This window comes from Bacillus sp. 3a (assembly GCF_017161885.1).
GTDB classification, from domain to species: domain Bacteria; phylum Bacillota; class Bacilli; order Bacillales; family Bacillaceae; genus Bacillus; species Bacillus safensis.
In genome coordinates, this window is the sequence record NZ_CP067376.1 from 459,357 (window position 1) to 517,027 (window position 57,671).

Annotated in this window: 53 protein-coding genes (2 of these 53 cut by a window edge); 33 read left to right on the forward strand and 20 right to left on the reverse strand. The window is 41.9% G+C overall.

Annotated features, from left to right (window positions below; translation table 11 throughout):
* Positions 1-746, reverse strand: partial view of a chromosomal replication initiator protein DnaA gene (gene dnaA / locus JJ692_RS02185; protein ID WP_024424073.1) — the 5' portion only. The gene continues 595 nt to the left of window position 1, outside the view; 746 of the gene's 1,341 nt are visible here — the first part of the coding sequence; its start codon is at positions 744-746; its stop codon lies off the left edge, out of view.
* A 620-nt stretch (positions 747-1,366) separates the two neighbouring features.
* Here dnaA and rpmH point away from each other — a divergent pair.
* The 10 genes from rpmH to JJ692_RS02235 all read left to right on the forward strand — a co-directional run bounded on the left by rpmH (position 1,367) and on the right by JJ692_RS02235 (position 10,964).
* A complete protein-coding gene (gene rpmH, locus JJ692_RS02190; RefSeq protein WP_073208224.1) occupies positions 1,367-1,501 on the forward strand; it encodes a 50S ribosomal protein L34 in 135 nt (44 codons plus the stop codon).
* Positions 1,502-1,579: 78 nt separating this feature from the next.
* Positions 1,580-1,939 carry a ribonuclease P protein component gene (gene rnpA / locus JJ692_RS02195; protein WP_024427652.1) on the forward strand — a complete coding sequence of 120 codons (360 nt, stop codon included), beginning with the start codon at positions 1,580-1,582 and terminating at the stop codon, positions 1,937-1,939.
* A gap of 158 nt (positions 1,940-2,097) precedes the next feature.
* The gene (gene spoIIIJ, locus JJ692_RS02200; RefSeq protein ID WP_087976621.1) at positions 2,098-2,880 is read left to right on the forward strand and encodes a YidC family membrane integrase SpoIIIJ; all 783 of its coding nucleotides are present in this window, start codon (positions 2,098-2,100) and stop codon (positions 2,878-2,880) included.
* Positions 2,877-3,500: an RNA-binding cell elongation regulator Jag/EloR gene (jag, locus tag JJ692_RS02205; protein ID WP_024424071.1), complete on the forward strand. Its 624-nt coding sequence runs from the start codon at positions 2,877-2,879 to the stop codon at positions 3,498-3,500. Before spoIIIJ ends, jag begins: the two co-directional genes overlap by 4 nt.
* A gap of 401 nt (positions 3,501-3,901) precedes the next feature.
* Positions 3,902-5,281 carry a tRNA uridine-5-carboxymethylaminomethyl(34) synthesis GTPase MnmE gene (mnmE, locus tag JJ692_RS02210; RefSeq protein ID WP_024424070.1) on the forward strand — a complete coding sequence of 460 codons (1,380 nt, stop codon included), beginning with the start codon at positions 3,902-3,904 and terminating at the stop codon, positions 5,279-5,281.
* Between the two features lie 17 nt (positions 5,282-5,298).
* Positions 5,299-7,185 (forward strand): tRNA uridine-5-carboxymethylaminomethyl(34) synthesis enzyme MnmG, encoded by a 1,887-nt coding sequence (mnmG, locus tag JJ692_RS02215; RefSeq protein ID WP_024427650.1) that lies wholly within the window; start codon positions 5,299-5,301, stop codon positions 7,183-7,185.
* 13 nt (positions 7,186-7,198) lie between these two features.
* Positions 7,199-7,918 (forward strand): 16S rRNA (guanine(527)-N(7))-methyltransferase RsmG, encoded by a 720-nt coding sequence (gene rsmG, locus JJ692_RS02220; RefSeq protein WP_024424068.1) that lies wholly within the window; start codon positions 7,199-7,201, stop codon positions 7,916-7,918.
* Positions 7,919-8,023: 105 nt separating this feature from the next.
* The gene (noc, locus tag JJ692_RS02225) at positions 8,024-8,899 is read left to right on the forward strand and encodes a nucleoid occlusion protein (protein ID WP_024424067.1); all 876 of its coding nucleotides are present in this window, start codon (positions 8,024-8,026) and stop codon (positions 8,897-8,899) included.
* 456 nt (positions 8,900-9,355) lie between these two features.
* Complete coding sequence (soj, locus tag JJ692_RS02230) at positions 9,356-10,117, forward strand: sporulation initiation inhibitor protein Soj (protein WP_008360890.1); 762 nt, start codon at positions 9,356-9,358, stop codon at positions 10,115-10,117.
* Entirely contained in the window at positions 10,110-10,964 is an 855-nt protein-coding gene (locus JJ692_RS02235) for a ParB/RepB/Spo0J family partition protein (RefSeq protein WP_024424064.1), read from the forward strand. The genes soj and JJ692_RS02235 overlap by 8 nt, the downstream gene beginning before the upstream one ends.
* A 25-nt stretch (positions 10,965-10,989) precedes the next feature.
* Here the strand turns inward: JJ692_RS02235 and yyaC are convergent, their stop codons facing one another.
* A complete protein-coding gene (gene yyaC / locus JJ692_RS02240; protein WP_044333170.1) occupies positions 10,990-11,616 on the reverse strand; it encodes a spore protease YyaC in 627 nt (208 codons plus the stop codon).
* Between the two features lie 72 nt (positions 11,617-11,688).
* Here yyaC and JJ692_RS02245 point away from each other — a divergent pair, with 72 nt between their 5' ends.
* Complete coding sequence (locus tag JJ692_RS02245) at positions 11,689-12,744, forward strand: YkvI family membrane protein (RefSeq protein WP_133744941.1); 1,056 nt, start codon at positions 11,689-11,691, stop codon at positions 12,742-12,744.
* A 25-nt stretch (positions 12,745-12,769) separates the two neighbouring features.
* Here JJ692_RS02245 and JJ692_RS02250 read toward each other — a convergent pair whose 3' ends face one another.
* Positions 12,770-13,180, reverse strand: coding sequence for a hypothetical protein (locus JJ692_RS02250; RefSeq protein ID WP_133744940.1), 411 nt, complete (start codon positions 13,178-13,180; stop codon positions 12,770-12,772).
* Between the two features lie 15 nt (positions 13,181-13,195).
* Positions 13,196-14,515, reverse strand: a complete 1,320-nt coding sequence (locus JJ692_RS02255; RefSeq protein WP_044333164.1) for a phage hydrolase — start codon at positions 14,513-14,515, stop codon at positions 13,196-13,198.
* 295 nt (positions 14,516-14,810) lie between these two features.
* Here JJ692_RS02255 and JJ692_RS02260 point away from each other — a divergent pair, with 295 nt between their 5' ends.
* The 10 genes from JJ692_RS02260 (at position 14,811) to wrbA (ending at position 22,722) form a co-directional block, all read left to right on the forward strand.
* Positions 14,811-15,017 carry a DUF951 domain-containing protein gene (locus JJ692_RS02260; RefSeq protein ID WP_008347561.1) on the forward strand — a complete coding sequence of 69 codons (207 nt, stop codon included), beginning with the start codon at positions 14,811-14,813 and terminating at the stop codon, positions 15,015-15,017.
* 216 nt (positions 15,018-15,233) lie between these two features.
* Positions 15,234-16,334 (forward strand): redox-regulated ATPase YchF, encoded by a 1,101-nt coding sequence (gene ychF / locus JJ692_RS02265; protein ID WP_024424059.1) that lies wholly within the window; start codon positions 15,234-15,236, stop codon positions 16,332-16,334.
* Positions 16,335-16,442: 108 nt separating this feature from the next.
* Positions 16,443-16,730 (forward strand): 30S ribosomal protein S6, encoded by a 288-nt coding sequence (gene rpsF, locus JJ692_RS02270; protein WP_024424058.1) that lies wholly within the window; start codon positions 16,443-16,445, stop codon positions 16,728-16,730.
* 36 nt (positions 16,731-16,766) lie between these two features.
* Positions 16,767-17,309, forward strand: coding sequence for a single-stranded DNA-binding protein SsbA (gene ssbA, locus JJ692_RS02275; RefSeq protein WP_007497456.1), 543 nt, complete (start codon positions 16,767-16,769; stop codon positions 17,307-17,309).
* Between the two features lie 40 nt (positions 17,310-17,349).
* Positions 17,350-17,589, forward strand: coding sequence for a 30S ribosomal protein S18 (rpsR, locus tag JJ692_RS02280; RefSeq protein ID WP_008359105.1), 240 nt, complete (start codon positions 17,350-17,352; stop codon positions 17,587-17,589).
* A gap of 203 nt (positions 17,590-17,792) precedes the next feature.
* Positions 17,793-18,758 carry an ABC transporter ATP-binding protein gene (locus JJ692_RS02285; RefSeq protein WP_151863287.1) on the forward strand — a complete coding sequence of 322 codons (966 nt, stop codon included), beginning with the start codon at positions 17,793-17,795 and terminating at the stop codon, positions 18,756-18,758.
* Positions 18,751-20,268, forward strand: a complete 1,518-nt coding sequence (opuFB, locus tag JJ692_RS02290) for an osmoprotectant update ABC transporter permease/substrate-binding subunit OpuFB (protein ID WP_206534156.1) — start codon at positions 18,751-18,753, stop codon at positions 20,266-20,268. The genes JJ692_RS02285 and opuFB overlap by 8 nt, the downstream gene beginning before the upstream one ends.
* Before the next feature lie 211 nt (positions 20,269-20,479).
* On the forward strand, positions 20,480-21,430 hold the full coding sequence (locus JJ692_RS02295) for a ring-cleaving dioxygenase (protein ID WP_206534157.1): 951 nt from the start codon (positions 20,480-20,482) through the stop codon (positions 21,428-21,430).
* Complete coding sequence (locus JJ692_RS02300) at positions 21,427-22,035, forward strand: alpha/beta hydrolase (RefSeq protein WP_206534158.1); 609 nt, start codon at positions 21,427-21,429, stop codon at positions 22,033-22,035. The genes JJ692_RS02295 and JJ692_RS02300 overlap by 4 nt, the downstream gene beginning before the upstream one ends.
* 72 nt (positions 22,036-22,107) lie before the next feature.
* Positions 22,108-22,722, forward strand: coding sequence for an NAD(P)H:quinone oxidoreductase (gene wrbA / locus JJ692_RS02305; RefSeq protein ID WP_034283654.1), 615 nt, complete (start codon positions 22,108-22,110; stop codon positions 22,720-22,722).
* Positions 22,723-22,771: 49 nt separating this feature from the next.
* Here the strand turns inward: wrbA and katX are convergent, their stop codons facing one another.
* The gene (gene katX, locus JJ692_RS02310) at positions 22,772-24,382 is read right to left on the reverse strand and encodes a catalase KatX (protein WP_406846203.1); all 1,611 of its coding nucleotides are present in this window, start codon (positions 24,380-24,382) and stop codon (positions 22,772-22,774) included.
* An 84-nt stretch (positions 24,383-24,466) separates the two neighbouring features.
* Between katX and JJ692_RS02315 the strand changes: the two genes are divergently transcribed.
* The 3 genes from JJ692_RS02315 (at position 24,467) to rsiV (ending at position 26,623) form a co-directional block, all read left to right on the forward strand.
* Positions 24,467-25,126: an aspartate/glutamate racemase family protein gene (locus JJ692_RS02315; protein WP_206534159.1), complete on the forward strand. Its 660-nt coding sequence runs from the start codon at positions 24,467-24,469 to the stop codon at positions 25,124-25,126.
* Positions 25,127-25,273: 147 nt separating this feature from the next.
* Complete coding sequence (locus JJ692_RS02320; protein ID WP_073208195.1) at positions 25,274-25,768, forward strand: RNA polymerase sigma factor SigV; 495 nt, start codon at positions 25,274-25,276, stop codon at positions 25,766-25,768.
* Positions 25,769-26,623, forward strand: coding sequence for an anti-sigma-V factor RsiV (gene rsiV / locus JJ692_RS02325; RefSeq protein ID WP_073208192.1), 855 nt, complete (start codon positions 25,769-25,771; stop codon positions 26,621-26,623). It abuts the gene before it with no gap.
* A 55-nt stretch (positions 26,624-26,678) separates the two neighbouring features.
* On the opposite strand, the gene JJ692_RS02330 is transcribed toward rsiV, so the two are convergent.
* Complete coding sequence (locus JJ692_RS02330) at positions 26,679-27,605, reverse strand: manganese-dependent inorganic pyrophosphatase (RefSeq protein ID WP_024424048.1); 927 nt, start codon at positions 27,603-27,605, stop codon at positions 26,679-26,681.
* Between the two features lie 303 nt (positions 27,606-27,908).
* Here JJ692_RS02330 and JJ692_RS02335 point away from each other — a divergent pair, with 303 nt between their 5' ends.
* Genes JJ692_RS02335 through rplI form a run of 3 tightly spaced genes read left to right on the forward strand, consistent with a single transcriptional unit; the run spans position 27,909 to position 31,303 of the window.
* Positions 27,909-28,847: a YybS family protein gene (locus JJ692_RS02335; RefSeq protein ID WP_073208191.1), complete on the forward strand. Its 939-nt coding sequence runs from the start codon at positions 27,909-27,911 to the stop codon at positions 28,845-28,847.
* Between the two features lie 30 nt (positions 28,848-28,877).
* The gene (locus JJ692_RS02340; protein ID WP_048238316.1) at positions 28,878-30,857 is read left to right on the forward strand and encodes a DHH family phosphoesterase; all 1,980 of its coding nucleotides are present in this window, start codon (positions 28,878-28,880) and stop codon (positions 30,855-30,857) included.
* On the forward strand, positions 30,854-31,303 hold the full coding sequence (rplI, locus tag JJ692_RS02345; protein ID WP_008359128.1) for a 50S ribosomal protein L9: 450 nt from the start codon (positions 30,854-30,856) through the stop codon (positions 31,301-31,303). The genes JJ692_RS02340 and rplI overlap by 4 nt, the downstream gene beginning before the upstream one ends.
* Before the next feature lie 39 nt (positions 31,304-31,342).
* Here the strand turns inward: rplI and JJ692_RS02350 are convergent, their stop codons facing one another.
* The 12 genes from JJ692_RS02350 to JJ692_RS02405 all read right to left on the reverse strand — a co-directional run bounded on the left by JJ692_RS02350 (position 31,343) and on the right by JJ692_RS02405 (position 49,304).
* The gene (locus tag JJ692_RS02350) at positions 31,343-32,557 is read right to left on the reverse strand and encodes a CynX/NimT family MFS transporter (RefSeq protein WP_206534160.1); all 1,215 of its coding nucleotides are present in this window, start codon (positions 32,555-32,557) and stop codon (positions 31,343-31,345) included.
* Between the two features lie 22 nt (positions 32,558-32,579).
* Positions 32,580-32,726, reverse strand: coding sequence for a YycC family protein (locus JJ692_RS02355; RefSeq protein WP_064498621.1), 147 nt, complete (start codon positions 32,724-32,726; stop codon positions 32,580-32,582).
* 72 nt (positions 32,727-32,798) lie between these two features.
* Positions 32,799-33,533, reverse strand: coding sequence for an alpha/beta hydrolase (locus tag JJ692_RS02360; RefSeq protein ID WP_024424046.1), 735 nt, complete (start codon positions 33,531-33,533; stop codon positions 32,799-32,801).
* 94 nt (positions 33,534-33,627) lie between these two features.
* The gene (locus JJ692_RS02365) at positions 33,628-34,593 is read right to left on the reverse strand and encodes an iron-hydroxamate ABC transporter substrate-binding protein (RefSeq protein WP_206534161.1); all 966 of its coding nucleotides are present in this window, start codon (positions 34,591-34,593) and stop codon (positions 33,628-33,630) included.
* Positions 34,594-34,691: 98 nt separating this feature from the next.
* Entirely contained in the window at positions 34,692-36,317 is a 1,626-nt protein-coding gene (locus tag JJ692_RS02370; RefSeq protein ID WP_206534162.1) for a helix-turn-helix domain-containing protein, read from the reverse strand.
* A 123-nt stretch (positions 36,318-36,440) separates the two neighbouring features.
* On the reverse strand, positions 36,441-36,668 hold the full coding sequence (locus tag JJ692_RS02375) for an MbtH family protein (RefSeq protein WP_024424043.1): 228 nt from the start codon (positions 36,666-36,668) through the stop codon (positions 36,441-36,443).
* Between the two features lie 20 nt (positions 36,669-36,688).
* Entirely contained in the window at positions 36,689-43,837 is a 7,149-nt protein-coding gene (locus tag JJ692_RS02380; RefSeq protein WP_206534163.1) for an amino acid adenylation domain-containing protein, read from the reverse strand.
* Between the two features lie 13 nt (positions 43,838-43,850).
* Positions 43,851-44,759, reverse strand: a complete 909-nt coding sequence (locus tag JJ692_RS02385) for an isochorismatase family protein (protein ID WP_041105837.1) — start codon at positions 44,757-44,759, stop codon at positions 43,851-43,853.
* Positions 44,760-44,777: 18 nt separating this feature from the next.
* On the reverse strand, positions 44,778-46,397 hold the full coding sequence (locus JJ692_RS02390) for a (2,3-dihydroxybenzoyl)adenylate synthase (protein ID WP_206534164.1): 1,620 nt from the start codon (positions 46,395-46,397) through the stop codon (positions 44,778-44,780).
* 27 nt (positions 46,398-46,424) lie between these two features.
* The gene (dhbC, locus tag JJ692_RS02395; protein ID WP_206534165.1) at positions 46,425-47,603 is read right to left on the reverse strand and encodes an isochorismate synthase DhbC; all 1,179 of its coding nucleotides are present in this window, start codon (positions 47,601-47,603) and stop codon (positions 46,425-46,427) included.
* A gap of 26 nt (positions 47,604-47,629) precedes the next feature.
* Positions 47,630-48,415, reverse strand: coding sequence for a 2,3-dihydro-2,3-dihydroxybenzoate dehydrogenase (locus tag JJ692_RS02400; RefSeq protein ID WP_103132527.1), 786 nt, complete (start codon positions 48,413-48,415; stop codon positions 47,630-47,632).
* 4 nt (positions 48,416-48,419) lie between these two features.
* Complete coding sequence (locus JJ692_RS02405; protein ID WP_103132528.1) at positions 48,420-49,304, reverse strand: alpha/beta hydrolase; 885 nt, start codon at positions 49,302-49,304, stop codon at positions 48,420-48,422.
* Between the two features lie 533 nt (positions 49,305-49,837).
* Here JJ692_RS02405 and JJ692_RS02410 point away from each other — a divergent pair.
* Positions 49,838-50,065, forward strand: a complete 228-nt coding sequence (locus tag JJ692_RS02410) for a hypothetical protein (protein ID WP_206534166.1) — start codon at positions 49,838-49,840, stop codon at positions 50,063-50,065.
* Between the two features lie 144 nt (positions 50,066-50,209).
* On the opposite strand, the gene JJ692_RS02415 is transcribed toward JJ692_RS02410, so the two are convergent.
* Complete coding sequence (locus JJ692_RS02415; RefSeq protein ID WP_206534167.1) at positions 50,210-51,067, reverse strand: hypothetical protein; 858 nt, start codon at positions 51,065-51,067, stop codon at positions 50,210-50,212.
* A gap of 109 nt (positions 51,068-51,176) precedes the next feature.
* On the opposite strand from JJ692_RS02415, the gene JJ692_RS02420 reads away from it, so the two are divergent.
* The 3 genes from JJ692_RS02420 to JJ692_RS02430 all read left to right on the forward strand — a co-directional run bounded on the left by JJ692_RS02420 (position 51,177) and on the right by JJ692_RS02430 (position 54,251).
* Positions 51,177-52,130 carry a DUF4885 family protein gene (locus JJ692_RS02420; RefSeq protein WP_206534168.1) on the forward strand — a complete coding sequence of 318 codons (954 nt, stop codon included), beginning with the start codon at positions 51,177-51,179 and terminating at the stop codon, positions 52,128-52,130.
* 213 nt (positions 52,131-52,343) lie between these two features.
* Complete coding sequence (dnaB, locus tag JJ692_RS02425) at positions 52,344-53,708, forward strand: replicative DNA helicase (protein WP_003214779.1); 1,365 nt, start codon at positions 52,344-52,346, stop codon at positions 53,706-53,708.
* Between the two features lie 129 nt (positions 53,709-53,837).
* Positions 53,838-54,251: a VOC family protein gene (locus JJ692_RS02430; protein ID WP_024424033.1), complete on the forward strand. Its 414-nt coding sequence runs from the start codon at positions 53,838-53,840 to the stop codon at positions 54,249-54,251.
* 32 nt (positions 54,252-54,283) lie between these two features.
* Here JJ692_RS02430 and JJ692_RS02435 read toward each other — a convergent pair whose 3' ends face one another.
* The gene (locus tag JJ692_RS02435; RefSeq protein ID WP_133744924.1) at positions 54,284-55,489 is read right to left on the reverse strand and encodes a cytochrome P450; all 1,206 of its coding nucleotides are present in this window, start codon (positions 55,487-55,489) and stop codon (positions 54,284-54,286) included.
* 136 nt (positions 55,490-55,625) lie between these two features.
* On the opposite strand from JJ692_RS02435, the gene JJ692_RS02440 reads away from it, so the two are divergent.
* Both JJ692_RS02440 and JJ692_RS02445 read left to right on the forward strand, forming a co-directional pair.
* Complete coding sequence (locus JJ692_RS02440) at positions 55,626-56,213, forward strand: TetR/AcrR family transcriptional regulator (protein ID WP_044333093.1); 588 nt, start codon at positions 55,626-55,628, stop codon at positions 56,211-56,213.
* Between the two features lie 210 nt (positions 56,214-56,423).
* Positions 56,424-57,671, forward strand: partial view of an adenylosuccinate synthase gene (locus JJ692_RS02445; RefSeq protein ID WP_024424032.1) — the 5' portion only. 42 nt of this gene lie beyond the right edge of the window; 1,248 of the gene's 1,290 nt are visible here — the first part of the coding sequence; the start codon lies at positions 56,424-56,426; its stop codon lies off the right edge, out of view.

Genomic DNA, 57,671 nt, shown 5'->3' on the forward strand with positions numbered 1-57,671 from the left:
CGGTCACTAGAAATGACGATTTGCTTACTTTCTTCGTGAAGTGTGTTGAATGTATGGAAAAACTCTTCTTGTGTTTGTTCTTTTCCTGCTAAAAATTGAATATCATCTATCAAAAGCACATCTACATTCCGATAGCGGTTACGGAAGTCGACAGCCTTGTTATCTCGGATTGAGTTGATAAATTCATTAGTAAATTTTTCAGATGATAGATAGACCACTTTGGCTGATGGATTATGGTCGATCACGTAATGACCAATCGCATGCATCAAGTGAGTCTTTCCTAAACCAACGCCCCCATAAATAAAAAGCGGGTTATATGCTTTTGCTGGTGCTTCCGCGACTGCAAGTGAAGCGGCATGAGCAAAACGGTTGCCTGAACCAATAACAAAAGTATCAAATGTATATTTTGGATTCAGCATATTTTGTGGAATGTCAACGGGCTCTTCTTTAGACATTTTTTTGATAGGAGACTTTGGCATGGCTTCCTCTTCATCCTGATTTTGAGGAATAATAAATTTAATGCTGAGCTCTTCACCTGTTAGTTCATAGATGGTATCAGCAATTAAGTGAAGATATCTTGACTCTAGCCAATCTCTAGCAAATTCATTAGGTGCCGTAATTGTAAGCGTATCTCCCTGAAGAGAATGGGCTTTTGTCGATTTCATCCACGTCTCAAAACTGGGTTTGCTCAATTTTGTCTCTATTTTTTGAAGTGCTTTATTCCACAGATCCAAAATATTTTCCATAAGGCTTCTCCCCCCTCCTTTTCTTTTTAAAATGACCAGTATCAAACTGTTATAGAACACGAAAAAGAGCAAATGGTCATCACCATTCGTGCACATACATTGTTGAAAACAATTAATATAGTAGAAAAACGTCTTTTCGACAAATTACACAAGCTGTGGATAAACAATTCAACAGGCTGTGTAATAACTTTCCACAGGTTATCCACAAATTGTGGATAATATAAATGGGCCAGATAAGTAATTAAGAGTTAAAACACAAATATAATATCAAAATAAACAAGATGGTGCAATGGGTGTCACAAACTTATCCACACACTTTACATCCTGTTGAAAAATAATTATCCACATCGGTTATTTGTGTGAAAAAAATGTCGATAATGGGTGTGGATAGTCTAAATATGCCGGAAAAATATCCACATTCTTGTTTTGAAGGTCTTTTAGGAGGAAAAAAAGAATAAAATGCTGGAAACTAAAAAAGAAGGTTTCTTCGTTTGATAACTTATGTTATGCTTATAAGGTTGATAATAAGAGTTTTATCATTGATATTGACAATCGATGGGTTACACAAATATAATGAGTTAGACTGTCTTAAACAGCTATTCCTCAGGGAGGTGTCATAAATGAAAAGAACGTTTCAACCAAATAACCGTAAGCGTAGTAAAGTTCATGGCTTCCGCAGCCGTATGAGTACTAAAAACGGACGTCTAGTTTTAAAGCGACGCCGCAGCAAAGGTAGAAAAAAATTATCAGCTTAGGCCACTGAATAATGTCAGTGGTCTTTTTTACATAAAATCGTAAATGAACTGTCAGTTTTTATCGGAGTGGAAGAAAACATGAAGAAGCGAAACAGGCTAAAAAAAAATGAAGAGTTTCAAAAGGTGTTCAAAAAAGGTCAATCAATGGCAAATCGCCAATTCGTTATTTACCAGCTGGATCAGCCAAATCAAGTTGAACTGCGTCTAGGATTGTCTGTCAGTAAGAAGATTGGTAATGCAGTGATTAGAAACCGAATAAAACGTCTGATCCGTCAGGTGTTTTTAGAGGAAGGCCATAAGTTAAAGCAAGAAAAAGACTACATTGTCATTGCACGAAAACCAGCGAGTGAATTGACCTTTGAAGAAACAAAGAAGTCTCTCCAACATTTATTTAGAAAATCCGCTGTTTATCAACAACAACCGAAAAAGTCTTCGTAATAGAAACTTTCGTTGAATCAATTTTTAAAAGCGCTTCCTTCATCTAGTGAATTAAAATGAAACCACCACTTTGCAAAGAAAAAATGTTACCATACTGATTAGGTGAGTCACTTTCTTAATCAATTCCAACTTAAATAAAGTTTGAAGTAATGGGAGGAATCTTGTTGAAAAGGCGATTATTACTAATATTTAGCTTGATTGGCGTATTGGTTTTATTGGCAGGATGTACACAGATCAATGAACCAATTACATCAGATAGTAAGGGATTCTGGAATTCTTATATTGTTTACCCGCTATCTCAATTAATCACGTACATGGCAAACTTAACTGGTGAAAACTATGGTGTAGCGATTATTATTGTGACACTATTAATTCGCTTGCTTATTTTACCATTAATGATTAAACAGTTAAGAAGTACAAAAGCGATGCAAGCATTACAGCCTGAATTGAAAAAGCTTCGTGAAAAATATAGCTCTAAAGATCAAAAAACACAGCAGCAGCTTCAGCAGGAAACAATGGCTCTTTTTCAAAAAAATGGCGTCAATCCATTAGCAGGCTGTTTCCCAATTTTAATTCAAATGCCAATCCTTATTGGTTTCTATCATGCAATTATGAGAACAGCAGAAATTAAAAAGCATACATTCTTATGGTTTGACTTAGGCAGCCCAGATCCATTGTTCCTATTACCTATTATTGCGGGTGTAGCTACTTTCATTCAGCAAAAGCTGATGATGGCTGGAAATCCTTCGGACAACCCTCAAATGGCTATCATGCTATGGGTGATGCCGATTATGATCGTTGTGTTTGCAATTAGTTTCCCAGCAGCACTTTCATTGTACTGGGTTGTAGGTAACATTTTCATGATCATTCAAACATTGGTGATTAAAACACCTCAAGTAAAAGTTGATACAAAAGAAAAAGCTGGCGGGAATAAAAAATGAAGGAAATAACTGCTGTCGGTCGCACAATCGAAGAAGCAGTAGATTCCGGACTAAAACAAATTCAGCTACTACAAGAAGAAGTAGAAATCACAATAGTAGATGAAGGAAATAAAGGGTTTTTAGGATTATTTGGTAAAAGACAAGCTGTGGTCAAGTTAGTAGAAAAGATAAATGCATTTAAATTAGCTACACAGTATTTAGATAAAATTGTTAAGTCTATTGATCCTAAAGCAAAAATTATTTCCAAACAGGAACCGAAAAAGATTTCTTACCACATTGATGGAGATAAAACGTCATTAATGATTGGAAAAAGAGGCCAAACACTGTACTCTTTAGAAACGTTGGTACAGCTAGTGTTTAATCGTTATTCTGATCAGTATCATCATATAACAATTGATATTGGCGATTATAGGAAGAAACGACAAGAAGCACTTGAACAATATGCAGTCAAAACAGCAAATCGGGTTTTAAAAACGAAGAGAAAGGTTCATTTAGAACCAATGCCTTCGAATGAACGAAAAATTGTTCATGATGCGATTGCTGCATTCTCTAAAGAACTTGCAACGGCATCTGAAGATACAGGCAGCAAACGTCATGTTGTGGTGCTGTATAAAAAATAGCAGAAAGACTAAGATTCGGCAAAGCTGGATTTTAGTCTTTTTTTATTGAAAAATTGCTTTTTATAGAGGATTCATCCTTTATTTCTAAAAAATGAGTGTGTGATATGGGTGCAAAACGCCAATTTAACAAGTAAGTATAGGGATCAGGGCGTTTAAATTTATTGGATTTAGGTGTAAGATGTGAAGACAAGTTCCAAACGTCGTTATTCACATGTGGATAAGTTAAGTGTTAAAATAGATAAGATGCAAAGCTGTGGATAATTAGATATGGGATACTTTCACTTCGCTTTCATTTATGGTATCTTTAAATTTTGGATTAAGCGTTTTTGATATAGAGATGGACAATGTCCATTTAATAGATAACAGACTGTTTATTAAGTAGAGAAAGAGGTGAATGAGTGATGGATACAATTGCAGCAATTTCTACACCGATGGGTGAAGGAGCAATTGCGATTATTCGTTTAAGCGGGCCTGATGCGGTACAGATTGCTGATCGGATGTATAAAGGTCCTAAGGAGAAAAAACTTGTATCGGTGGATTCACATACGATTCATTATGGTCATATTGTGGACTCTAGCACTGAGCAAGTAATAGAAGAGGTCATGGTGTCAGTATTACGAGCACCAAAAACATTTACGAGAGAAGACGTTATTGAGATTAACTGCCATGGCGGAATTGTAACGGTCAATAAAGTACTACAGCTTGCTTTAAGAGAAGGAGCAAGATTAGCGGAGCCAGGTGAGTTTACAAAACGAGCTTTCTTAAATGGAAGAATTGATCTTTCACAGGCTGAAGCGGTAATGGATTTGATTCGTGCAAAGACAGATCGTGCGATGAATGTAGCGATTACTCAAATGGAGGGACGACTCTCCGGTTTGATTAAACGACTTCGCGGTGAGATATTGGAAACTCTGGCCCATGTTGAAGTCAATATTGACTATCCTGAGTATGACGATGTTGAAGAAATGACGCATCGAGTTTTAGTTGAAAAGGCAACATCAGTGAAAAAGGAAATTGAGTCACTGCTAACGACTTCTCAGCAGGGGAAAATACTTCGCGAGGGCTTATCCACTGTCATTATTGGAAGACCGAATGTTGGGAAGTCTTCCTTGTTGAATAGTCTTGTACAGGAAACAAAAGCGATTGTAACGGATATTCCTGGCACAACGAGAGATGTCATTGAGGAGTATGTAAATGTTAGAGGTGTACCGCTTCGTTTAGTCGATACTGCGGGTATACGTGAGACGGAGGACATTGTTGAGCGTATAGGGGTTGAACGATCTAGACAGGTCTTAAAAGAAGCTGACCTGATTTTACTTGTGCTCAATTATAGCGAGGAATTGTCAGAAGAGGATATCAAACTATTTGAGGCCGTCTCAGGCATGGATATCATCGTGATCGTGAATAAGACAGATCTTGAGCCTAAGCTTGATATCGAAAAGGTCAAGCAGTTAGCGAAGGATCGTCCAGTGGTTACTACATCATTATTACAAGAAAAGGGGATTGATGAGCTCGAAATTGCGATTCAATCATTATTCTTCACGGGTTCAATTGAAAGTGGAGATTTAACGTATGTAAGTAACACAAGGCATATTGCCCTTCTTCAGGCAGCAAAACAATCCATTGAGGATGCTCTAGAAGGAATTGAAATGGACGTACCGATCGACATAGTTCAAATAGATTTAACACGCTGCTGGGAACAGCTGGGTGAAATTATTGGGGATGCTGTTCATGAAAGCTTGATTGATCAGTTATTCTCTCAATTCTGTTTAGGAAAGTAAAGGGAGGAACATAAGAAATGGGTTATGAAGCTGGCAATTATGACGTAATCGTCGTGGGTGCCGGTCATGCTGGAGTTGAGGCTGCTCTTGCTTCTGCAAGACAGGGCGCCAAAACACTTGTATTGACTATCAACCTCGATATGGTTGCTTTTATGCCATGTAATCCGTCCGTAGGCGGCCCCGCAAAAGGGATTGTCGTCAGAGAAATTGATGCTCTAGGCGGAGAAATGGCACGAAATATAGATAAGACGCATATTCAAATGCGCATGCTGAATACGGGGAAAGGACCTGCTGTCCGTGCGTTAAGAGCGCAAGCAGATAAGTTCCAATATCAGCATGAAATGAAAAAAACAATGGAAAATGAACCAAACCTGACAATGCTGCAAGGTATGGTAGATCATTTAATTGTAGAAGATGATGAATGTAAAGGTGTTGTTACTCAAACGGGGGCGAACTATCGTGCAAAGTCTGTTGTATTAACGACAGGGACTTTCTTAAAAGGCCGCATCATTTTAGGAGACTTATCGTATTCAAGTGGTCCAAATAACCAGCAGCCTTCCATTAAATTATCGGATCATTTAGCAGAACTAGGATTCGATTTGGTTCGCTTTAAAACAGGAACACCTCCTCGAGTGAATAGCCACTCGATTGACTATAGTAAAACAGAAATTCAACCAGGTGATGATGTCCCGCGGGCATTCTCTTATGAAACGGTTGAATATATTACTGACCAGCTGCCATGCTGGTTAACATACACGAGTTTAGAGACTCATCAAATTATTGATGAGAATCTTCACCGTTCTCCAATGTATTCAGGTATGATTAAAGGAACTGGCCCTAGATACTGCCCGTCCATTGAAGATAAAGTGGTTCGTTTCAATGATAAACCGAGACATCAAATTTTCTTAGAGCCAGAAGGTCGTAATACGCAGGAAGTTTATGTTCAAGGATTGTCTACAAGTCTTCCGGAGGATGTACAGCAGCGCATGCTTTCAACCATCCCAGGACTCGAGAATGTTCAAATGATGAGAGCGGGTTATGCCATCGAGTATGATGCGATTGTGCCTACTCAGTTGTGGCCTACACTTGAGACGAAGAAAATTTCTGGATTATATACAGCCGGCCAAATTAATGGTACGTCTGGTTATGAGGAAGCAGCAGGTCAAGGGATTATGGCAGGTATTAATGCAGGAAGAAAAGCATTAGGTAAAGAAGAAGTCATTTTAAGCCGATCTGATGCATATATCGGTGTTCTCATCGATGACCTTGTCACAAAAGGAACAAATGAACCGTACCGTCTCTTGACATCACGTGCTGAGTATCGTCTACTTCTACGTCATGACAATGCTGATTTAAGATTAACTGAACTTGGCTATCAAATTGGATTAATTTCTGAAGAAAGATTCCAAGCATTCCAGCAGAAAAAAGAAGCCATTGAAGCAGAGAAAAAACGTTTATATTCTGTCATCATTAAACCTACAGCAGAGACTCAAGAATTTATTCGTTCACTCGGTGGAAGTGAGTTGAAGGACGGCATTCGTGCAAGTGATTTAATGAAGCGCCCGGAAATGAATTATGAATCTGTTGTGAAATTAGCTCCTGCTGAAACACCGCTTCCTTCTGATGTGTGTGAGCAGGTAGAGATTCAAATTAAATACGAAGGTTATATTGAAAAGTCACTCCAGCAAGTTGAAAAACTGAAAAAGATGGAGAACAAAAAGATTCCTGATCGTATTGATTATGATGCCATCAAAGGGATTGCAACTGAAGCGAAACAAAAGCTGAAAGAAGTCCGACCGCTTTCTGTTGCACAGGCTTCTCGTATTTCAGGCGTTAACCCTGCTGATATTTCTATCCTTTTAGTATATTTAGAGCAGGGGCGTATTGCGAAGATAGCAGAATAGAAAGGATGTCGGCATGAACATTGAACAATTTACAGCAGCACTAGAGGAGAAAGGGATCACTCTTTCTCCTGTGCAGCTTGAACAATTTGAAACCTACTTCCGCATGCTTGTAGAATGGAACGAGAAAATGAATTTAACGTCCATTACTGAAAAGGAAGAAGTGTATTTAAAGCATTTTTATGATTCAATATCAGCAGCATTTTTTATTGATTTTCACAAAGTGACGACGATTTGTGATATTGGAGCTGGTGCTGGTTTTCCAAGCATTCCTCTTAAAATTTGTTTCCCTCATCTACATGTGACCATTGTTGATTCTCTTCAGAAACGAATTACGTTTCTCAATGAGTTAGCAAAAGGATTAAACTTACAAGATACTACTTTTTATCATGATCGTGCGGAAACGTTTGGACAACGTAAGGAAAAGCGTGAAAGCTATGATCTTGTCACTGCTAGAGCAGTTGCACGTTTATCCGTCTTGAGCGAACTATGTCTGCCTCTAGTGAAAAAGGAAGGATTGTTTGTTGCCTTAAAAGCATCTGCCGCTGATGAAGAAATGCAAGCAGGGAAAAAAGCTGTCACAGTTCTCGGAGGAGAGGTTGTTGAAAAGCATTCCTTTGTTCTTCCTTTAGAAGAAAGCGAACGGAACATCATTGTCATTGAAAAGAAAAAGCAAACACCAAAAAAATATCCTAGAAAACCAGGGACACCTAATAAATCACCAATAGAAGGTTGATCATGTAAAAGGTCGATTTTTCTTCAATATTTATGATTTTACAGAAGGAAAAAACATGAGAAAATAGAATTATAAAAAGGTAGTTTTTAAAGGTGGTGTAGGTTCATGAAGCATTCACTCTCACGCTTCTTCGGGCTTGGAGACAAAGAACATCCTGAGCGTGAAACCGAAATAGAGGCAGAGATTGCTGAGCATGATACATTAAAGGAAGAGATACAGGAGCTCCCGGTCGACACAATTATGCCAAACCGTTTTCAGCCACGCACCATTTTTTCAGAAGAAAAGATACAAGAGCTGGCCACGACGATTCATACCCATGGCATTATCCAACCGATTGTTGTTAGACCAACAGAAGAAGAAGGAAAATATGAACTGATCGCCGGCGAAAGACGTTGGAGGGCGGTACAGACTCTTCAATGGGAGAAAATCCCCGCTATTATAAAAGATTTTACTGATACGGAAACGGCATCTGTGGCATTGATTGAAAATTTGCAAAGAGAAGAGCTGTCTTCTATTGAAGAGGCTCATGCTTATGCACGTCTTTTAGAGCTTCATGATTTAACACAAGAGGCGCTTGCTCAGCGTTTAGGCAAGGGACAATCAACTGTTGCAAACAAATTAAGACTTTTAAAGTTGCCTGAAGAGGTACAACAAGCCATTTTAGAGAAAAAAATCTCTGAAAGGCATGCACGTTCACTTGTGCCCCTAAAGCTTCCGGAATTACAAATCGCGCTATTGCAGGAAATCATCGAAAAGCAGTTGAATGTGAAACAGACTGAAGAGCGTGTAGTGAAGATGCTTGAACAAAAAACGGATCGCAAACCGAAGCCAAAACGTAAGGCGTTTAGTCGTGATACACGAATTGCGATGAATACCATTCGTCAGTCTCTCCACATGGTAGAAGACAGCGGACTTAAAATAAATACCGAGGAAGAAGAGTTTGAGGAATATATCCAATTAACGATTCGAATTCCTAAATAGAAAAAAGCTGATGAGCGCCACTCGTCAGCTTTTTTTGTAAATCTTTTTATTATCATTTTGTTATCATTTGTTATTTACTGTTTGCTTTTGCAAATGAAATGATAAAATCATGATGAAACAAAGCGGTATGTCTAAAGAAGTGACTGTACAGCATTCGCCCCAAGAGGGAACGATCCACATAATGATTGCTGAAGCTGATCCGAAGAACTATGACTTGTGAACAAACAATAACCCAGCCTTGTGAGCAAATGCCGTACAATTGAATTTAGGCATCCAAAAAGATATATCAATATACTTTTCCGATGCGTTTTCATTCTTCCTTTTATGTACGAAAAGGCACATTCACTGACGAATTTATAATAGGGAAACAAAAAAAGCAAACGTTTCATACTTTTTTTGATAGAATAGAAAGTATGAATGAATGAGAAACTTGTTAAGTTGAAAGTGGGTGACATCGTGGGGAAAATCATAGCGATTACCAACCAGAAGGGCGGCGTCGGGAAGACGACAACTTCTGTTAATTTGGGTGCGTGTTTAGCATACATAGGCAAACGAGTGTTGCTGGTTGATATTGATCCGCAGGGCAATGCCACGAGTGGTATTGGGATTGAGAAGGCCGACGTAGAAAAGTGTGTGTACGATATTTTAGTTGATGATGCAGATGTTCTTGATGTGATTAAGACGACAGAGGTCGAAAATCTTGATGTCATTCCTGCGACAATACAGCTTGCAGGGGCTGAAATAGAGCTTGTGCCTACAATCTCACGGGAAGTGAGGCTGAAGAGAGCACTTGAATCTGTTAAGCAGAATTATGATTATATGATTATTGACTGCCCGCCATCACTTGGACTGCTGACGATTAATGCGTTAACTGCATCCGATTCCGTTTTAATACCAGTTCAGTGCGAATATTATGCGCTTGAAGGATTGAGCCAATTGTTAAACACAGTTCGTCTCGTGCAGAAACATTTAAATACCGATCTTGCCATTGAAGGTGTCTTGCTGACAATGCTTGATGCCCGAACAAACCTTGGGATTCAGGTAATCGAAGAAGTGAAGAAGTACTTTAGAGATAAAGTCTATCAAACCGTCATTCCGAGAAATGTGAGGCTGAGTGAAGCGCCTAGTCATGGAAAGCCGATTATCTTGTATGATCCACGTTCAAGAGGTGCAGATGTCTATTTAGACTTAGCAAAGGAAGTGGATGCGAATGGCTAAAGGTCTTGGAAAGGGTATTAATGCACTATTTAACAATGTAGACTCAAATGAAGAAACGGTTGAAGAAATCAAATTAAAGGATTTGCGTCCGAATCCGTATCAACCAAGGAAAACGTTTGATGATGATGCATTGTCTGATCTGAAAGAATCGATTCAGCAGCACGGGGTTTTACAGCCGATCATTGTTCGTAAATCGATTAAAGGATATGACATAGTAGCAGGAGAACGCCGTTTCCGCGCAGCACAACAAGCTGGTCTGACAACAATTCCTGCAATCGTTCGAGAGTTTTCAGAAACACTGATGAGAGAAATTGCCCTCTTAGAAAACCTGCAGCGTGAGGATCTCTCTCCACTAGAGGAAGCGGAAGCATATGCTTCCTTGCTGGATCATCTAAGTGTGACGCAAGAGGAATTAGCGAAGCGATTAGGGAAAAGCAGACCGCATATTGCGAACCATCTCCGTCTGTTGACTTTACCGGATGACATCCAAAAGCTGATTGCAAATGGAACGTTATCAATGGGACATGGCCGCACATTGCTCAGCTTAAAGAACAAAAAGAAGCTGGCGCCTTTGGTAAAGAAAATTGTGGATGAGGGGTTAAACGTACGACAGGTTGAAAAACTTGTTCAGCAGTTAAACGAAAATGTTCCACGTGAAACAAAGAAAAAAGAAGCACCAAAGGATCGAGTGTTGAAAGAAAGAGAGTCTTTCTTACAAAACTACTTTGGTACTTCAGTGACGATCAAGAAACAGAAGAAAAAAGGGAAAATTGAGATTGAATTCCTCTCGAATGAAGATTTAGAAAGAATCCTTGAATTGCTTTCTACGAGGGAATCATCAGAGTGACCATCTTGATATGAGATGGTCTTTTTTATATTCTCCCAGTGATATTTTGAATAGGGGTGAAGAGAGACCGGCTTTTTTCTCTCGTCCAATCCATTTGGTCAATGTGAGATAGACTTTCAGAAAGTATATTGGCCATAGACATGACAAGATGAAGACGTGTGTTTTGGAGGACGAAGTATTCCATGAAACCACTCACATTGACGATCCCATTAATATGAATATCTCCTACCTCTGGCAGCTCCTTTTGCACACCAGCTCCAGGCTTTAACGGACCATCACCAATTTGGAAGGAACCGACACTTTTCACTCTTCCTAAACAGGCATCAACCGCTACAATAAACGGGTGTTTATGAGCTTGTTCAATTTCAGCGAGTTTTTCTTTTAAATTGACCGCATGCACTGGGTCAGAGAGTGTTCCATATACATGAAGCTTTTTCAAATCTAGACCTGAAAGCTTTGTACCAACAAGTGGACCTAGAGAGTCGCCAGTTGAGCGGTCTGTTCCAATACAGACGATGGCAACGGGTCTTTTTCCTGCTTTCTGAAGATGCGAGAATAAAATACTTTTAAGCTGTTGAATGGCGTTTGTATCCGTATGGGACACGTATTCTTTTACCCTATTTCTAAAAAAAAGACCGTTCTTGCTATTCATAGGTCTCACTTCCTTGTCATAGTAGTTAGTATCAGTATACGGAAACAAGCTTAATTCTATACCTATGAGGTGATGATTGTGTGGAAGGCTGGTTCAAGGTGGACGCTTTTAATTTTAGGAAGCTTAATAGGAGCGGGATATGCTTCCGGCCAGGAAATTTGGCAGTTTTTTGGCATTGATAGCGGACTAGCCATTCTACTGTTTACATTGATGTTTATGCTGTCTACCTATGTGGTGTTAAAAATCAGTTATGAGGTGCGTGCCGATCACTTTGTTCCAGTGCTGGAACGGCTTGTCGGTCCGTGGCTGGCTAAGGTGTATGACGTGTTAATTGTCCTATATTTATTCACGACAACGACGGTCATGATTGCCGGCGGCGGTGTGACTCTTGAGATGTATCATGTGCCTTTTTGGATTGGCATCGGCGCGTTTTGTTTGTTTTCATTTATGATTTTTTTCTGGGATGTGAAAGGGCTTTTATCTGTGAATGCTTTCATTATACCAATTTTGGTGGCGGGGCTCATCTATGCGTTTGTTTTTTATTATATGAATCATGATCATGTGTGGCGGATTGATTTTGGGCAGCAGTACAATTGGCCTGCCAGCATTGTCTTTGCTTCTTTGAATATATTATCTGTTGTGGCAGTGCTGTCTTCGGTTGGGAAAGAAATGAAGGGGCTCGGGGAAGCCAAAGTGGCGAGTATATTAAGCGGTCTTATTTTTGGTGTCATCTCGTATGTGTATAACGAAATACTAGTTGATATTTCTGGAAGCCTTTCATCAGAAGGAATTCCTTTGTTTACAGTATTAGAAGGGGCGCCGACTTCTTTGTTTGTGTTTATGACCGTTGTCCTTTGTCTAGCAATTTATACGACGACGGCAGCAGGTTTATTTGGATTATCAAGCCGGATGCTTTCTTTTGTACGAATGCCCCGCTGGCTGGTTGTATTGGTGATGCTTCTTTTGATGGCTCCTTTAACATCTCTTGGATTTGCTGATTTGATTGCTTTCTTGTATCCAATTTATAGTTTGTTGAATCTTTATTTGCTCGTCTGTTTAATGCTGTATCCGATTTTAAGTAAAAAGATATTTTCTTGTCCCAAAAATTATATTGATAAAACAAAATAAGCACCTCTCTTTTTTAGAGCTGTGCTTATTTGATCTGAATTGAATCAATCGCTTCTTTGATATCATCATAGACAGGCATTTGCTTGAGACGCTGGAGGCGATCCTCTAATTCTGAAATGGCCTGTCCCTTTAAATGCTGGGAAATGTGTTGTTTGACAATGGTCGTCTGGTTTATTATGTCTTCTGTTTTAGCCAATTGATACTCCAAGTGCACGCGAGTATTTGCTAATTCGTCGTGCAGCCGCATTTTGAGCAGCCGTTTTAGATCCTTTCGCTGTCCTTCTCTGCGCATGGCCTGAATGGCGGCAATTTCTTCTGGAGACTGTGTTTGTGTGTGTGGTGCCGATTGATTTTCGAATACAGACATGGAGCGGCGGGCACTCACATTTTGTAAGAAACGCTGGGCGTCACTAGGAGGCTTATTTTGATTGATCATGCGATGACTCCTTTCTTAATGAATACCCATTTGCATTGCAAGGCGTCTATCTGCCTTGGCGTAGTCATCACCCATTGTGTACATATGTCTTGAAAGAGCAGAAAGCTCTTGTTCGTAATCCCTCAGGGTGTACAAGGCATTCAGCTGTTTTTCGTGTGAATAAAAGGAGGAATGCGACTGTTCCATCCTCACTTCGTCTACCAGTGCTTCCACATCACTATGACTTAATAAATCATAGTGGCCAAAGCCTACGAGTCCTTTAAGCTCTTGTTTTACATGATGGACGGCGTCTTTTACACTTTCATCCATTCCATCGATTTTTTCAAATACAGTGTGCACTTCATGTTCAATAATGCTTTGCAGATCATAGGATGAATTTTTTAGTAAATGGGATTTTATGATAATTTCAAGTCCGCTTTGTGCATATGCACGTCCAGAATGAATTTCTTGCAGCAGCATGGCTGTAAAACTTGTATTATGATCAAGCTGTTCATCTAAAATACGGGCAGATCCATTCGGATGGAATGAATATCCATTTGCTTTGAATTCACCTGAAACGAGAGCTAAAAAAGCATTTGTATCAAAGGATTCGTTCCATTCTATATTCATAGATGCAAAAGCTGATTTTAAAAAGGTGTCAATTTCCCTTTTTTTGTATTTAACGGATTCTTGGACTGAGTCTTGCTGCCGTGGCGGTACGGTGTACTTGACTTGCCCAACTCCTTGATCATGACGATTGAGTAAACCGACGTAATGACTAGGCTGAATATATTCAGTCAACATGCGTTTATATTGACCTTGCTGCGCCTTTTGCTGAATCGAAGGCGACAGGATACTCCATATATTTGGGCTGTCAAAGGTAACGGCTTTTTTGACAGCTGGCTGTTCTGTTGCAACATAAGCACAAACAGCACCGGCAAGTGCTTGTCCAGTGAGATGGATACCTGCATTCGGATGCTTCTGACAGACTTTCTCTATGTATTCCTTCCCTTTAAAAAAGACATGGTCTTGATTGCCGTCAAGGGACTTTCTTTCAATTGGATAGGCATAGTCTGTTTTGAGCAATGACTGTGCCGCATTGTGTACATCTTGCTTAGATGTCACCCTCATTTGATGTGGCAGCGGACAGTGAAAAGCGACGATGAATTCATCTGATTGTTCCGGCTGCATCGTTAAACCATATAATTTTTGGTCGATCTTTAGAAAATCGTGGACAGTGAGTGTTTGCTGACCTATTTCTATCGTATGGTGCTGCTGGTAATTGTCGATATTTCCAGCATGATCGGATATGATTTTATATTCTTTATCAGTTAATCTATCCTTTCGATTGACCATCGTACCTGCTCCCTCACATAACATTTATGCAGATATCATAAATCAAAAAATATGGAAAAACCACCGCGTTCTACCAATAAAAACCTTTTGACCTACAGTGTTTGTGACAATATTGAAAAAAAACGGAGTTTAAGTAACTATTGGTCACAAATAAAATGATCTAAAAGGAGGGTTTTTTCTCTAAAAAAGAATAGGATGAACGATTGAAAGAGACTCTTTGTTTTGTGCATTGCCCTTCATCGCCGTTTTTTTGTACAATAGATTCAATGAAGTGAGCAAGGAGAGGTGAAGGCTGATGGCAGACAAAGCGTTTGGGTTACATGATGTTGTAGAAATGAAAAAGCCCCATCCATGTGGTGCCAATCGGTGGAAGGTCATTCGTTTGGGCATGGATATCCGTATTAAATGTGAAGGCTGCGGACACAGCGTGATGATCCCAAGAAGAGATTTTGAACGAAAAATGAAGAAAATTCTCGTCAAGCATGAGGAGCCAACTGCTTAAGTAGGCCTCATGCTTTTTTTATTAAATTTGTCTTTTCTATAGCAAAGCCAGGTGCATTTTCTCGTTTTGAAGCATTGATTTATTCTTTTTGACGATGTTTCTTCTATTGAAAATGCATGATGGTTAGCTTGTCTTTTCATGTAAACCTACTTATAATTGCTCTAGGTTCATATTACGCAGTATAACGAGCACGTTTGATATAGAGGAGATGAAAGAATGGCTTTAACAGCTGGTATTGTTGGCTTACCTAACGTCGGGAAGTCAACGCTATTTAATGCAATTACACAGGCTGGAGCGGAGTCTGCTAACTATCCGTTTTGTACTATTGATCCAAACGTCGGAATTGTAGAAGTTCCTGACGAGCGTTTACAAAAGCTAACAGAATTGGTGCAGCCGAAAAAGACAGTTCCCACTGCTTTCGAATTCACTGATATTGCGGGTATTGTCAAAGGTGCATCTAAAGGTGAAGGTTTAGGGAATAAATTCCTTTCTCATATTCGACAAGTAGATGCAATTTGTCACGTGGTTAGAGCTTTTGCAGATGATAACATTACACACGTAGCTGGTAAGGTTGATCCTGTGGCAGATATTGAAACGATTAATCTCGAATTGATTTTGGCTGATTTAGAAACAGTTGAAAAGCGTTTAGCTCGTGTGAGTAAGCTTGCAAAACAAAAGGACAAGGAAGCAGTAGCTGAATTTGAGATTTTGTCGAAGCTAATGAACGCATTTGAAGCTGGGAAATCGGCAAGATCTGTAGAATTTACTGATGAGCAGCAAAAGCTTGTGAAACAGCTTCATTTACTCACATCTAAACCAGTTCTTTATGTAGCAAATGTGAGTGAGGATGAAGTAGCGGATCATGAGGGCAACGAATATGTACAGCAAATCCGTGAGTTTGCTTCTGGTGAAAACGCTGAAGTTATCGTCGTTTGTGCGAAGATCGAGTCTGAAATTGCAGAGCTTGAAGGAGAAGAGAAGCAAATGTTCCTTGAAGAGCTTGGTATTAATGAGTCAGGTCTTGATCAGCTAATTAGAGCATCTTACTCTCTTCTAGGATTAGCTACGTATTTCACAGCAGGTGAGCAAGAGGTACGTGCTTGGACATTTAAAAAAGGAATGAAAGCGCCAGAATGTGCTGGAATCATTCACACAGACTTCGAGCGTGGATTTATTCGTGCTGAAACGGTTGCGTATGAGGATTTACTAGCTGGCGGAAGCATGTCTGCTGCTAAAGAAGCAGGAAAGGTTCGTCTAGAAGGTAAAGAATATGTAGTGAAAGATGGAGACGTCATTCATTTCCGTTTTAATGTATAGGTTCTTGTCATAGGCCAAGTAATTTGTTATAATATACAATTGTGAGTAATATAATTTATTGCTCCTTGCCCGTTTAGGGCCGCTTAGACCAAAAGGAGGTGCAATCAGATGAGAAAGTACGAAGTTATGTACATCATCCGCCCAACAGTTGACGATGAGGCTAAAAAAGCAGTTATCGAGCGTTTCAATAACGTGTTAACTTCTAACGGTGCGGAGATCACTGGAACAAAGGATTGGGGTAAACGTCGTCTTGCATACGAAATCAACGATTTCCGTGACGGTTTCTACCAAATCGTAAACGTTCAATCTGACGCTGCAGCAGTTCAAGAATTTGACCGCTTAGCTAAGATCAGTGACGATATCATTCGCCACATTGTTGTTAAAGAAGAAGTATAAATCATTGAAATATATATTTAAAGGTGGTCTTTCAATATGCTAAACCGTGTTGTATTGGTCGGAAGACTAACAAAAGACCCTGAGCTTCGCTACACGCCTAATGGTGCGGCTGTAGCCACGTTTACTCTAGCTGTGAATCGTACGTTTACGAATCAATCTGGAGAGCGTGAAGCCGATTTCATTAACTGTGTTACTTGGAGAAGACAAGCCGAGAACGTGGCTAATTTCTTGAAAAAAGGAAGTCTTGCCGGTGTAGACGGTCGTTTGCAGACAAGAAACTATGAAAATCAGCAAGGACAGCGTGTCTTCGTGACAGAGGTTCAAGCTGAAAGTGTTCAATTTCTTGAGCCTAAGAGCGGCGGTGCTGGTTCAGGTGGATACAGCGGCGGTGGCAATAGCGGAGGCCAGTATTATGGCGGTAGCCAAAACGATCAGAATCCATTTGGAAATGAACCAAGTCAAAATCCATATGGCAATCAAAACAACCAAAATCGTAATCAGGGAAATAGCTTTAATGATGACCCATTTGCGAACGATGGTAAACCGATTGACATCTCCGATGATGATTTGCCATTCTAATTGATCTGAAAAAATGACTAAAGGAAAGGTGTGAAAACAAATGGCAGGTGGACGCAGAGGCGGTCGTGCGAAACGTCGTAAAGTATGTTTCTTTACTTCTAACGGTATCACGCACATCGATTACAAAGATGTTGATCTTCTTAGAAAGTTTGTTTCTGAGCGTGGTAAAATTTTACCTCGTCGTGTAACAGGAACTAGCGCTAAGTATCAACGTAAATTGACTTTAGCGATCAAAAGATCACGTCAAATGGCATTACTTCCATACGTTACTGGTGAGTAAGTCGTTGACTTAAAAAGCGGAGAGCCCCGAGCTCTTCGCTTTTTTTATTTTCCTCACTGTGAATCTCATCTATTTTTGCTAGAGTTGTTTTTGACAGTCAACCGAAGGGAAGTATGTAAAAGTGACAGTTTATTCTATACAAATATGAGGTTGATCTGTCATATTGATAGTCTAGAAAATAATTGCAGTCAGGGCGTGGGAAGATGATTGAATTTAAAAAGGTATCGATGCAATTTTCTGATGAGCGCTATGCCGTTCAATCCGTTGATTTGGAGATTCAGAAAGGTGAGTTTTTTGTATTGATTGGACCTAGTGGTAGCGGGAAAACGACGACATTGAAAATGATCAATCGTCTCATTTCTTCTACAGAAGGTGAGATTTACATAAAGGGTCAAAAAATAAGTGAGTATGATATGTATGAGCTGCGCTGGGATATCGGTTATGTTTTGCAGCAAATTGCGCTTTTTCCTCATATGACCATAGAAGAAAATATTGCTGTGGTGCCAGAGCTTAAACAATGGAGCCGGAATGAGACCAATCAGCGTGTCGATGAACTCATGTTGATGGTCGGGCTTGATCCTGCTATGTATCGGCATCGAAAGCCAGCAGAGCTCTCTGGTGGACAGCAGCAGCGTGTCGGTGTGGCGCGTGCACTTGCAGCTGATCCTGAGATCGTCCTGATGGATGAACCTTTTAGTGCGTTAGATCCACTAACGAGGGAGAAATTGCAGGCTGATCTGCTTGATTTGCAGCGCCGTATACAAAAAACCATTGTTTTTGTGACGCATGATATGCAGGAAGCTATGAAGCTGGGTGATCGGATTTGTGTGATGAATGAAGGAAAAGTAGTGCAGATCGGACGTCCTGAGGAATTGGTTCAACATCCAGCCAATGCCTTTGTACAGGAGTTTGTTTCAGGGGCTGCCCGCCATGTGGGACATCAAGCTTTTGAGCTGGAAATCTTGGCACAACCGATAGCCCACGAAGCTCTTTTACCCTATGAGGCGGTCTCAGCACATGCCTCACTGGATGAAGTCTTGTCTCAATTGGCAAAGCACGAGGAATTGGCTGTTGAAAAGAATGGAGAGCGGATTGGACTAGTGAATCGTCAAGCAGTAATTCAGTATTTAGCTGATTCTCCTAAAGAGAGGGGCGAGTCACATGAATGATTGGACCCGTGTGTTATGGGAACGCAAAGAACAATTGGGACACGCCTTACTTGAGCATATTCAAATTTCTTTTATTGCTTTATTTTTAGCGATTTTGATTGCTATTCCATTAGGTATCTATTTAACGAGGGTTCCAAAGTTAGCGGAGTGGGTCATCGGGGTGACGGCCGTCTTACAAACGATTCCGTCGCTCGCACTTCTTGGCTTGTTGATTCCTCTCGTGGGGATTGGGCAAGTACCTGCGATTATTGCGCTTGTGGTCTATGCCCTACTCCCTATTTTAAGAAATACATATACAGGCATTCAGGAGGTTGATCCTTCTCTGAGAGAAGCGGCACAGGCCATGGGGATGAATCATCGCAAACGGTTATTAAAGGTAGAGCTTCCTCTTGCTATGCCAGTCATCATGGCGGGTATTCGAACCGGGATGGTACTCATTGTGGGGACCGCCACCCTGGCAGCACTGATCGGGGCTGGGGGATTAGGAAGCTTAATCTTGCTGGGAATTGATCGAAATGATATGTCTCTCATTGTCATTGGTGCGATACCAGCTGCCTTACTCGCTCTACTATTTGATGTGGTGCTGCGTACCTTTGAGAAAATTTCCTTTAAAAAGACTGTGATCTCTGTGACTGTTTTTACTCTGATTGCAGGAGCTGTTGTCGCTGCCCCCGTGCTGTTTCAGCAAGGAAAGAAGGAAATCACCATTGGCGGGAAGTTAGGATCAGAGCCTGAGATTTTGATCTCGATGTATAAGCTTTTAATTGAACAGGATACAGATATTCAAGTGAACCTGAAGCCCGGTCTTGGTAAGACGTCCTTTGTTTTCCAGGCTTTACGCTCTGGTGATATCGATATTTATCCTGAGTTTACGGGTACAGCGATTTCTGAATTCCTCAAAGAAACAGCAAAAAGCACAGATAAAAGAAAAGTGTATGAGCAAGCGCGGCGTGGATTGGAATCGTCCTTTCAGCTTCGCCTTCTTGAGCCCATGGCATACAACAATACGTATGCTTTAGCCGTGCCGCAGTCACTGGCTGATCAATATGAAGTGTCCAACATTTCAGATCTAGGTAAGATCAAAAACCGCATAAAAGCTGGATTCACCTTAGAATTTTCTGATCGTCAGGATGGGTATCGAGGCATTCAAAAGACCTATCAATTTTCCTTTGATGATGTCGTAACGATGGAGCCGAAGCTTCGCTATCGAGCGATTCAGAAAGGGGATATCAATTTGGTCGATGCGTATTCGACAGACAGTGAATTGAGACAATACAAATTAAAGGTGCTTGATGATGATCAGCATGTTTTCCCGCCATATCAAGGAGCACCGCTGCTCAGGCAGGAGACATTAACTGAATTCCCTGAGATTGAGACCTCTCTCAATAAGCTTGCGGGTCAAATCACAGACGATGAGATGAGAGAAATGAATTATGAAGTCAATGTGAAGGGGAAGGATGCATTTCAGGTAGCGAAAGCCTATTTAAAAAAGAAAAAATTGCTGCAATAATCCAAGGAAAAGCAGAGCTGTTTCATGCAAAGCAGCTCTGCTTTTTTAAAAGAAAAACAAAAATCATTGACTTTTACTTAAAAACATCATATCCTTAATTCGAGATAAATATATTTTTTTAATCTAATATCTCGAATTCGAGATAATATAAAGACATTAGTAAAGACATAATGAATAAAGGCTTGTTACTTCAAATAGGAGGTCATTAGAAGTGAAAAAAACAGAAGGAATTCACCATATTACAGCAATTGTGGGTCATCCTCAGGAGAACGTTGATTTTTATGCAGGTGTTTTAGGACTTCGTCTTGTGAAGAAGACCGTGAATTTTGATGATCCGGGCACATACCATTTATATTTTGGAAATGAAGGCGGCTCTCCAGGGACAATTATTACGTTTTTCCCTTGGCCGGGGGCACAAAAAGGTCAAATTGGTGCAGGGCAAGTGGGCGTGACGACATATGTCGTACCGACAGGCGCTTTCTCTTTCTGGAAGGATCGTCTTGAGCAGTTTAATGTCTCTTATGAAATGGTTGAACGCTTTGGTGAAGCTTTTCTCTCATTTGAAGATCCACACGGCTTATTGATTGAGCTAGTAGAGCGTGCGGAAGGAAAGCAAAACGAGTGGACATTTAATGGTGTCACACCAGATGTAGCCATTAAAGGATTTGGCGGAGCTGTTTTATTAACTTCGCATCCGGAGCAAACAATGCAGCTGCTAGAGCAAACGATGGGACTTGAACGAGTCGGAGAAGAAGGAGACTATGTGAGATTCCGTTCGTTTGGTGAAATAGGCAATGTCATTGATGTGAACATCACACCTGTTCCACGAGGACGTATGGGTGTTGGAGTTGTGCACCATATTGCATGGAGAGCAACAGATGATCAGGACCAATTAGATTGGCAAAGCCATATTGCACAAAGCGGGTATCAAGTGACACCTGTGCAAGATCGAAATTATTTTAATGCTATTTATTTTAGAGAGCTTGGCGGCATATTATTTGAGATTGCTACTGATCCTCCAGGGTTTGCACACGATGAATCAGTGGAAACAATGGGTGAAGCATTGAAACTGCCACCGCAATATGAGACGCAGCGCAGTCAGATTGAACAAATTGTACTGCCAATTGAAGTGAGAGAAGTTAAAGGGAAAGGAGATTCATGATGAAGCATCTTTTTCGAAAAGGAAAGAATGAACAAAAACCTGTGCTGTTATTACTGCATGGAACTGGCGGGACGGAAGAAGATTTATTGCCGCTTGCACAGATAGTAGATCCTGATGCATCTGTTCTTAGTGTGAGAGGGAATGTATTAGAAAACGGCATGCCGCGTTTTTTCAGACGTTTGGCAGAGGGTGTATTTGATGAGCAGGATTTGATTGAGCGTACAGAGGAACTATATACATTTATCGGCGAAGCAGCTGATGAATATGGGTTTGATCGTCACAATGTGGTGGCTATCGGATATTCCAATGGGGCAAACATTGCTGGAAGCTTGTTATTCCATTATGGGGATGCTTTAAGAGGAGCTATCCTGCATCATCCAATGGTTCCAAGACGCGGGGGTTCGTTGCCTTCATTAGCGGGGAAACAAGTCTTTATAGCAGCTGGTGAAAATGACCCAATGTGCCGTCCAGAGGAATCACAGGAGCTGGAGCAATTGCTCCAGAGTGCAGGCGCATCGGTTACACTTCATTGGGAAAATCGCGGACATCAGCTAACGAGAGAAGAAGTCGATGCTGCGGCTTTATGGTATCGTCGTCAATTTTAAATAAGGTGGGGAATACAGGTGGGATTTTTACAGAAGCTTTTTGGGCAAAACAAACAAAAGGAGCTGGAACAAATGGAAAACGTAAAATTAGCGATTATTTATTATAGTTCAACAGGTACAAACTATCAGATGGCGAAATGGGCTGAAGCTGGAGCAAAAGAAGCTGGCGCAGAGGTCAAAGTATTAAAGGTTGCTGAATTGGCACCAGAAGCAGTTGTCGCTTCAAATCCAGCATGGAAAGCACATTTAGACGAAACAAAGGATGTGCCAGAGGTTCAATTAAGTGATTTAGAGTGGGCAGATGCCATCATCTTTAGCATGCCGACACGTTTCGGTAACCTGCCAGCTCAAATGAAGCAGTTCTTAGATACAACAGGCGGCTTGTGGTTCCAAGGTAAATTGGCAAACAAAGCAGTCAGCGCGATGACTTCAGCTCAAAACGCAAATGGCGGACAGGAGCAGACGGTTCTCAGCCTATATACGACGATGTTCCACTGGGGAGCCATTATTGCCGCTCCTGGATACACAGATGATTCCTTATACGGTGCAGGGGGCAACCCTTATGGCGTAAGTGTCACTGTTGACCAAAATGGAAAAATCCAAGAGGATGCAGAAGCAGCTGTGAAACATCAGGCAAAACGTACAGTCAATGTGGCAGAATGGATCAAAAAAGGTCAAAACGCTTAATAGATGTATACAAAAAGAATGCAGCCTCGCCGCTGCATTCTTTTTTTCATTAATAAGGATCTGATGGTGTGCTGTTGTTGATGGCTTCGTCCACGGCTTGAGCAGCACCTGTAGAGCCGATAGGTCCACTTGGCTGTTCTTGTTTAAAGGCTTTTAAGCCGTCAGCGACACGCTTTCCGTAATCGGGGTCTGCTTTTGTAAAGTTTTCAATCATTTGGTCTTGAATGTCCTTTTGACATGTCGCAAGAGTATTGACTAAGTTCTTAATCAGTTCCTCACGCTCCCAATCATTAAAACGGCGATACGTTTCTCCCGCTTGTCCAAAATTGTTTGGGCGGTCAATGGCTTCTCGTTTGACTTCACCCTCTACAAAAGGCGTATGATCCTTTCCATCCTGTTTGGCTTCTTTTAATCCTCCGAGGATCGATGGCTCATAATTCACATGGGGATTTTGGCCTTTGCCTTGATCGACATGGTATTCCATTTGACCGTCTCTCTGATTGGTGGCGACATGCTTTTTCGGTGCATTGATCGGGAGCTGTAAATAGTTTGGCCCTACACGATATCGCTGCGTGTCAGAGTAGGAGAAGGTACGGCCTTGAAGCAATTTATCATCTGAGAAATCTAAACCGTCTACGAGTACGCCAGTCCCAAAGGCAACCTGCTCGACTTCTGCGAAATAGTTTTCTGGATTTTTGTTTAATACCATCCGTCCGATTGGTTTCCATGGATAGTCATCCTTGTACCAAAGCTTTGTCGGGTCTAGCGGGTCAAAGTCGAGGTGAGGGTGGGCATCATCTTCCATGATCTGTGCATATACCTCCCATTCAGGATAATCTCCTTGCTCAATCGCTTCATATAAATCCTGTGTGGCATGGTTAAAATTTTCTCCCTGGATCGCTTGCGCCTGTTCTTGGGTCAGGTTGCGAATGCCTTGTTTCGGTTCAAAATGATATTTAACCAGCACCGCTTTTCCTTCATGGTTGACCCATTTGTACGCATGGACACCTGAGCCTTGCATGTGCCGGTATGTAGCTGGGATGCCCCATGGTGAAAAGAGAAATGTCACCATATGCGTCGCCTCAGGTGATTGTGAGACAAAATCAAAAATACGCTCGCCGTCCTGACGATTGGTGACAGGATCAGGCTTAAAGGCATGAACCAAATCAGGGAACTTTAAAGCATCTCGAATAAAGAAAATTTTCAGGTTGTTCCCTACAAGATCCCAGTTGCCTTCCTCTGTATAAAATTTAATCGCAAACCCTCTCGGATCGCGTAATGTTTCTGGCGAATGACCGCCGTGAATCACAGAAGAAAAACGAACGAAAACAGGCGTCTTTTTCCCTTTTTCCTGAAACAATTTTGCCCTCGTATAGGTGGAGATGGGTTCATCCCCGAATGTGCCGTAGGCTTCAAAGTAACCGTGAGCTCCGGCACCGCGTGCATGTACAACACGTTCAGGGATGCGTTCACGATCAAAATGACTGATTTTTTCTAGGAAATCGTAGTTTTCAAGCGTAGTGGGTCCTCTATTCCCAACAGTTCTCATATTTTGATTATCTGTTACGGGATGACCTTGCCGATTCGTTAAGGTTTCTTCTGACTCTGAAGATGATTTAGGCTGTTGATCTTCTTTCAATTCGAATCCCTCCTTCAATATCTCCCTAACAATATGGTCATGTTGCTCCCTGTTTCATACAAGGATTGATATAATGATTGAAAACTTTCACGAGGAGCAAACCAGATGATTCGATTACACTGCCTTCACGCCCATCCATCCAATCAATCATATATAGAAGATGTTTTTGGTGATATAGATGTTGATTTGCATCACAGGGTCGATTCATCATTTATAGAACGCGCGACACAAGATCCTGCATTTGATCAACACAAGCAGCAAATGTATGCTATCAACAGATTAAAACAAGAAAGTGAAGCCGATCTCATTCTGCTCACGTGTACACAATACATTGCCGCTTTGGGTGATCAGCAGCACCTTTTTAAACAACCGATTGTTCCGATCGATGAACCGTTATTTGAGCTGATTTGTGAGAAACAAAGGCCTCTTCAACTGGTGTTTTCCAACCCAGATACAGTGGAAGGGACGATGCAGCGGCTTGAATCATATGCCACAGAGAGGGGCAAACAGGTTGAAGTAGAAATGGTTGTGATGGAGGATGTCTTTCATCTCTGCCTAAACGGTGATATGCAAGCTTATGATGAACAAATCAAGGAGCAGCTGAGAAGATGTATGAAGCAAAAAGGGAGAGACATTTGCGTGATGCAGCTTTCGATGGTTCATGCGGCAAAGCAGGTGGAGCGGGAGACAGGCGTTTCTATCATTCATCCGCTTTCTCCACTAAAACAGTTTGTCCATCAAACACTATCCGCTTGGAAGGAGTGAACCCATTAGGTTCGCTCTTTTTGTATAGGAACGTAAATGCGAGACATGTTAAAAAATAATCGAGCGCAAACTATTTTCAAAAGGTGCGCGTCTATCCAATGTAAGAAATAACAGATGCGCATTTAAGATAAAGGAGCTCTTTGTAAAATGAAGAAACGAAAAATAGACGATCAATTTGCGGATTACGTCATGGAACATAAACACAGTTTTTATCGGTTGTCCTATAGTTATGTCAAAAACCCAGAAGATGCTATGGATGTTGTTCAGGAGGCCATTCATAAAGCACTCAAATCTGTTCACCGATTAGAGGATGCGAGCAAGATGCATAGCTGGTTTTATAAAATCGTGGTGAACGCTGCCCTAGACTTTTTACGAAAGAAGAAGCGGGTGCAGGTGACAGATGATGATACGCTTGAATTCTTATCTCAGGGTGAATCAGATGTATACGAGGATCAAGACGTCAAACGGGCTATAGAGGATTTGCCTGAGATGTATCGAGTCGTCATTATTTTGAGATTCTTTGAAGATTTAAAACTAGAGGACATCGCCCAGATTCTCGATGAAAATGAAAACACCATTAAAACAAGATTATATAAGGCGCTGCGGCTTTTAAAAGTAGAATTATCACAGGAGGAAATATAAATGGATAAGTATTTGGAACATTTAAAAGATGAATATTTAGAAATTCCTATTCCACCGGAATATGATGCGATGGTTGAACGAACGTTAAAAAGAAAAAATAAAAAACCTCATTTTCAGCAATGGACCATAGGGCTTGTTGCGGCGGCAGCTCTTTTTGTTACAACGGTTAATGTCAGTCCACAGGCAGCAAGAGCGATTTCAGAGGTGCCTGTCATTGGCGAGCTGGTGAAAGTCGTAACGTTTACAGAATTTAAAAAGAGCGATCAAGGAACGAATATTGATCTCAAAACACCACACGTTTCAGGACTTGGGGACGGAACATTACAAGACAGCCTGAATCAAAAATATTTAGCTGAAAACAAAAAGCTGTATCAAGATTTTGAAAAGGAAACAAAGGGTTATAAAAATGGTCATTTAAGTGTTGAGAGCGGTTATGAAGTGAGAACGAACAATGATCAAATCCTTTCACTAGGCCGATACAAGGTGACGACTCAGGCTTCTGCGGCAGAGGAAATGACGTATGATACGGTTGATAAGAAAAACCATGTACTCATTACATTACCAAGCCTGTTTAAAGATGATCGTTATATTGATGTGATTAGTGAAAATATTAAAGAACAAATGAAGAAACAGATGAAAGAGGATTCAGACAAAATATACTGGATTGGCAAGGAAGAAACAGATCCATTTAAGAAAATTAAGCCGGATCAAAACTTCTATATCAATTCAAAAGGAAAGCTTGTGATTTCCTTTAATGAATATGATGTGGCTCCTGGTTACATGGGTGTTGTTGAATTTACGATCCCAACAAGTGTGCTAAAGGATGTTCTCGTTAGTGATATGTATATTCATTAAAAAGAATATAGACAAAAAAGACTGCTGAATGATTCAGCAGTCTTGTCGTGTTTTATTAAGAAAGTGCGTCTGTCAGTGCAGGTACGACTTGTTTCTTTCTTGATACAACACCTTTTAGTAAAGCTGTGTTGTTTTCAAGCGTGACGTTAAATGCTTTTTCTACTTTTGCTGCTTCTGCACCTAGTGCAAGAGCAAGGGAGTCATTTTCTAAAATGTCTGTGATGACTAAAACAAATAGATCAAGACCTTTTGCTGCAATGACTTCATTAATTTTTGCTTCAATGTCAGCCTGTCTTGCTGTCACTTCAGCGATATCTACTGTATTGACTTGTGCAATTTCCACTTTACTTTTGCCTAGTGCGAATTCTTTTGCATCAAGTGTAATTAATTCTTGAACCGTTTTTTGGCTTAGATCAGCGCCTGCTTTCAGCATGTCTAGGCCGTAAACTTCTGGATCTACCCCTGCGATTTTTGCAAGCTCATGTGCAGCATCAATATCTTGCTGTGTGCATGTTGGGGATTTGAATAGTAAGGAATCAGAAATGATCGCAGATAAAAGCAAACCAGCGATTTCTTTTTCAATCGTCACTTGGTTTTCTTTATACATTTTGTTTAAGATCGTTGCTGTACAGCCTACAGGCTCTGCACGATAGTAAAGAGGTTCACTTGTTTCAAAGTTGGCAATACGGTGGTGGTCAATGACCTCAGTTACTTGTACTTGATCAATATCGCTTACACTTTGCTGGAATTCGTTATGATCGACAAGAATGACTTGCTTTGTTTCGTTTGCAGCCGTTTCAATGAAACGAGGTGCTTCTTGTTTAAAGAAATCTAATGCGTATTGTGTTTCTCCATTAATTTCTCCAAGTCTGACGGCTTCTGCCTGAACGCCGATTTTGTTTTTCAGATCAGCGTAAGCAATAGCAGAGCAAATCGTGTCTGTGTCAGGATTTTTGTGTCCGAATACGAGTGTTTTTCCCATGTGAATTCTCCTTCTTACATTTATTGATGATGTTTCTATTCTAACAGCTTTTGACCTTGAATTCAGGGTTTATAGCTAAGAATAATCTAAAAAATTGTAACATGCTGTTTGAAAACTTGCATATGCCATTCCATATCGGTGTTCCACGTGAAACGCTCCCAGGACAGCCTGCATTTTACTTGAGATTTACCGCTATGGTAAAATAAAGGTTGGGGCAAGACATGATGGAGCTGACATCATACGTATACATAGAAGTACACATTGAGCAAGATATAGACAAAAGGATTGGATAGAGGTGAAGGTGTGAAACAAACAAAAGCGTTAGTAGAGGGCGCAATCATGATCAGTATTTTCGCGGTCATGACGCTGTTTTATTTGTATGTGCCGCTATTATCCATTATTTTCTTTCTAGCTGCTCCGATTCCAATCATTCTCTATACAATCAGACACGGCTTGAAAAAGGGAATTGCTGCTGGCGCTATTGGCATAGTGATCAGCTTTTTAATTGGGTCTATAACTGGACTCATGAGTGCACCTATTCTGATTGCTGTCGGTTTAGGCATGGGTGTTTTCTACAGCAGAAGGCAGCCCGGGAATGCCATCATTACAGGTGCGCTGATCTATTTGTTCAGTTTTCTCATCTCCTTTGTTGTCAGTGTTCAGCTTTTTCAGATCGATATCATGAGTATCGCGAAAGAGTCAATTGAGCAAATGATGCCGATGGTAGAGAGTGTTTTAAAGCAATCCGGGGCTTCTGAAAAGGACATAGCCAAACAGCTCAAACAGTTTAAAGAGATGCAGGATACGGCATTAAGTGCTTTACCTGTAGCGTTATTGATTTTGGTCACCCTGATGGCTTTCGTGAATCACTGGTTCGTGCAGCCTCTGATCAAACGGTTTGTCAAAGACATGCCGTCCTTGAAGAAATTTAAGGATATGCGGCTGCCAAAAAGCATGGTATGGTATTATTTACTCACATTGCTTTTGATGCTGATTCAGACGGAAAAAGGCAGCTTTTTATGGCTCGTTCAAACGAGTGCGTTTCAAATTTTATTTATACTGGTGCTTATTCAGGGATTTTCTTTTCTCTTCTATTATTGCCACGAAAAAAACATCTCAAAAGCGGTACCCATTTTCGCTGTCGTGTTAACGGTTTTCTTTCCGCCGATCGGTGTGATTGTGCGAATTATAGGGATTGCTGACATAGGCTTTGATTTAAGAGAAAAAGTAAAAAACAAATAATTCACTCTGAATGTTGAGGAGTTGATATCAGTGCCAAGCTTCTATAGAAAACCTGTCATCAAGTATCCGATCTTCGCGTTAATTGTTCTTGCGGTGATCACAGTCCTCCTCAACCTTTATTTCAATTGGATCATAGGAGCAGTTGGTCTTTTCGTCCTTGCAGGTGTGCTCTACTTCTTAAAGTGGGCAGATACGCAAGTGCAGAAAGAGATTGATTCATATATTTCAACATTATCCTATCGAGTCAAAAAGGTTGGAGAAGAAGCATTAATGGAGATGCCTATTGGTATTATGCTGTTTAATGACCAGTATTATATCGAATGGACCAATCCGTTTCTCGCTTCATGCTTTCATGAAAGCACACTTGTCGGCAGATCCTTGTACGATACATTCGAGTCCATTGTGCCTCTTATTAAACAAGAGGTCGAGACCGAAAATGTGACGCTGAATGACCGGAAATTCAAAGTCATTATTAAACGGTCAGAGCGCCTTTTATATTTCTTTGATGTCACGGAGCAGGTACAGATTGAACGACAGTACGAAAATGAACGAACGGTGTTATCTTATATCTTTTTAGACAACTACGACGATGTCACGCAGGGACTTGATGATCAAGTGCGCAGCGCGATTAATAGTGAAGTGACGTCTCTGCTCAACAATTGGGCACAAGAATACGGTATTTTTCTGAAGAGAATTTCGTCTGAACGATTTATGGCGGTTCTAAATGAGAGCATTTTAGCTGAGCTTGAAGCGTCGAAGTTTTCCATTTTAGACGAGGTCCGTGAGAAAACAGGGGCACATAGTGCGACGCTCACTCTGAGTATCGGGATCGGTGCCTCCGTTCCTTCTTTGAAAGAGCTTGGAGCACTTGCGCAGTCGAGTCTTGACCTTGCCCTCGGACGAGGCGGGGATCAGGTCGCCATTAAACAGCCGAATGGAAAAGTGAAATTCTACGGTGGAAAAACAAATCCAATGGAGAAACGGACACGCGTACGCGCACGGGTCATTTCTCATGCTTTAAAAGAAATTGTATCTGAAAGCGGTAATGTCATGATCATGGGGCATAAGTTCCCAGACATGGACTCAATCGGTGCATCCATTGGGATTTTAAAGGTTGCCCAGGCCAATGGAAAAGAAGGTTATATTGTCATTGATGCCAACCAGATTGGCGACAGTGTTCAACGCTTAATTAGTGAAATTAAGAATTATGAAGAGCTTTGGTCACGTTTTATCACACCAGAGGAAGCAATGGAGCTTGCAAAGGATGACACATTGCTTGTGGTCGTGGATACACATAAACCGTCTCTCGTCATGGAGGAACGACTGCTGAATAAGATTGAAAACGTCGTGGTCATTGATCATCATAGACGAGGCGAGGAATTTATCCGTGATCCTTTACTTGTTTATATGGAGCCGTATGCTTCATCTACAGCAGAGCTTGTGACAGAGCTCTTAGAGTATCAGCCGAAGAAATTGCGGATTAACATGATTGAGGCGACTGCGCTTCTGGCTGGGATCATCGTTGATACGAAGAGTTTCTCCCTGAGAACGGGGTCAAGAACGTTCGATGCAGCATCCTACCTTCGTGCAAAGGGAGCAGATCCTGTCCTTGTGCAAAAATTCTTAAAAGAAACAGTCGATCATTACATCAAACGAGCAAAACTCATTCAGCATACAGAGCTGTATCAAAATCAGGTGGCCATTGCTTCGTTGCCATCTGACAGGTCGGAGTATTATGATCAAATTACGATTGCCCAGACGGCTGATTCCCTGTTGTCAATGAGTGAGGTAGAAGCGTCATTTGCTGTCGCTAGACGAGATGACGACACAGTATGCATTAGTGCTAGATCATTAGGGGATATCAACGTTCAAATTATTATGGAAGCATTAGACGGCGGCGGTCATTTGACTAACGCTGCTACCCAGATTTATGGTATAACCATTGAAGAAGCGGTAGGGAAGTTAAAGGCTGCCATAGACGAATATTTCGAAGGAGGGGTTCAAAGATGAAAGTCATCTTTCTAAAAGACGTAAAAGGCAAAGGGAAAAAAGGCGAAGTCAAGAATGTAGCTGACGGATACGCTCACAACTTTCTCATCAAACAAGGGTTAGCTGTTGAAGCAACTCCAACGAACCTAAGCGCATTGGAAGGGCAGAAAAACAAAGAGAAAAAGAATGCCATCCAAGAGCTTGAACAAGCAAAACAATTAAAAGAAACACTTGAGGCGTTAACAGTGGAACTCACTGCAAAATCAGGTGAAGGCGGCCGTTTGTTTGGCTCAATTACAAGCAAACAAATCGCTGATAAATTGCAAAAAGATCATCAAATTAAACTCGATAAGCGCAAAATCGAGCTGAATGACGCCATCCGTGCGTTAGGTTATACAAATGTACCGGTAAAGCTTCATCCAGAGGTACAAGCAACGTTAAAGGTACATGTGACAGAGCAGGCATAAGCAGAAAAGAACCCGTCTCACGAGGAGGCGGGTTCTTTTTTATGAAGGATCTGAAATATAGACGCTGCGTCCGGCACGCATACCGGATAAAAACATGAAAAATAGGATGACAATAAAGATGATAATCGCGGGTGTCCATGTCTGTGTGGAATCAAAAAGGATTCCAATCATGAACGGCCCAACAGCAGCTAATAAATAACCGAGAGACTGCGCCATTCCAGAGAGGGCAGCTGCTTGTTCCATATTGGTTGTACGTAATCCAATGAATGTGAGGGCAAGACTGATACTGGCCCCTTGTCCAATGCCGATCAATAGAACAGAGATGACAAGAATAGGCGTCGATCCTCCGAGAAGAAGTCCGATCATGCCGAGTAAATACACAAGGACAAGGCCGGCGACAAGCGGTCTTTGCGTTTTTAATTTTTCTGCAAAAACGGGCGTTAAGAAGGTGGATGGCAGCCCAACAAACTGCATAATGGACAGCATCCAGCCAGCTGTCGACAGGTTCATTCCATGTGATGTTAAGATATCAGGAAACCATGCGATGCTGCTATAGAAAAGGAATGATTGCAAACCCATAAAAAAGGTCACCTGCCATGCAACACGTGAACGCCATATCGGCTGCTCTGTGAGCGAGATGCTTTTGACGGCCGCTGTATTCTGATGAAGAAGCTGCGGCACCCAAACCATCATGGCGAGAAGGGCAAGTCCAGCCCATACAAGGAATGATGTATTCCAGCCGCCAGGCATCGTATGACTGAGCGGAACACTGACACCTGATGCAAGTGCAGCAAAGACGGACATTGAAGTCGTATATACACTTGTCATCAAACCTGCATGTGCAGGAAATTTATGCTTCACAAGCCCCGGTAAGAGCACATTACAAATCGCAATTCCAACGCCGACCAGCGCCGTGCCAATCATTAAGAAGGTGATGGTGCCAAACGAGCGAATCACAATCCCAAAGAGAAGGACAGCAAGTCCAAGCCAGAGGGTTCGTTCATTGCCAAGTCGTTTTCCGATTTTAGGGGCAATTGGAGAAAGCAATGCGAATGAAAGCAGTGGTAATGTCGTGAGAAAACCCGCCAGTCCATTTGAAAGCTGTAAATCGGAGCGAATCGCGCCGATCACAGGGCCAACGGATGTAATGGCAGGCCGAAGATTAAATGCAATAAGCAGAATTCCAGCAATCAGCAGGATGGTTTGTCCTGTACTGCGAGGATGTAATGTTGATTTTTCTAGTTGTTGTTCCATGAATGTAAACTCCTTTATTTCTTTAAGAAGAACGATCTTTCTTCTGTTCAAGCTCCGCTAATTTAGCTAATAAGATATGCTGCGGCATATGCATAATTTGTTCTAACGGTACATTGAGTGATGCAGCAAGCTTTTGTGCGGTATCGGCTGAGATTTGTAAAGGTCTCATGCGCAAATCCCTCCTCTTTCAATCTATACGTTCCAATATATCATATCGGCTTTGCGCTATGCTGATAAAAAATTAGCGTTCTCTTTGATAAAACCACTTTAGGGCCGATAAGAAATTTTTTTGAAATTGTTTCAGATGATGCCCCTCCCCTTGTTCGATGTGATATTGCAGCTGTCTTTCTTGCATCCCTTTCTGTAATAAAAGATCATGCAGTTGTTTGTTGAATAAAGGCATGTGCTGTTGAGCAGATGTTTTTCCTTTCCCTTCTTCACTGCCTACAGACAAATAAATAAAGTGATTCACACACTGAATGCTTTGTTGTTTAGCGAACGGTAGAAAATCTTGATACCAAAATGACCCGGAGATCGATGCGATGTTTTTAAAAAGATCAGGGTGCATGAATAAAGTATAAATAGCAAACAGCCCGCCTAATGAAGCACCTACGTGGCTATGTTCATGACAGGTCTCTTGAACTGGATATTCTCTTTTGATATATGGGAGCAAGTCATTCGCTAAAAATGACACATACGTTTGTGCCTCGCCTTTAAAGTCAGGGAACCCAGATCGCAGTGATGACGCCTTCCATGGTGTATATTCGTCAAGTCGATTGAAGGGGTGTATGCCGACGATGATAATTGGTGAGATGGTTTTGGTTTCGATCATTCTTTCGATCTCTAGCAGGTGTGTTCTAAACAAAGAAGAGCCATCTTGTACAAAGACAGCTGGGACATCAATAGAGGTGTCCTGCGGAAGGTAAATATCAAGCTGACGCCCGTTAAGCTCGTCATATAGAAACGTTCCGTTCATGTGTATCCTCTCCTAACGGTTTTCAACTGCGTTGAAAAGAAGACAAAGGGCTAAACATTTTAGCCCTTTGTCAACCATCTGATCACGCATCTTTTTAATTGTTTTGATCTAACCATTTGACAGCCTTGTCAAGGAAGGTTGTTTTGCTTAGTGCTGTTCCTCCTTGAAGCATAGGGTCAACGGCATTTTCATTGATGTGCCCATTTTTCACAGCTTTTAGGCTTGTCCAAATTTTATTTTTCTCTAAGTCTTTCAATGCATTTGGATTCGATGAGTTTTCTTCTTTAGAGAACTGAACAAAAATATAGTCAGGATTGAGTTCTCCTAGGCGCTCCAATGAAATCAATGCCTGTGCTTTGGCTTTTTTGATATCACTTGGTACTTTAAATCCTAAATCCCCATATAAGGTAGAGTTGAAGTATACGTCTTCAGGGTACACGTACAAGTCGCCCTGTCTAATGCGCAAAATGACAGCTGTTTTGTTGCTGCTTTTTTCTTTCAGGGTTTCTTTCGCTTGTTTGAGATCTTTCTGATAATCAGAGATGATGTTTTTCGCTTCTTCACTTTTTCCAGTCAATTCACCGAGTAATAAAAGATTGCTTTCCCAGTCGGAAGAGACATGTGATACTGGGATCGTCGTTTGGACTTTATCTAGTTTTTTAATTGTTGCAGGAGGGAACTTTGTTGATCCAAGTATCACATCTGGTTTTAGTTTTAGGATTTTTTCTAGGTTCGGTTCTGTTTTTTCACCGATGCCTTCCGTTTTCGCTGTGATGTCTTTAAATAATTCAGGGAATGTGCCGCCTACAGTAGAAGCACCAATAGGCTCGATACCAAGTAATTTTGCATCTTCCATTGATTCAAGGCTTCCAGCAATGACGATTCGTTTCACTGGCGTTTTGAGTTTGTACGTTTGATCTAAGTAGTTGATATTTGTTTCTGTTGCTTCAGCTGACTTGCTTTTGGCTGTGTTTGAAGCAGGTTTATTGTCTGCAGCACCACAGCCTGCTGCGGTGACCGTCATGATACAAAGGATAAGCAATGCGAACCATTTTTTCATTTGTTTTCTCCTTTAACTGATAATTGTTCTCAATTAAAGATTGTATTAGGCTTTCGTCCTTTTATCCATAGACAAATCTCTGTCAAAGGATGGACTTTTTACGGAAAAAAAGATAAAAGGTCCTGAATGACTCGTTGATGACTGGCTGCTGTGTATTCACGCCAAGGGTCAGAAGTGAGCGGATAGACGGCTTGCTGCGTCACAGCCTTGAGATTTTGCCAAGACGCCTGCTGCTTTAACTTTTGATAAAAAGCAATGGTTTTTGGCTCCTTATGCAGGAAGAGGAAGATGGCGTCTGGATCTAGCTGTTGTATAGAGCGAATGCTGATTTTTTTTTCTATTAGCTGACCATCATTCTGAAAAGCTGGCAGAAGGCTAATGTCTTGAAAAATTACTTCTGACATGGTGCGATTCACAGACAAATAGAGCTGATCTTGAAAGATACGAAGAGGCAGGACGGTTTTTGGTGGATGATCAAAAAGGCATGCCTTTTTCGCTTGATTGACGAGTTCCTCGTAATGAATCAACCATTCTTCTGCTTCGTTCGCTTCGTTTAGGAACGTAGCTGTTTGTCTAAATTGAGTGCGCCAATCCAATTGTGTGAATGGAACAAAGTGAACAGGGCAGATGGTTTTTAACACTTGTTTTTCTTCCTCTGTCACATGATCATTGGCAATGATCAGCTCAGGTTTTGTTTCCTTTAATAGCTGTAAATTGGCTTCAGCGTGCTCGTTGATCCGATGTGCACTCAGGTGAATCGGAATTTCTTCTGCATAATGCTCAAAATCATGTGCTGTCCATTTTGGGTGAAGGGGAGCAGCATATGGGATGATATGAATGGGTGTGAGCTGGCCGAGTATGGAATGGCCATAGGCTGCAATTTTCCGCTGACGGCTTTTCATATAAGTAGAAGGGGTCATGCCCGTTTTTTTCTTAAAGATGCGGCTGAAGTAATACGGATCTTGATAGCCGATTTCAAGTGCAATGTCTTTGAGCTTTGCGTTGCCTTTTGCCATTAATTGTTTGGCTCTAGCCATCCTTTTCTTGGTGATATAATCAGTGACACTCACATCAAAATGCTTTTTAAATAGCTCACTGTAATGATTGGCGCTGATACCAGCCATATGAGATAGACTTGTCAGGCTGAGGGGTTCTTCGGAATGTTGATCGATATATTGTTTTGTTTTGAAAAGGGCATGTGTCGTGTCACAAATATCTTCTTTATGCAGTGTAAAAAGCTGCATAATAAGCTGTTGGAAAAGAGTTTGGCTTCTAAAAAAGCTAATAGATTCAGGTCTTTGCCATTCCTCTGTCATATCGGACAGTAAAGAATGAATGTGTTCAATTAAACTAATATCGATAAATTGCCATTTATTCAGTAAAGAACGGGCATGTTCCGTTGATACTTCTCCTATGTTTTGATTTTGCAGCGTGTAGAGCTGAAAGCGAAAAAGGTAGAGCTCGTGTTTTTGATAAGGCTCTGTTTTCAACATAAATGTTTCCCCAGGCATGATCGTATAGAGTGTCAGATGTTTCAATCGCCATTTTTGATCGTTCAATGTGAGTAAACCGCTGCCGCTTATGCTGAAGAGGAGGCAGAATGTATCTGATAGCTGCTGCTCCGTATGTGGAAGCTCTGCATTATTTATTTTTTCAGTATCTGTTAATCGATAGATGAATTGTTCGGCATTTGCCAACGTACGTAATTGATTATTGTTTCCCATAAAACCACCTGATCTCTTTTTAGTTGATAAACATTCTCAATTAAATTGTAGCAGAAAGAGCTGAAAGATGGTGATGTTTATTCTGTCAAAAAAGCACCCTGAGTGAGATCAGGGTGCGATGATTTATTCCGTTTTTCCATGAGCTAGCGCTGGTTTTTTTGTTAAACTTAATGGCCGCAAGTCCTGCCAGTGTGTCTGGATATAATCGATGCAGGCATTTCTAGTGTCTTCACCAAAGACCTTTTCCCATCCATCTGGCACTGGTGCAAATGATGGCCAAAGTGAATGCTGTCCTTGTTCATTGACCAGCACAAGAAATACACCGTCTTCACGATCAAAGGGATTTGTCATTTGTCATCTCTCCTTTATTCTTAGTGCTTTTGTTTGACCCGATGCAGTGCGTTGTCTAAGATGACACCAATTTCTGCTAGGGGTTTAGGCTGGCACATGTCTTTGTGCCGGCAATGAATGTCGTGCTGTTCAATTGTTCCGTTGATATAAGGTGCCCATGCTTCGGGATCAATTGGTGTAAACCAATCTGGGATAATGGTAGATCTAAAGAATAATATGTCCCCCTGATAAGTTTTTGGCTGATATTCTCCGAGCAATCGAACTGAATTCACATAGGTTTCTTTTAGATTTCTAATGGCATCTTCACTTAAGCTTGCTAGTGCACTGCCATCTTTTTTCAAAATGTCGACGGCACTTTTCATCGTGAGCGGTTCACCTGTTAAGGTATCTGGATCATAACCGCCGAGCGCAAGAAGAGCAATTAGTGCTTCTTCTTCATCAGGTGCTGCTTTAATCGGTAAGAAATGATTTGGATAGGCATCCAGCATCGCAACGAGTGCGATTTCTTCACCTTGCTGCTGGAGCTGTGTAGCCATTGCCTGTACAACGTTTCCACCTAATGACCAGCCAAGAAGATGATAAGGGCCTTTTGGCTGAATCGTTTGGATGTGCTTGATGTAATCCGCAGCCATATCATCTAGTGTGTGCGGGTAGTCATCTTTTCTTGCGATTCCTCGTGCCTGTAATCCATAAATAGGGATGTCTTTCTCTAATGTATTCAAGAGACCTGCATAGCACCAGCTCAGACCACCTGCTGGGTGAACACAGAAAAGAGGATATCTTTCTCCATTTGTTCGCAGCGGGAGCAAGATGTCTAGTGCGTTTTCATCGCTTCCTGTTTCTAGTTTCTCTGCCAAACTTGCCACATTTGGTGCTTCAAACAATGTTCCAATGCTTAGTTTGACACCAAGTGCATCACGAATGCGGCTGATTAAACGAACTGCAAGCAGTGAATGCCCGCCAATGTCAAAAAAGCGATCGTCTATGCTGATTTTAGGCAAATCAAGTACCTCTTCAAAGAGATGACATAGGATTTCCTCTTTCGGGTTTCTTGGGCCGCGGCCATCCGTTTGCTGTAAATACAATTGAGGGGCTGGCAGTGATTTTTGATCAAGCTTCCCGTTTGCTGTAAGCGGCATGGCGTCAATCTGTACATATGCCGCGGGCACCATGTAATCAGGAAGACTGGCTGCTGCAAAATGACGAAGGGTCTCTGTATCGAAACGGTTTTCTTCAGTTGGGACGATATAGGCGACTAGGCGTTTGTCGCCAGGCTGATCCTCTCGCATCATGACGGCAACTTGTGCAACTGCATCGTGGCGTGCCAGAACGGCTTCGATTTCTCCAAGTTCAATGCGGAAGCCGCGTATTTTAATTTGATGATCGGCTCTGCCAATGTAATCAAGAGCCCCTTCTTCTGTCCAGCGCGCAAGGTCGCCTGTGCGATACATCCTTGTGCCAGGTGCGCCATATGGATCGGCAGGGAATCGATCTGATGTTAGGTCAGGTCTGCCTAGATAACCTCTTGCAAGGCCAGCTCCAGCTACATACATTTCACCTGTCGTCCCAGGGGGAACAGGCTGTAGGTGTTCATCTAGTACGTACACGTGTAAATCAGGAATCGGTTCGCCGATTAAACTGCTGGAGTTCTTTGTGATCATATCTCGATTGAGTTCATTGTACGTAACATGTACGGTGGTTTCTGTAATGCCGTACATGTTAATGAGCTTTGGCTTACAGTCTGAGTGACGGCTGTACCAATCTTCTAATCTGCTAAGCTCTAATGCTTCACCGCCAAAGATGACATAGCGGAGTGATAATGCTTGGCCTAGTGTTTGTTGTTCCTTGTCTATCTGCATGAGCTGATAGAAGGCAGAAGGTGTTTGGTTAAGCACAGTTACCCCTTCCTCGACTAGAAGCTGCAGCATCTCTTCAGGAGAGCGAGAGATGGTATGAGGTACAATGACAAGCCTGCCGCCATATAAAAGTGGTCCCCATATTTCCCATACTGAAAAATCAAAGGCATAAGAATGGAACATTGTCCAAACATCCTCTTCATCAAAATGGAACCAATGTTCAGTAGATGTCAGAAGACGGATGACATTTTGATGTGGGATGACCACTCCTTTTGGTTTCCCTGTAGAACCGGATGTATAAATAATATAGGCCGGATGCAGAGAAGATAGCGGTTCAATTCTGTCTATATCAGCCGGATTATGACTTGGCATAGTCAGCAATTGATCGCTCGTTTCTTTTTCGTCTAACAAAATCAAATCGCAATCAGCAGGGAGATGCACTGCATCTGCTTTTGTTGTGATGCTGCAAACGGGTTTGGCATCTTGTATCATGTATGCCAGCCTGTCTGCTGGATAGTCAGGATCAAGCGGAACATAGGCTGCGCCTGCTTTATGAACGGCTAACAAGCTTACGAGCATGTCGATTGATCTAGGCAGGGCAAGTGCAACGAACTGTTCTGGTCCAACGCCTCTTTCTATTAATAAATGAGCAAGACGATTGGCTTTGTTGTTTAACTCACCATAGGTCAGCTGCCTATTGCCATACGTTACAGCCACTCGATCAGGGTATTGCTGCGCCGTTTTTTCAAATAAGGCCGGGAGACTATGTGCTTGATCTAACTGAGCGAATGTCTTTTTATCAGGGAGAAATGTTTGCCGCTCTTTATCTGATAAAATGTTCACTTGACCAATCGGCACGTGTGGGCGCTCAGTCACTTCAGTTAAAAATCGCTTCATTCTGTCAGCAATTGCTCGAATGGTGCTTTGTTTAAATACATCTGTACTGAATTCAAACAATCCTGTTAAACCTGCTGCTGACCCAGTTTCCGTTCTTTGTTCTGTTAATTCGATGGTCAGATCAAATTTAGCTGACCCTACTGGTTTCACGTAAAGATCTGAGTCAAGTTGTGTCAGCTTCATTTCTGCCTTCGGTGTATTTTGGAAGGCTAGCATGACCTGGAACAATGGATTTCTTGATCTGGACCGGGTTGGGTTTAGGATTTCGACTAGCCGTTCAAATGGCAGATCCTGATGCTCATAGGCTGCTAGGTCAACGTCTCGCACTCGCTTCAATAGCTCACTAAAGGTTGGATTACCAGCTGTATTTGTACGTAATACTAGTGTGTTCACAAACAAGCCTACAATGTCGTCAAGTGCATCGTCATTCCGTCCAGCAATCGGACTGCCGATTGGGATATCTGTCCCCGCTCCAAGGCGTGTCAGTAATGCTGCAAGTGATGCTTGAAGCACCATGAACAAACTCACCTGATGCTGCTTTGCAAGCTCAAGGAGGTTCTGATGTAAAGCGGGTTCAATCGTAAAGTCTATCGTCGCACCGTTGAAGCTTCCTTCCTGTGGACGCGGGAAGTCGTAAGGAAGCTCAAGTTCTTCAGGCAGGTCATGTAAGGCACCTTTCCAATAGCTGAGCTGCTTGGCAAATAGACTATTCGTCTCTTCTTCACTGCCCAACAGCTTCTGCTGCCATATAGCATAGTCAGCATATTGAACAGGTTCCGCTGGCAAGGAGATGGATTTTCCTTGTATACGGGCTTCGTAAGCTGCCGCTAAGTCTCGTGTCAAAGGTGCAAGTGACCAGCCGTCACCAGCGATGTGATGCAGCAATAGAAGCAGTACGGATCGGTTTGCATCAAGCGTGAATAATTCAGCTCGAAGTGCAGGTTCTTCTTCAATCTGAAAGCTATAGCGAATGGCTTCGTTTAACTGATTCTCAATTTGTTGATCGCTTGAAGCTGTGACATGGAGTTCAGGCTGAACACTTTTCGGATGTAAAATGACCTGCCTTGGCATGCCATTCTTATTTGGAAAAATGGTTCTAAGGGTTTCGTGTTTTTCAGTGATATCTGCCAAAGCACCAATGAGAGCTGTTTGATCTAGTGTACCTGTCAGCTGAATGACAAGTGGAATATTGTAAGTTGGACTTGGCCCTTCAAGGCAATGAAGGAACCAGAGCCGTTTTTGGGCAAAGGATAATGGAATTTCATCTGGTTTGTCTTCAACCTGAAGCGGCGGCCGAATGTCCTTCGCTTTGTCAATGTGCTGCGCAAGCTCAGCAACCCGAGGAGATTCAAAAAGGGTACTCATGCTTAGGTCTGCACCAAGTGTATCGCGTATACGTCTAAGCAGGCGAGCGGCGAGTAAGGAATGTCCTCCTAAGTCAAAGAAACTATCATCTATGCCAATTTGAGATAGGCCAAGGGTTTCTGCAAATAAACTACATAACATGTCTTCTTGTGGTGTTCTAGGTGTCCGCTCAGAACTGACTAAAGACATATTTGGTGCTGGTAATGCTTTGCGATCGATTTTGCCGTTTGGTGTAAGTGGAAGTTCTGGCAACACGACAACAGCAGAGGGCACCATGTAATCAGGAAGTAATGAAGCCGCAAACTGCCTGAGCTCTGAAGGGTGCAGAGAAGAGCCATCTGTCAGCACAACATACGCACAAAGAAGCTGCTGCCCAGGTTGATCCTCACGAACGATAACAGATGTATGCTTTATGGCTTGATGCTGCATCATTACGGTTTCGATTTCACCTAGTTCAATACGGAAGCCGCGTATTTTAATTTGATGATCGGCACGGCTGATATAATCAATCGAACCATCTTCACGCCATCTGGCTAAATCACCGGTACGATACATTCTCGTGCCTTTTGTGCTGAATGGATCAGCGACAAAACGTTCAGCCGTTAAATCATATCGTCCAAGATATCCTCTGGATACTCCTTCACCTGCAATATAAAGTTCACCAATTGATCCTGCTGGGACTGGGTTTAGTCCTTCATCTAAAATGTAAATGCTCGTATTCCAAATGGGTTTACCGATTGCCGGCCCGCTATTCTCCCGGTGTGCTGTGACATTTTCCATCGTAGACCAGATCGTCGTTTCTGTAGGTCCGTACAAATTAGTAATGTCGCATTGAAGAGATTGCAATGTGTGCAAAAGGGAAGCAGGGAGTGCTTCTCCTCCAACAAGAACACGCATACCTGTTATCACGTCAGGGTACTCATCTGCCAACGCATGCCACAACGTTGGCGTTGCCTGCATGATGGTGACATGATGAGAACGAATCATGTCTGAAAGTTTTGCTGGTTCTTGTATGGTTTCTTTTTTTGCCAATAAAATAGCAGCCCCATGTAAAAGCGGGAGGAACATTTCCAGCCCGGAAATATCAAAGGCAATGGTCGTTACCGCTAAAAGCTGGTCTTCTTGATCTAATAAAAATGAATCTTGCATGGACAATATAAAGTTGATCACATTTCGTTTTGTTACAACAACACCCTTTGGTTTGCCTGTCGATCCTGATGTGTACAGGATGTAGGCGGGGTGATGTGGAGAGCCATCGCTCCAAGTCGGATTGAGATGCGGACTTTCTGCTATCTCCTGATGAACAGTTGAATCATCCAGTTGAACGATGTGCGGATGGTCCAAACCGTCTGCTGTCTCTTTGACTGTGAGCAAGCACGCCGGTTTGGCATCTTCTAGCATATAGGCGACTCGATCGTTAGGGTAATCAGGGTCTAATGGCAGATATGCAGCTCCCGTTTTGACGACGGCTAATAGACTTACGACCATATCGATGGATCGAGGCAGAGCAATTGCGACAAATTGTTCTGGTCCAATGCCATGTTTTTTCAAATAATGAGCTAATTGATTAGCCCGCTTATTCAACTCTTCATAGGTCAAAGTAATTCCTTCAAACTGTAATGCTTTTGCTTGTGGTGTTTTGCTCACTTGCTTTTCAAATAGTTCCCGTAAAGATTCCTTTGGTAATTCTCGTTTTGTATCATTCCAGTGCTTGAGGATGTTCTCTTTCTCTTCAGACAAAAGAAGGTTGAATTGACTGATTGTCTGATCTTGCTCTAGTCCGGTTATTTCCTCCAGCAATTGCAGAAAACGCTGCTGATGAGCGTCAACTGCTTGCTCTTTGTAAACGGCAGGGTTTGCATCAAAGTCGATTTGAAATCCGTTCCCATCCGCGCGGTCGTATATGTTAATCGATATATCATCCACGGGTCCTGCTGAAAGGTTATGTGCTTGACCAATGCTCTGATCGAACATGAAATCATAATCAAATGGCATGATATTGATCTGTGGGCCAAATAATCGCTGATTTCTTCCGATGAGTTTAAAGTCTCTCCGCATGTCCTCGTGACGATATCTTTGATGAGGGCGAATGGCTTTTAGTTCCTCAGATACTTGGCGAACAAGAGCTGAGAGTGTCATTTCTGGTTTGCATGTTAAACGAAATGGTACCAGGTTCATGACCATTCCGGGTGTTTGTAAGGCGCACGATCCAAGGCGCATCATCACAGGAAGTCCTAAAACAATATCATGTGCACCAGTCATACGATGCATATATAATGCGGATGCTGCAAGGATCATTTCATGCCACGTACCACCGAAGGCTTGAGCATTTCTTTTCATTTTGCTTACCTTTTCGGCATCGAAGCCAGCCGTTTTTCTAATAAAATGATCCGACGTTCTTGGGGCAAGCTCAGCAAGGCTGACAATTTCCGGTTGATCAGCGAAGCGATTTTTCCAAAACGTTCGATCAGCTTCATATCGATTGGATTGTCGATAAGTGGACTCCTCTTGAACTACGTCATGTAAGGATCCAAATGTTTGAGGAGGCATAGGTGTCCCTTGCGATAAGGCTGAATAGACCTCAGCAACACGACGTGCAATGAGCGAAAAGGCGAATCCATCAATGGCAATGTGATGAATGCGCTGATACCAGATAAATCGGTCGTCAGCAAGCTGAAAAAGTACTTCACGGAATAATACATCTTTCTCTAAAGAGACTGGTGTTGAAAGATCTGCCTTCATCCATGCTTTAGCCGCATCAAGCGGCTGTTTTTCATTTTGTAAATTGACTAATTGGAATGGAATCTCTTTCTTAGAAGAGAACCATTGCTTTGGACCGTCAGTATCTTCAATGAAGCGCATATACAAGGAATCTGCTTCTAAGACAGTCTTTCTAATGGCGGCTTCAAAATGTATGGGATCAATAGGACCTTTAATATCTATATACTCTGCTGTATTGAAAATAGGATTAGCTGGATCAAGCTGCTGCGCGTACCAAATGCCTGATTGGGCACCGGTTAGTGGGAATGAATCGACTGACTGGATCGACAAGGGTATACCTCCTTTACAAGTAATCGATATTTGGGATAGATGGCTGCTTTTCTGGGAAAAGAAGAGTCCGCCAATGAGCGAGCGTTGGATTTGCTGCAAGCTCAACGAAATTGACTGTCGCTCCTTGCTGCCTCCACTTTTCCGCTAGGCTCATCATTCTAATAGAATCAAGCCCAAGGTAGACGAGATTCTCATCAAGTGGTATTTCATTTGGCTCGATTTGGAGATACTCAGCTACTTGGTGAACGATGGCCTCAAAGGATAAATCATCACTGTTTGCTTCTTGTCCTGTTAAACGACTGATGATTTGGTTTGTCGTTGTGGTGACTGCACAGCGTTCAGCTGCATAGGTCATCGCCATTTTGTGATGTTTCAGTGAAAAGTCAGCGACGGCATCGGCGACAAAAAAGGTTTCAATATCGAGCATGAATGCTTCTGCGGCTGTCAGCATACAGCCAATATGTGCATATACGCCAGTAATGATCAGTTGATCACGCCCGCCTTCTTGAAGAATATCCAAAAAATTAGATTTCTTGAATGCGCTATAACGCCATTTTGTCAGCATTGTATCTGCTTCAGATGGAGCAAGCTGATCAATGATTTTTGTCAATGCTTCATCATCACCAAGTCCAGGTCCCCAAAAATCTGTTAATAAGGCACGATCCTTCGGGTCTTGGTCACCAGGCTGAGCTGTGTAGACGACTGGAATGCCAAGTTCATTGCATGTATTACGTAATTGTTCAATATGCTGAACTAACTCTGTGATCGGTGATGTATCTTGTTGAAATGCATTTAAAAAATATTGCTGCATGTCATGTATCAGCAGAACAGCACGTTTCGGATCAGGTATCCAGTTCACTTTATTTTCGGGTAAATCTTGTGTGCTTGGCATTGGATATGCAGGAATAGTAGGGATTGCCATGATTTTCACTCCTTATTTTTATACGTTAGCAGTATGGGTTGCAGCTAATTCTCTTAATGCTTTTTTACTGACTTTGCCTACACCTGTTTGTGGGAACGCATCGATCCATTCAATGCGGTCAGGAATTTTATAGGCTGCGAGCCCGCGTTCTCTTAGAAATGATTTTAAGATGTGCGGTGCTGGTTTGTTGTTTCCTTTCGCAATAACAAAGGCACATGAGCGTTCGCCAAGAAATGGATCTGGCATAGACACCATGGCGGCATCATGAATGTCAGGATGCGCAAGTAAATGGTTTTCAACTTCTTCTGCGGCGACCTTTTCGCCGCCACGATTGATTTGATCCTTGTCTCTGCCTTCTACAACAACATTTCCTTCTTTGGTTAATCGCACGATGTCACCTGTTCTGTAAAAACCATCGGGTGTAAATGCTTTTTTGTTTTGTTCATCGGCTTTATAGTAGCCGCGAATCGTATAAGGCCCTCTTGTTAAAAGATGTCCAGCCACTTCATGCGGGACGGGCTTGTCCTCATCATCTACCACTAGTACCTCATCATATTCAGACATCGGGCGTCCTTGTGTATGAATTATGATATGTTCAGGATCATCTAATCTGGTATAGTTGACCAGACCTTCTGCCATGCCAAAAACTTGCTGTAACTTACATCCAAGGGCAGGCTTCACTCGTTTTGCTGCCTCAGCACTGAATTTAGCACCACCGACTTGTAAGACTTCAAGACTCGATAAGTCATCTGATCGATGAGGAGCGGCCTCTAGCCAAATCAATGCGATAGGTGGAACGACAGCGGTAATGGTCGCCCGTTCTTTTTCAATGAGTGGAAAGACGACATCAGGGCTTGATCCAGGTGCAAGAACGACTCTTCCGCCTGCGTATAACGTTCCAAGGACGCCAGGCGAGCTTAATGGATAGTTGTGTGCAACTGGAAGTGCAGCTAGATACACACTTTCTTGTGTGAGCTCGCACACCTCATTGCTTTTCCAAAGACTATAAATATAGTCATCATGTGTACGAGGAATGAGCTTTGAAAGGCCTGTGCTGCCTCCAGATAACTGAAGAAACGCAATATCGCTTGCCTCTACATGAATTTGAGGATCAAGTGCTGGGTCCTTGCGCAGATCATCCAAGCCAAGGAATTCCTCAGCTTCCCCTGCAACAATGACATGAGGTAATGAGGGAAGCTTTTCTTTCACTTGACGTGCGAGTGATCGATAATCAAAGCCGCCATCGATATCTGGTATGACATATGCATCTGCTTCGGCAAACTCAATAAAATAAGTGATTTCGCTGCTTCTATGAGATGGCAGAGAGAAGACGGGTAAAGCACCGATTCGAAATAAAGCGAAAATGACTTCAAAAAAAGCAGGAATGTTAGGAAGCTGCACGACAACTCGACTTCCTTTCTGAATTCCAAGCTGATGAAAACCGGCAGCAAGACTGCTGACGCGTTCGTCAAGTTCTTGGTAGCTTATGTGCGTATCAGCGTATGTAATGGCTGTTTTATTTCCTAACGATGCGGCGCGTTCACGAAGCATACCGCCAAAGGTTTCCCCACGCCAACAGCCGTTTTCACGGTAGCGTTTTGCAAATTCTTCTGGCCATGTAGGTGGTTGAACAAACATGTTTTTGTCATCTCCTATTTATTTTTATCACTGATGGATGCCCATCGCGTGAAGCATCGTGTTGAATTTTGCAGATGTTTCAGCTAGCTCTTCTTCTGCTTTTGATCCTTTGACCACTCCTGCACCAGCAAAGAGACGGAGAGAGTGACCCTCAGCTTCTGCACAACGAATGGTGACAATCCAATCCCCATCACCATTTGTATCTGCCCAACCGATCATTCCTGTGAAAAATCCTCGATCGAAGGGTTCAATCGCTTGAATGGCTTCACGTGCATCTGCTGTAGGTGTGCCGCATACTGCGGGTGTTGGATGAAGGCTAAGTGCCAAATCAATTGAGGACACACTGGAATCTATTAAGTCACCTTTGACCACAGTAGATAAATGCCACATCGTTTCTGTTTGAATGACGGATGGTGATGCAGGCACATCTAGTGTATGACAGTATGGAGTAAGCGCTTTAGTGACAGCTTCAACAACCACTGCGTGCTCGTGTAAATCCTTCGCTGAGGTAAGGAGTTCATCTCGGCGGCGCTGGTCTTCTACTGGATCTGAACTGCGCGGCCGAGAACCAGCGAGTGGATTGGAAATCACAGATGAACCAGTTTTTGAAAGAAGCAGTTCAGGGCTTGCCCCAAGAAGTGTGCGCTTTTGGGAAGATGCCGGGTCAGCTACATTTGCAGCAAACGTATAGCCAGTTGTATTATGACGAGCCAGTCGTTCGAGTATTGTTTTCGTATGAATATCTCGATTTGCTTTGAGATGGAGAGATCGAGAGAGTACGATTTTGCTAAGCTCTCCGTTCTCAATTTTAGCTAATCCTTCGTTCACACCATTCATGTAGACCTCTGGAGCGGGGACAGGTGTCACCTCATAGGATGGCGATGCCGCTTCTGACGCCTCATCACCTTGTTGAAATTCGAGTGGATCACTAAACTGTACATGGACTGGTACATTTAAACGAACGGGCTGCGCCGGATCAAACGGGACAGCACCTGACACAATCGGTGTTTGAATACCAGCTTGTTTGGCATCGTCAAATACATGCGCTACCCTTGTGGATAGTTCATTTAGCTGATTGGTTTCAATATGCTGGAAAATCCCTTCGGCAAGTATCGTGCGTTTAGGTGAAGCAAGAAAAAAAGCGCCTGGCTGATAGTCTTGAAGCAACTGTATTTTCTCTTCTGACGACAATAGTGAATGTTTCATGAAAAGGCCTCCTTTTAAATGAAATGCTAGATTCCGAGTGTGGCGCCGCCATCAATCGTGAGGTTCTGCATCGTAATATGACTGGATTGCTCAGATGCAAAGAAGATGACTGCATCAGCAATGTTTTGAGGATCAGCGATTTTTTGTAAAGGAATACCGGTTTTATACGTCTCTAATGAGCCTTTAATTACCTGATTTTCTCCTTGTTCATCAGACCATAAAGCCCATTGCATGGGTGTTGCGGTAGAGCCGGGAGAGACGACGTTGCATCTAATGCCATAGGCAGCCAGCTCTAAACCAAGTGTTTTTGTAAAGGAAGTAGCTGCTGCTTTTGAAGCGGCATAGGCAGCCATATTCATTCTAGGAATGGCACCTGCGTTAGAGCTGACAGTCACAATGACCCCTTCTGATCTTTTCATCATGTATTTGGAGACAGCTTGAGATACGTAAAAGACACCATGTGTGTTGACTGCGAAAGTTTGTTGCCAGTCGTCTGCACTAAGCTTGTCAATAGAACTGATTCGAAGAATGCCTGCTACATTGACCAGTAAATAAATAGAGCCAAGCTGCTTTTCAATTTGATCGACAATATGCTGAACAGAAGCTTGATCGGTGATGTCACCTGGATAGGCAAAGGCACGTATGCCTTCATCCTTCATTTGCTGGACGGTGCTTTGCAGCTGCTCTTCATTTGCGTCAACTGCTGCAATAATCGCCCCTTCTTCGGCTAGTCTTTTTGCGACTGCTTGTCCAATACCTTGACCTGCGCCTGTGATCAAGGCAATTTTTTGAGATAGACCATTGTGTTTCATGTGTTCACTGCCTTTCCTTCATGTCTGTGGTTGTGAAAGGATCATCATGATAGAGTGCAAAACGAAAAGCGTAATTCATCAGCACCGGTAAAACGGACGTATGTCCTTCATCAGGGAATTCGTGATAGGACGTATGCAAGCCATATGCGGATAAAGGCAGCATACGATTTGCTAGTCCATGTGCATGATCATTCATTTGACATGGATGATGTTTTTCTAACTCACCTACACCTACAAGCAGCCTGACATTCATAGACATCTGACGTATATGGCTGGTGAATTGGTGTTCCTTTTCTAGAAATAATTCTTTGTTCCAGTGGATAGAAGGACTGCCCGCAATATATGTCTGATAAGCATCAGGGTGCTCAAATAGTGTGTGTAATACAAAAAGACCGCCAAGAGAGTGTCCAAACAGTGTTTGACGACTCTGGTTGATCGGAAAGCGCTGCTCGATATAAGGCTTTACAATCTTTTCTAAAAAAGAAAAGAACGCAGAGGCCCCGCCATATGTATGGTTGGAGAAGTCCTTTCTTTTGCCACCAATGGAAGCGTCAGGGCCGGTAAGAGTGAGATCATAATGCCTGAGCGGATGATAGGGAGCTTCTGTCTGATAGCCAATTCCAACAATGATGGCAGGTACGACACCTGTTTTTTCAGGCCTTCTTGACTGTAAACGAAGTGCTTCGACCATTGAGCCAAAAAGTGAATTTCCATCAAGCACGTACATGACTGGAAAACCAGCCGCTGGAGGAGTTGTATTCGGTTTAAATATAAAAAGTCTGTAAGGGTGTGCTGTGATATCCAGCTGCTCCGTCCCAGGTATAAAAAAAGGACGGCTTTCACTGAAAAGAGAATCCTCAGTACCTATTCCTTCAGGGCGTTTGGACATGTGTAAAATATCCCCTTCCTCAAATTGACTCTCATATGCTGATAAAAGCAGGCTTGCGGATATAGGATGAGTGTAGAGATTGAAGAATGGTCCCTTCAAATGAAAATGATTCTCAATTATCACGCAAGCAAATCAAATGATAATGGTTATCAATTATGAAGTCAAATGTTCATTAAGTGGTGTAATTGATAATTTGATCTAAATTTTCGGAAAATAAAGGACTAAATAACTACCAAATGAATGGAAATAGGGAATGCCGGACTGAGTCATTTAAAAAGAGGAGAAATGCCAAAGACCTTGACCGTCACGGGATATTTACCATTTTCTTCTGTTTGATTCAGGAATATATATAGGTTTTTCTCCTTGAAATCATTTTGAGGAAAAATAAGTCTATAGACCTTCTTGTATTTTTAGGAAAAAAGAGGAGAATTTTTTGAAAAGCTGGTGAGCATATCTCACAACTTATTCAAATTCATGCGTAAATTCATATACAATTTTCTAAGGAAGACAAGATCGAAGGGAATGTAGGCAGAATGAAAACTCCATTAGGAAAGCTAAGGCTAAAACTGCTTGAACATCAGCTCAAACTGAAAAATACGTTTAATACGTTTACAGTGGAAGAATATCATGAAATGAAGCAATCATTACATGAAATACGGATGACATTTGCGGCCTATGAACAATGGGATTTATACCAGCGAGCCACCGATATGATCACCATCCTCCTCTTTCAACACGCCCTCAAGCAAAACCACCATTAACACCTTCACTTTTTATGAGCAGCGTATTTCTTATGGAAGCACGGTGCTGTTTTAAAGTTGGCCAAATATCATATAGCATCAAAAATGCGGAAATGAAAAAAGTAAGGGATGTCCCCTTACTTTTTTTCTGCAAACACCATTCAATTAAAATCCATCTGTGACATCATATTCGTAACGAATATCGGCTTTGACATTGCTCATAGTAGATCTCGCAGTAGCCTTTGCGTTGTACTTAAAGCTCCATTTTTGCGCGACTTTTAATTCATCTTCCAGTGAAATACGATAGGACCCACTTGTTGCAGATGAAACAAGTGATGTGTACCAAATATTACTTTCACTAGCCATCAGTTTGTGTGTGACATTTCCTTGGTTAGGCGATTGGGTACTAGTCGTTGAAATCGATTTAACGATAGCACGTTTAGGAACTGTGGAATTATTAGTTAAATCCATTGTAATGACTGAAGAATCAACTCCTAAAAAATTTAAAGAAGAATTCCCCAAGTTAGTAGCAGTCCCCGTAAAATTGAATGTCCCATTTCCAGATTTGATACGATCTTGGATGGAGACAGTAAAATACATATTTCCCGTATATGTACCACGGGTCACTTTCACAAAATAAGTTTCTGAAGTTGAAGTAACTTCACCAGTGTTGGCAAAAATAAATGGCGTTATTGAATCAGGATTAATAACTTCGGACCCTGTCCTAGAGTTTTTCGAATTATACACTTCGATTTTCATCCCTGTATATTGCTTATTATACGAACTTCTTACATAAACCCTTTCACCTTTATTGATCGTGAACTGATAATACGCTTCATTTTCACCTTCAGGTAAGATTGTTGTATCTGAACGACTATTTTTCCAATATCCCATTGAGCTGGCTGTGTTAGGACTGTTATTCCCCGTAATAGCCGCTTCCGCTGAATGAGGTGCAAAAAAACTAGTAACAAGCACGAATGCCAATGCAGGTAATAAAAAACGTTTGAAGATAGTATTTGTCATATTTTAACCCTCCTTGTAATAATTACTATATCGGATCAAAACTAACAAATTTTAACTGAAATGCCGATATATTTAATAATCACTAATTTTTTAAAAAAGGAGAATCAAAATGAATATTAATACGTCATACACGGCAGCTTCAAACAATCAGAACCGAATAGACTCTAAAGACCAATCAACGATTAAAAGTACAAATGAGGTGATGACCGAATCTGATAGACGGATGAAAATATTAGATGAAAAATACGAAAAAATAAATGAACAAAATAAACGTTTCAATGATCCTCAAGACCATATATATAATAAGTATAGAAACCCTTACTCTTCTTATTTCAGAAGTGATCTAACAAAACCGGAAAGAGAAGCTGCTTACATTATGGAAATGAGTTGGGCAAGGAATAATAAAGGTGGACAATATGACTTCAATGACGCCATCTTCCGTAATGAAAAACGGTACGATCCTACGCAAGAAAGTGTAGAAAAGAAAATACTCAATCGTCAAAAAGTGAACGAACAATTACAAGATTTATTCTCTAAAAACGGTATAACCATTCCTAAAAACACGAATTTAACCTTTACCATTGACCCGAACAATTTTAAATTAGTGGTAAGTGGTTCAAAAGATGAATCGCTGATGAAACAAATAGAAGACGTATTAAATACAACCAACAATACAAGAGAATTATTTTTCCATATCATGAAAAGCAGAAATGATGATTCTACTCAATTCACACCGGATTCTCTGGCCAAGTTCCATCTTGTCAATCAAATCAAAACGGTCACAGGCTACAATTTAAAGGATTTAAGCATTGTAAACGGTCAATTTGTAACGGATAACGGAACGAATATTTTTGATCTATACAAAGAAGAAATTCTTAAAAATCCATATACAGCAGAAAATGCGCGCGTTGCCGCTTCACATTATGGAGCACAGCTATTTGACCTAGCCAAAAACGGGTTTGATTCCATTCCAGATTTGGTGTTATCTATTGGTTATCAAAACGGTTCTTTACAAGACATTGGTCAAAAGGTGAATTATGGGGTTAAGAAAGCGATAGATTAACAAAACTTGAACGATGACAGATACAAAATCATTAGCGATAACGAAAGACTCTATAACAATTGATGTTACAGAGTCTTTTCTATTGAAATGCGCTGGTTTGCACAAAATATCAACATGGTAATTTTGACTATAGTCGATGTTTTTCACTTTTTTATTGATGAAAATGTTAAAATGATGAGTAGCGTATTTTTTTATGAAAGGACGGTGCTTGGCATGACGGAACTTCTCGATGACCGGCTGCCGCCGCAAAATATAGAAGCCGAGCAGGCCGTATTAGGTGCTGTTTTTTTAGAACCATCTGCGCTAACGCTCGCTTCTGAGGTATTAATTCCAGAGGATTTCTATAGAATGTCGCATCAAAAGATTTACAATGCGATGCTTGTACTTGGCGATAGAGGAGAACCGGTCGATCTTGTCACGGTGACATCTGAGCTTGCCAATACAGATTTACTAGAAGAGGTAGGCGGGATTTCGTATTTAACCGATATTGCGAACTCTGTCCCAACTGCCGCAAACATTGAATACTATGCAAAAATTGTAGAAGAGAAATCCATTTTAAGACGTCTGATCCGTACGGCGACAACCATTGCACAAGATGGATACACGCGTGAGGATGAAGTAGAGGACCTGTTGAGCGATGCTGAAAAGACCATTATGGAAGTGGCGCAGCGTAAAAACTCAGGAGCCTTTCAAAACATTAAGGACGTACTTGTTCAAACATACGATAATATTGAACAGCTTCATAACCGTAAAGGCGATATCACAGGGATTCCAACAGGTTTCTCTGAGCTTGACCGGATGACAGCTGGATTCCAGCGAAATGATTTAATCATTGTAGCGGCTCGTCCATCAGTAGGGAAAACCGCCTTCGCATTGAACATTGCCCAAAATGTTGCGACCAAAACGGACGAAAGTGTTGCTATCTTTAGTTTAGAGATGGGAGCTGAGCAGCTCGTTATGCGTATGCTTTGTGCAGAGGGGAATATCAACGCACAAAACCTAAGAACCGGTAATCTGACAGAAGAGGACTGGGGCAAGCTGACAATGGCGATGGGCTCGCTGTCAAACAGTGGGATTTTCATTGATGATACACCTGGAATTAGAGTAAGTGAAATTCGCTCGAAATGCCGCCGCTTGAAGCAAGAAAATGGTCTTGGCATGATCCTGATTGACTACTTGCAGCTCATTCAAGGAAGCGGACGGTCAAGTGATAACCGTCAGCAGGAGGTTTCTGAAATCTCTAGGGCATTAAAATCGCTGGCAAGGGAGCTTGAAGTTCCGGTTATTGCCTTGTCTCAGCTTTCCCGTGGGGTAGAGCAGCGTCAGGACAAACGTCCGATGATGTCTGATATTCGTGAATCAGGAAGTATCGAGCAGGATGCCGATATCGTGGCATTCCTTTATCGTGATGATTACTATGACAAAGAATCAGAGAATAAGAACATTATTGAAATCATTATTGCCAAACAGCGTAACGGTCCAGTTGGTACAGTATCACTGGCGTTCGTCAAAGAATATAACAAGTTCGTCAATCTGGAAAGAAGATTTGATGATGCGGGAGTTCCGCCCGGTGCTTAAAGCCCAGCTCAAGAAGCTGGGCTTTTTTGATTGATCTACATCGAAAGAATGATTGAAAAAACAATCAAAATGAGGAGGAGAGAGAAAAAGAGAGAGCGTATACTAAAAGGAGAAAAGGAGTGAAGACTGATGAAATTTCAACAGTTTGAAGCCGCTCAATTACGTATCGCACGCCCAACCGTCAACATGAAAGAGGTTGTTTCTTTTTATGAAGAAGGCTTAGGGCTCAAACGAATAGGCTCATTTGATCAGCATGAAGGGTACGATGGTGTGATGCTAGGGCTGCCTCACCAGCATGTTCATTTAGAAATCACCAAACATGAAGAAGAAGACAGCCTGCCCGTCCCGCATCCAGAACAGCTGCTTGTTTTTTATATTCCAGATGCAGAGGAATTTCAGCAAATGAAAAAGAGATTGCTCTCATTTGGCGGACGGCAAGTCACCTCAACAAATCCATATTGGGAACGAGGAGGAGCAACCATTGAAGATCCAGATGGGTACCGAGTTGTCCTCATGAACACAGATGGAATCACCCCCGTTTAAAAAAAGACTCCCACGTCCGGGAGTCTTTTCTGTTATGAACGAGATGTCACACGCAGTTTCAGCTCTTTCAATCCATACATACTGCTGCTTGTCATTGGAACGTAAGAGAGAAGCTCCAGCGCCTCATATCGTTCCATTAAGACCTTCATAGCAGTGCATGCTTCAAGACGAGCAAGCGGTGCGCCTAGACAGAAATGGATGCCGTGCCCGAAACCAATATGAGGGTTAGGATGGCGGTGTATATCAAATTCATGTGCGTTTGAAAAATGACGCTCATCCCGGTTGGCAGACGCAAGAAACACGATGACATTGTCCCCCTTTTTCAACATTTTTCCTCCGAGCACTGTGTCTTCTGTGACATAGCGGACGATCGTAGGAGCTGGTGCACGAAAACGGACTGCTTCCTCTACCGCTCGAGGAATAAGTTCAGGAGATTGAGCGAGTGCTTTATACGTACCTGGCTGTTCTAACAAGCTAAAGACCATATTGGAGATCAAATTAGTGGTTGTTTCATTGCCAGCTAAAAGAAGAAGATTACAGAATGGAATTAATTCATCCGCTGACAGCTTGTCTCCATTCTCCTCCGCTTGGATGAGGAGAGAAATCAAATCATCACCGAGGTTGTGACGTTTTCTTTCAATAGTGTCTGCAAAAAACGCCATCATGTCAGCTTCTCCTTGGTCCCGAATTTTCTGCCATTCAGCGACATCCTCCGTATCTTCACTTTTAGGCATACTGACGAGAATATCTGACCATTCTTTAAAGGATTGTTTATGCTCTGACGGCACACCTAAAAGCTCTGCGATCACGATGACTGGGAGTGGATACGAAATGTTTTGAACAAGGTCAATCTCTTGTTTTCCTTCTAATTCTGCCATGAGTTCTTCCATCAATTCTTGAATACGCGGCTCCCACGATTTCATGACTCGAGGTGTAAAGGCTTTGCTGACAATGGAGCGGATGCGAGTGTGATTGGGCGGGTCCATCATCACCATTGTTTTCATCAAGGAATGCTTCCGCCGGTCTTTAGGCGGCTGACTCGAAAAGGTATCTTTATCGATTGTCACACGCTTTGCTTCCTCGTAGGTGAATACACTCCACGTTTGGCTGGCTTCATCAAAATGAACAGGTGATGTCTGACGCATGTTGGCATACCAATCGAACGGGTGATACGGATCCTGCTTATGTTTCCCTCTTAATAACGCTTTTTGCACGGCATTTGGTGTTGTTGTTTCCACGATTATCACTCCTTATGGGTTGTCAGATGATTCCTTTTTTTCATTGTGTTAGATTAAAGTTAATTCATCAGCCTGGGGGATTCAACCAACAGAAAAACGAAATCTGTTGAAGAAAAGAGGAAGGGGAGAGCGGCTTGTGGCGGACTGCTACAGAGGGGATAAGCGCGCAACGGAATCAAAACAGCATTTAAGAAAAGCGTTATTTCAGTTATTAAGAGAAAAAGAGTGGGGCAAAATTTCTGTACAGGATTTGACGAAGAGGGCAGGCATCCACCGGACGACTTTTTATCAGCATTATGAGGATAAATTTGATCTTGCCCAGCAGGTGATGGCTGAGATGTTTGATGTGATGAAAGATGCTATTTTTGCTCCTGTATCGGAAGAAGATTGGCAAGAAGAGCATGCAGCATATGTGTATATTTTTCGCTTTTATCAGCATTTGCAGGAACATGAAGAGGAGTATCAAATTCTCTTGAAAAGAGGCCGAGAGCTCAATATTCGTCAAACGGTTTGTGCTTTTTTTGAAGATAGCTTTTCTTTAGGGGCAGAGGAGGTCGCAGGTAAAAAGGCTGCTCGGCATCTTGTTCCTCTCGACATGCAGAAGCAATTCGTCATGTCCGCTTATGCTGGCACGGCTGAATGGTGGCTGAGGACAGGAAGACCGTACTCACCTGATTTTATGGCAAGTTCAATGATTCAGCTGATTCAAAATCAATCAAAATAGGGACAAATCAAAATCGTTGTTTTTACTCAAAATCTCCCTTTTTAAGCATTGAAGAGACGATTAAAGCGCTTTTTCTCATATTTAAAACGAACAAAATTCAATTTCGAGATATTAATGTTCGGATTTCGCGTTGACTTTTTCATTGTGCATTGATAAAATAAATGTGTTTGAAAGAGATAACGTTTTGAAAGGTTAACGGAGGTGCACGATATGTCTTCAGTAGTCGTAGTAGGTACGCAGTGGGGTGACGAAGGGAAAGGGAAAATTACCGATTTCCTTTCAGAAAATGCAGAGGTGATTGCCCGTTATCAAGGGGGAAACAATGCAGGTCACACGATCAAATTTGATGGAGTGACATACAAGCTACACCTCATTCCATCCGGTATTTTTTATAAAGAGAAAACTTGTGTCATCGGTAATGGAATGGTGGTTGATCCTAAAGCGTTGGTCACTGAGCTTGCGTATCTTCACGAACGGAATGTGAGTACAGATAACCTCAGAATCAGCAATAGAGCCCATGTTATTCTGCCTTACCATTTAAAATTGGACGAGGTAGAAGAGGAGCGGAAAGGGGCTAACAAGATCGGTACGACGAAAAAAGGAATCGGACCAGCTTATATGGATAAAGCTGCCCGCGTTGGTATCCGCGTCGCAGATCTATTAGATCGTGAAGTATTTGAAGAGAAGCTTGCACGCAATCTAGAAGAGAAAAATCGTCTTTTAGAGAAAATGTACGACACAGAAGGCTTCAAGATTGAAGATATTTTAGACGAGTATTATGAATATGGCCAGCAAGTGAAAAAATATGTCGTAGACACATCTGTTGTTTTGAATGATGCACTAGATGAAGGCCGCCGCGTGTTATTTGAAGGAGCACAAGGGGTCATGCTTGATATTGATCAAGGGACATACCCATTTGTGACGTCATCTAACCCGGTAGCTGGAGGCGTGACGATTGGTTCTGGTGTAGGACCAACAAAAATCCAACATGTAGTCGGCGTGTCAAAAGCGTACACAACACGTGTTGGAGATGGCCCATTCCCAACAGAACTCCATGATGAAATTGGCGATCAAATTCGTGAGGTTGGCCGTGAATACGGTACGACAACTGGACGCCCGCGCCGTGTCGGCTGGTTTGACAGCGTTGTTGTCCGTCATGCACGCCGTGTGAGCGGAATTACAGATTTATCTCTTAACTCAATTGATGTACTGACAGGGATTGAAAAATTGAAAATCTGTGTCGCTTATAAATTGAATGGAGAAATCACTGAGGAATTCCCAGCAAGCCTAAATGAATTAGCGAAATGTGAGCCTGTCTACGAAGAAATGCCAGGATGGACAGAGGATATTACAGGCGTAAAGAACTTAAGTGAACTGCCTGCAAATGCCCGCCATTATTTAGAGCGCATTTCACAATTAACAGGTATTCCACTTTCCATTTTCTCAGTCGGACCAGAT

Excerpts from the sequence above, each read along its gene's own strand:
- JJ692_RS02255 (WP_044333164.1), bottom strand. The coding sequence starts at position 14,515 with ATGGTCAATCGAAAGGATAGATTAACTGATAAAGAATATAAAATCATA.
- dhbC (WP_206534165.1), bottom strand. The coding sequence starts at position 47,603 with ATGAAACATTCACTATTGTCGTCAGAAGAGAAAATACAGTTGCTTCAA.
- rnpA (WP_024427652.1), top strand. The coding sequence starts at position 1,580 with ATGAAGAAGCGAAACAGGCTAAAAAAAAATGAAGAGTTTCAAAAGGTG.
- mnmE (WP_024424070.1), top strand. The coding sequence starts at position 3,902 with ATGGATACAATTGCAGCAATTTCTACACCGATGGGTGAAGGAGCAATT.
- JJ692_RS02365 (WP_206534161.1), bottom strand. The coding sequence starts at position 34,593 with ATGAAAAAATGGTTCGCATTGCTTATCCTTTGTATCATGACGGTCACC.
- JJ692_RS02330 (WP_024424048.1), bottom strand. The coding sequence starts at position 27,605 with ATGGGAAAAACACTCGTATTCGGACACAAAAATCCTGACACAGACACG.
- JJ692_RS02370 (WP_206534162.1), bottom strand. The coding sequence starts at position 36,317 with ATGGGAAACAATAATCAATTACGTACGTTGGCAAATGCCGAACAATTC.
- ychF (WP_024424059.1), top strand. The coding sequence starts at position 15,234 with ATGGCTTTAACAGCTGGTATTGTTGGCTTACCTAACGTCGGGAAGTCA.
- rplI (WP_008359128.1), top strand. The coding sequence starts at position 30,854 with ATGAAAGTCATCTTTCTAAAAGACGTAAAAGGCAAAGGGAAAAAAGGC.
- JJ692_RS02320 (WP_073208195.1), top strand. The coding sequence starts at position 25,274 with ATGAAGAAACGAAAAATAGACGATCAATTTGCGGATTACGTCATGGAA.
- JJ692_RS02235 (WP_024424064.1), top strand. The coding sequence starts at position 10,110 with ATGGCTAAAGGTCTTGGAAAGGGTATTAATGCACTATTTAACAATGTA.
- rsiV (WP_073208192.1), top strand. The coding sequence starts at position 25,769 with ATGGATAAGTATTTGGAACATTTAAAAGATGAATATTTAGAAATTCCT.
- rsmG (WP_024424068.1), top strand. The coding sequence starts at position 7,199 with ATGAACATTGAACAATTTACAGCAGCACTAGAGGAGAAAGGGATCACT.
- JJ692_RS02300 (WP_206534158.1), top strand. The coding sequence starts at position 21,427 with ATGATGAAGCATCTTTTTCGAAAAGGAAAGAATGAACAAAAACCTGTG.
- JJ692_RS02285 (WP_151863287.1), top strand. The coding sequence starts at position 17,793 with ATGATTGAATTTAAAAAGGTATCGATGCAATTTTCTGATGAGCGCTAT.
- ssbA (WP_007497456.1), top strand. The coding sequence starts at position 16,767 with ATGCTAAACCGTGTTGTATTGGTCGGAAGACTAACAAAAGACCCTGAG.
- wrbA (WP_034283654.1), top strand. The coding sequence starts at position 22,108 with ATGGAAAACGTAAAATTAGCGATTATTTATTATAGTTCAACAGGTACA.
- JJ692_RS02315 (WP_206534159.1), top strand. The coding sequence starts at position 24,467 with ATGATTCGATTACACTGCCTTCACGCCCATCCATCCAATCAATCATAT.
- JJ692_RS02250 (WP_133744940.1), bottom strand. The coding sequence starts at position 13,180 with ATGATCAATCAAAATAAGCCTCCTAGTGACGCCCAGCGTTTCTTACAA.
- noc (WP_024424067.1), top strand. The coding sequence starts at position 8,024 with ATGAAGCATTCACTCTCACGCTTCTTCGGGCTTGGAGACAAAGAACAT.
- JJ692_RS02260 (WP_008347561.1), top strand. The coding sequence starts at position 14,811 with ATGGCAGACAAAGCGTTTGGGTTACATGATGTTGTAGAAATGAAAAAG.
- JJ692_RS02405 (WP_103132528.1), bottom strand. The coding sequence starts at position 49,304 with ATGTCCAAACGCCCTGAAGGAATAGGTACTGAGGATTCTCTTTTCAGT.
- JJ692_RS02390 (WP_206534164.1), bottom strand. The coding sequence starts at position 46,397 with ATGTTTGTTCAACCACCTACATGGCCAGAAGAATTTGCAAAACGCTAC.
- JJ692_RS02375 (WP_024424043.1), bottom strand. The coding sequence starts at position 36,668 with ATGACAAATCCCTTTGATCGTGAAGACGGTGTATTTCTTGTGCTGGTC.
- JJ692_RS02420 (WP_206534168.1), top strand. The coding sequence starts at position 51,177 with ATGAATATTAATACGTCATACACGGCAGCTTCAAACAATCAGAACCGA.
- rpsR (WP_008359105.1), top strand. The coding sequence starts at position 17,350 with ATGGCAGGTGGACGCAGAGGCGGTCGTGCGAAACGTCGTAAAGTATGT.
- JJ692_RS02245 (WP_133744941.1), top strand. The coding sequence starts at position 11,689 with ATGATTGTGTGGAAGGCTGGTTCAAGGTGGACGCTTTTAATTTTAGGA.
- JJ692_RS02360 (WP_024424046.1), bottom strand. The coding sequence starts at position 33,533 with ATGAACGGAACGTTTCTATATGACGAGCTTAACGGGCGTCAGCTTGAT.
- mnmG (WP_024427650.1), top strand. The coding sequence starts at position 5,299 with ATGGGTTATGAAGCTGGCAATTATGACGTAATCGTCGTGGGTGCCGGT.
- dnaB (WP_003214779.1), top strand. The coding sequence starts at position 52,344 with ATGACGGAACTTCTCGATGACCGGCTGCCGCCGCAAAATATAGAAGCC.
- JJ692_RS02410 (WP_206534166.1), top strand. The coding sequence starts at position 49,838 with ATGAAAACTCCATTAGGAAAGCTAAGGCTAAAACTGCTTGAACATCAG.
- rpsF (WP_024424058.1), top strand. The coding sequence starts at position 16,443 with ATGAGAAAGTACGAAGTTATGTACATCATCCGCCCAACAGTTGACGAT.
- JJ692_RS02400 (WP_103132527.1), bottom strand. The coding sequence starts at position 48,415 with ATGAAACACAATGGTCTATCTCAAAAAATTGCCTTGATCACAGGCGCA.
- JJ692_RS02430 (WP_024424033.1), top strand. The coding sequence starts at position 53,838 with ATGAAATTTCAACAGTTTGAAGCCGCTCAATTACGTATCGCACGCCCA.
- rpmH (WP_073208224.1), top strand. The coding sequence starts at position 1,367 with ATGAAAAGAACGTTTCAACCAAATAACCGTAAGCGTAGTAAAGTTCAT.
- JJ692_RS02415 (WP_206534167.1), bottom strand. The coding sequence starts at position 51,067 with ATGACAAATACTATCTTCAAACGTTTTTTATTACCTGCATTGGCATTC.
- opuFB (WP_206534156.1), top strand. The coding sequence starts at position 18,751 with ATGAATGATTGGACCCGTGTGTTATGGGAACGCAAAGAACAATTGGGA.
- yyaC (WP_044333170.1), bottom strand. The coding sequence starts at position 11,616 with ATGAATAGCAAGAACGGTCTTTTTTTTAGAAATAGGGTAAAAGAATAC.
- jag (WP_024424071.1), top strand. The coding sequence starts at position 2,877 with ATGAAGGAAATAACTGCTGTCGGTCGCACAATCGAAGAAGCAGTAGAT.
- JJ692_RS02350 (WP_206534160.1), bottom strand. The coding sequence starts at position 32,557 with ATGGAACAACAACTAGAAAAATCAACATTACATCCTCGCAGTACAGGA.
- JJ692_RS02385 (WP_041105837.1), bottom strand. The coding sequence starts at position 44,759 with ATGGCAATCCCTACTATTCCTGCATATCCAATGCCAAGCACACAAGAT.
- JJ692_RS02355 (WP_064498621.1), bottom strand. The coding sequence starts at position 32,726 with ATGAGACCTTTACAAATCTCAGCCGATACCGCACAAAAGCTTGCTGCA.